The sequence below is a fragment of the Amycolatopsis sp. MEPSY49 genome (assembly GCF_051337345.1).
Lineage (GTDB): Bacteria > Actinomycetota > Actinomycetes > Mycobacteriales > Pseudonocardiaceae > Amycolatopsis.
Genome location: NZ_JBDLYJ010000021.1, coordinates 1 through 57,297, shown reverse-complemented (window position 1 = coordinate 57,297; position 57,297 = coordinate 1). Strand labels below are relative to the sequence as shown.

The following is a 57,297-nucleotide window of genomic DNA, read 5'->3' as shown; positions in this document are numbered from 1 at the left end:
GCTGCTCGGCCGCGAACCCGACTTGGGCCTGCTGGGGCGCTACCCGTCGATCGCGGCACTGGCGGCGGCGCTCGAGGCCCGGCCGCGGCCCCGGGCGGGTGAACCGGTCGCGGTGCTCGGCATCGGGTGCCGGCTGCCGGGGATCGAGTCGCCGGAGGGGTTATGGCGGGCGTTGCTGGCGGGCGTGGTCGTGCCCGGTGCGTCGGTCGCGGAGTTCGACGCGGATTTCTTCGGCATCGACGTGGCCGAGGCGGCGGAGATGGACCCCCGGGAGCGGCTGTTGCTGGAGACGACGTGGGCGGCGTTCGAGCACGCGGGCCTGGCGCCGGGCACCCTGCGCGGCAGCCGGACGGGCGTGTTCGCGGGGGTTCCGGCGGGGGCGCCGGCGATCGCGAGCGGGGTGTCGGACTGGTTCGACCTGCGCGGACCGAGTTCCTCGGTGGACGCGGCGGGATCGGCATCGTTGACGGCGGTCCACCACGCGGCGCGGGCTTTGGCGGCGGGGGAAGCCGATTTGATGGTCGCGGCCGGGGTGGAGGGGCTGGTGGCCGGGGTGGTGGTGCTGAAGCGCCTGGCCGACGCCCGCCGTGACGGCGACCGGGTGCTGGCGGTGATCCGCGGCAGCGCGGTCGGCTCGGCGGGGCGGTCGGGCGGTCTGCCGGCGCAGGTTCTGGCCGACGCGCATGCGGTGGCGGGTTCGGATCCGGCCACTGTGGACTACGTCGAGACGCCGGGGTCGGTGGTGGAGGGCCAGGCGCTGGAGGTGGTGCTCGGCCGCAACCGGGACTATCGCCGGCCGCTGTTGTTCGGCTCGCCGGGGTTCGGCGATGTTGGCGGGGTGGTGGGAATTCTTGGGCTGATCAAGGTGGTGCTCGCCCTGTGGCACGATCGGATCCCGCCATCGTTCGGCCTCGCCGAGCCGGGTTCGCCTCGGCTGTTGGGTGTGGGCGAGTCGGCGGGTCCAGCTGCGCAGCCGGGCTTGCGTTCCGAACCGGCTCCACGGGCCGATGCGGGCCACCCGGCGCCGCCGAACCCGCGCTCGGGGGGAACTCCCGGTTCCCGCGTGGATGAACCGGCGGACCGGTCCCCGTCGGCGGGCCAGCGCTCGGGGTCGGCTCGGGGCTCCGGTGTGAGCGAACCAGCCGGCTCGCCCTCGCAGGCGAGTCGGCGTCCCGGCGTGCCTCGGCTGTCCCCTGTGGACAATCCCACTGACTGGCCGCGCTATGGCGGAACCGCGCGCGCCGGGGTTTCGGCCTTCGGGCGTACCGGTGCCCACCTCGTCCTCGAAGAATGGCCGAAACCCCTCACCCCCGCCGCGCCTGGGTCGCGGTGGAGTGGGCGGCCGCAAATCTTCGCCGTCTCCGCCCATTCGGAATCCGCCCTTCGCCGCCGGGCCGGGGACTTGGCCGACTGGCTTGCCGGGCCTGGCCGCTCCATCGCGCCCGGTGATCTTGCCGCCGCTCTTGCCCGGCGGCGTGAGCACCTGCCTCTTCGGGCCGCCGTTGTCACCTCGTCCCGGGCCGCCCTCCTCGCCGGGCTGCGGGCCCTCGCCGAGGGGCGGACCACCGCCGATGTCGTGCGCGGCACGGCCGGGCGCGAACTCCCGCGTCCCGTCTTCGTCTTCTCCGGCGCCGGGTCGCAGTGGCCCGCGATGGGGCGGCGCATGCTCGGGGCCGAGCCGGAATTCCGGGCCGCCGTTGCCGCTCTCGAACCGATCTTTCTCGCCAAGGCCGGGTTTTCGCTGCGGGGCGCGCTGCGCCGGCCGCTCGGTGACCCCGCCGTCGTGGCGCCGCTCGTGTTCGGTACCCAGGTCGCCCTGGCGAACTGGTGGCGGGCGCACGGCGTCGAGCCCGTCGCCGTGCTCGGGCACTCGACCGGGGAGGTCGCCGCGGCCGTTGTCGCCGGGGCGCTCGACGTCGGGGACGGTCTCGACGTCGTCGTCACCTCCGCGAACCTCCTCGCGGAACTTCCGCCGAGCGCGATGGCCGTCGTCGAGCTACCGGCCGACGAGGTGCGCGAGCCGGGCCTCACCGTTGTCGAGTACACCTCGCCGACGCAGTGCACCGTCGCCGGCAGCGAAGAGCGCATCGCCGCCCTGGTGTCCCGTGTGGACGGTCTCGGCCGGCTCGCTCGGCGGCTCGAGGGCACCGGGCACACCGCCGCCGTCGAGCCGGTTCTCGGCCGGTTTCGCGCCGCGCTCGGGCACCTGCGGCCCCGGCCGCCCGGGATCACGTGTTATTCGAGCGCGCTGGAGGACCCGGTGTTCGATGTGGACCACTGGGTCGCCACCCTCCGGCGCCCGGTCCGGTTCACCCAGGCGGTCGCCGCCGCCGTCGCCGACGGGCACCGCTGGTTCGCCGAGATTTCGCCGCACCCCATCGCCCTGCCCGCCGTCGAGCAGACCGCCGCCGGCGTGCGGACGCTGGCCAGCCTGAGCCGCCGCGACGGCGAAGAAAACGCTTTCGCGCACTCGCTCGCCGAACTCCACACCGCCGGGCACCCGGCGGTGCTCGACCGCCGCTACCCGGAGGCGCCCGTGCTCGACCTCCCCCCGCCGCCGTGGGACCACCGGACGTTCCACCTGCCGCGACGGGCCACGGACCATCCGCTGCTCGGCACTCGGGTCGAGATCCCCGGTGAAGATCGGCACCTGTGGCAGGCGACGATCGCTCCGGACGCGCCCGCCTGGCTGGGTGAACACCGCATGCACGACGTCCCGGTGTTCCCGGCGACCGGGTTCCTGGAACTGTTCCTGGCCGGCGCGCGGGAGCTGTTCGGCACCGGCCGCGTCCGCGTCGACGGCCTCGAGGTGCACCGGGTGCTCGCGGTGACCGGGGAAACGGTGCTCAGCACGGAAATCCGGCTCGACGGCACCGCCGTGGTGCGGGCGAAGACCGGCGCGGGCTGGGTGCGGCACGCGACCGCGTGGGTCTCGGCCGACACCGATCCGGCGCCCGCCACACTGTCCGAAGTGGACAAGACAGTCAAGCCCCCGCCGCCGGGGTACGCGTTGCACCCCGTTGTCGCCGACGCTTGCCTGGGCCCCGGTGAGCCCGCCGGGTTCGGCCGGGTCCGGCTGCTCGGCGACCCGGGCCAAGGCGTCCGGTGCCGCAAGGACGGAACCGAAGCGGTCCAGCTCGTCACCGAAGACGGCGAGGTCGTCGCCGACTTCGCCGACGTCCGCTTCCGGGCACCCGGCGACGTGCCGCTCGCCGCCCGCGCCTTCGGGACGACGTGGCCGGAGGTCCCGCTGCCGCCGATCCCGCCGGGCGAGCGGAGTTCGTGGCTGCTGCTCACCGACGAGCACCCGGCCGCGCTGGGCCGGGCCGTCGCGCTCGCCCTCGCACTGGCCGAAGCCGGCGACGAAGCCCTTTCCCTGCCACAGGACGACCTCGACGAGCTGCCGGGCTTCCTGGCCGAGCGTCCGGTGCGTGGCGTCGTATTCCTCGCCGGCGCCCCGCACGCCTACCACGATCCCGAGGACGCCCGCGACCTACTGGACGTCGTCCGCACGGTGATCGACCGCCTCGGGCCGGGTGTCCGGCTCCACCTGGTGACGCAGTCGAGCGGCGAGCCCGGGCTGGCGTTCCTGCGCGGGCTCGTCCGGGTGCTCGCTCATCAGCGGCCGGGCCTGCGGGCGACGCTCGTCGACTGCGACGCCCGGTCCGATGTGGACGTTCTCGCCCGCGAGCTGCGTTCCGGCGCGCCCGACGACGAAGTGCGCTGGCGCCACGACGTCCGGTACGCGGCACGGCTGACCCGCGTCCCGCTCGTCGACGGCGGCTCGCCCGGTCCGGGCGCCTACGTGATCACCGGTGGCTTCGGTGCGCTGGGCCTGGCCACCGCGAACTGGCTGGCGAGCGCCGGCGCGACCCGCATAGTCCTTTGCGGACATGACGACGGCGAAATCGAACTGTCCGGAGTGGACGTCGTCGTCATCGAAGGAGACATCGCGGCCCCCGGGGTCGCGGAACGGCTCATCGCCGCGGCCACCGCGGATGGCCTGCCGTTGAGGGGAATCGTGCACGCGGCGAGCGTCGCCGGCGACGACGTCGCGGCCGTGTGGCGCCCCAAGGTCCTCGGAGCGCGGCGCCTGCACGAAGCGACCGCTGACACGCCGCCGGGCTGGTGGCTCAACTACGCGTCGACAGCGGCGCTGTTCGGCGCGCCCGAAGAGCCGGCCCAAGCGACGGCGGACGCGTGGCTGGACGCGTTCGCGGACTGGCGCCGATCGCGAGGCCTGCCCGCGACGACGGTGCACTGGGGCGCTGTGTCGGAGGCTGTCGAAGCCCTGCCGGCCGTGCTCGCATCGGATCGGCCGTCGGTCGGGATCACGCGGCTGGACACGAGCGACCTCGTCCGGCGGCCGTACTTCGCGGCGATACTGGACGGCGTCCCTGCGGCCGCCACCCCGCGCGACCGGCTGGCGGACATCGTCGCCGGGCTGCTCGGCCGCCCGGCGGCGCCGGACGTGCCGCTGGTCGAGCTGGGCCTGGACTCCTTGACGGCGATGCGCGCGCGGGCCGCGGTCGAGCGCGAGTTCGGCGTCGCACTGCCGGTGCCGCTCCTGCTGGGCGGGGCGCGCCTCGACGACCTCGCCGGCTACGTGACGGGCGCGTCCATCCCCGTCCGGGCCCGGCGCTCGGGCACCCCGCTGGTGCTGTTCGGCGAGCCCGGGGTGTACCGGTCGCTGCGCGAGCACCTCGGCGACGTGCCGTGCCACGTCCTCGACGCGTCCGATGTGGACACCGGCGTCGCGAGGCTGCGGGAGGTGCGCCCGGCCGGGCCGTACCGGCTGGGTGGCTGGGCGGCCGGCGGCGTGCTGGCTTTCGAAACCGCGCGGCGGCTGACCGCGCTGGGCGAGCGGGTCGACGTCGTCGTGCTCTTCGCCGCCGAAGCGCCGCCCGATCCCGAGCCGTACGCGGGCCGGGTCGTGCTCTACCTGACGGCGGACGCGGCCGCGCCCGGCTGGGCGGCGTGCTGCGCGGACCTGCACGTCGAGATCGTGCCGGGGGACCACCGGTCGATGCTGGAGCCGCCGCACGTCAGCCACCTCGCCGCCGAACTGGCCGGACGCACCAGCCCGGGCATCACGCCGGTCTAGGTCAGGGTCGCGCGCAGGGCCAGGATCATCTCGAAGCGGTCGTCCGGGTTCCGCAGGTGGTCGGCGAACAACGCCTCCAGCTCCTGGGCGCGGGCGCGGACCGTCTGCGGGTGGATCGCCAGCCGGTCGGCCACCTCGCGGACGTTGCCGCACGTCTCCAGCCACGCCAGCAGCGTCCCCGCCAGCCGGTTGTACTGCTTCGGGGTCAACGCGGTCAGCGGCGCCAGCCGGCGCCGGGACACCTCCGTCGCCAGAAACGGTTCCTTGCGCAGCCACAGCGTCGCCAGGTGGTCTTCGCACCAGGTCAGCGGCTCGTCCGGCAGGACGTCGGGGATCAGCCGCAACGCCTCCTGCGCCGTCGCCAGCGAGCGGCCCGCCTGCCGCGGCGGCACCGGCGGGCCGACCGCGGCCCGGTGCCCCGCCAGCGCGGCGGTCAACGCGGCGCGGTCCGAAGGCGCCGGTAGCAACAGCCGCGGTGTCCCGTCTTCGAGGTCCTCCAGGGCACCCAGTCCGGCGACGTCCGCGGGCCCGTCCAACGCCACCGCGACCAGCCGGTGCGGCAACGGCCAGTCCGCCGCCGTCGCCGCTTCCTGGACCGTCCGCGACGGCGACGGCGGGTCCGCCAGCAGCAGGTCCAGCAGCCGGCGACGCCGTCTTTCCAGCGCGCCGGCGGCCCGGGCCTGCGCGGCCGCGTGCCCTTCGATCGACAGCGCCGACAGCTCGTCGATGTAGGCGAAGATCGCCTCGGCGAGCAGGCACAGCGTCGCCGACGGCACGCCCGCCCGCGTCCCCACCTCGGCCATCCGCCGCCACGTGACGCGCGCGCCGACCCGGTAGGCCGCCTGCAGGACGTCGAGGTTGCGGCCCTGCGCGAGCTCGTGCACGCCGAGCCCGACGAACACCTTCCGCCGCGAGTCCGGGATCGGCCCGGACGCGGCGATCCGGTCGATGAACTGCAGGATCGCCGCCTGCACGCCCGCCCGCAGCGCCTTGCCGAAGGCGCCGTCGAGCGGCCGCGCGTAGTCCGGGATGGTCCGCTGGATCTCGCGCAGCACCTCGTCGGCGACGTCGAGCAGGCGCGGCCGGAACACCGCGGCCAGCTCGCGGGGGAGCATCGCCCACAGCTGTCCCGGCCGGCCGTCGCCGCCCAGCATCGGCCCGAACGTCGATTCACCGGACGGTCCGGTCAACGGGAACCACCACTTCTTCGGGGTGACAGAGCTTCGAAGCGGGTCAGGAACCGAGCAGGGCCTCCGCCCGCAGCGCGATCTCCATGTCGAGCCGGTCGTCGGCGTTGTTCAGCCGGTCGCCGAACAGGTCGATGAGCTGGTGCATGCGGTAGCGCACGGTCTGCGGGTGCACCTTGAGCTTCTTCGCGATTTCGGGTGCGCTGCCGCGGGACTGCAGCCAGATCAGCAGCGTCTCGCCGAGGCGTGCCCGCTGCTTCGGGGTGAGGTCGTTGAACGGCTCCAGGCTGCGCGAACACAGCTCGCGGACCAGGAACTCGTCGGCGAGCAGCCACAGCGTGGACAGGTGGTCGGTGCAGCGGGTGACCGGCGCGTCCGGCAGCACGCCGCGCTGGACGAGCTTGAGCGTCCGGCGCGCCCACAGGAGCGACCGCGGCGCGTCGGTGAGCCGCACGGTCGGGCCGATCACCGCGCGCCAGCCCTGAAGCCGCTCGCCGAGGTTCTTCAGGTGCTTTTCCGCGTCCCCGGTGACCAGGCACGGCTCGCCGCCCTCGAGATCGACGAGGACGTCCGAGTGCAGGTCCGGCGCGGCGAGGCTGTGCTGGTCGGCGCGCGGTTCGAGGGCGACGACCGTGACTTCGGCCGGCAGCGCCCACTGCGCGGTCGCGGCCTGCGCGCTGATGGTCTGCGGCGCCGACGGCGGGTCGGCGAGCAGCAGTTCGAGCAGCCGTCTCCGGCGCCGCGCCCGGGTGCCGGCCGCGCGGGTCTGCGCCGCCGTGTAGCCCTCGATCGAGAGCGCGGAGATCTCGTCGACGTAGGCGAAGATCGCCTCGGCCGACGTGCAGAGCGTGTCCGCGGCCACGCCGGCGGCCTGCCCGAACTCCGAAATGTGCCGCCACGCGACGCGCCCGCCGACCCGGTAGGCCGTCTGGAGGCAGTCGAGGCTGCGGCCCTCGTTGAACTCGATCTTGCCGAGGTTGCGGAACACGGTCGTCCACGTCTCGAGCGGCACGGCACCGGGGGTGCCGACACTGTCGAGGCACTGGATGATCGCCTGCCGGACACCCTGCGTGATGATGTGCCCGAACGCGCCTTCGAGGGGCTGGCGGTACTCGGGCACCGCCCGCTGGACCTCCTGCAGGATGGCGCGGGCCAGCGGGTCGACCCGCGGCTTGAAGCGGATCGCCAGCTCACGGGGCAGCGAAGCCCACAGCCCGATGGCGCCGGAAGCGCGCACGGGCCGGGGTTCCGCCGGGCTCCGGGGAGCGGGCGGGTAGGCGGTCCGGGGCCGGTCGGCCGACACGGACTGGTGCCGGTAGGCCGGTCCGGAAGGGCGTTCTCCGGGGTTGGGCCGTCCCGCGCGCAGGGCGGGGGCGGCGAACCCGGTGTCCACGTCGGTCATGTGTTTTATCCTTGCTGGCAACAAAACCGGCCTCTTCGTCGTCGAAGCCGGTCCGGATTTTGTGGCTCAGGCAACATAATTTCGCGCGAACCGCAGTGTCAACGGGTTCTCCGCTGACTTTGCGGTAACCCGTCCGGACTACACCCGAACGGGTGGAACGGCGCGACGCGAGGTGACACTTCCGCTTCGGGCGGATGGTGCGCGGATGACAACTTTTCCCGGGGGCCTCACGGCCCGGCCGTCAGACGCGCGACGACGTCGTCGAGCGTGAGCCGCGCGGGTTCGGTCGTCGTCACGAACTCGTGCAGGAGCAGGCAGAACCCGTCCGGATCGGCCACGTGCGGAAAGTGTTTCATGTTTTCCCGCACGGTCAAGCGGCTGTTCGGCAGCAGCTCGGCCGCCCGGCGGCCGTGCGCGGCGGGGATGAGCGGGTCGCGCGCGCCCCAGACCAGCAGCACCGGCACGTCTTCGGCCAGGTAGAGCTTCTCCAGCGCGGTCGCGCGCTGGCCGCGCAGGTCGATCAGGCTGCGCGCGATGGAGAAGAACGCCCGCCGCCGCGCCGGGTCGGCGAGCGAGCCGAAATGCCTTGCCAGCTCACGTGTTTCAGTTTTCAACGATCCGCCGAGCCGGCGCCCGAGCCGGGCCGCGGCGCGCGCGATCGCGAGCGTGCCCCGGTTGACCGCGCAGGCCACGACGGCCCGGGCGCCCGGCAACGCCGTCGCGCGCAGCACCGGGCTCACCTCCGGGCCGAGCCCCGCGCCGGCGACCAGGACGAGCCGGTCGCACATTTCCGGGAACTGGTAGGCGAACTGCAGCGCGACGCCGCCGCCGAGCGAGTGGCCGGCGACCGTCGCGTGCCGCACGCCGGACACCGCCAGCACGTCCCGCACGGTGCTCGCCAGCGCGCCGAGACCGTAATCCGCGCGTGGTGCCTCGGATTCGCCGTGGCCGGGCAGATCGGGCGCCAGGACGCGCTTGCCGAGCGCCCCGCATCGCGCCAAAACCGGTGCCCACGTCTCGGCGCTGCCCGCGATCCCGTGCAGCAGCACGACCGCTTCGTCGCGCGCACCCGTCGCGGGCAGGTGCTCGTGCAGCCGGATCCGGCGGCCGTGGAGGGTCAGCGTGTGCGTCTCGAGTGTCATCGGGAGCCCTTTCTCGCGGAGCCGAAAATAGGGCATCCGACTACTCGCGCCGGATGTGTCGCACGCCACTTCCCGGGAATGCGGGTGCGCGTGACAAGAACGGCCGCCGAAAGGCGATCGGGGGTGCGGGTTTTCCCGGTTCACCCGGTAATGCGTATCGACATTCCGCCGGTATCCGCGTATTCCTCGAAGGCATGGTCGCAATGACGCACCGGACGCGCTGATGTCCTGCCGCGCGAGTTTCCACCCCTATTCGCGAGAGCCCCGGCCGCCGCGGCCGGTGCGGCGCCCGTGGCGGCGCCTGCTGCCCGTGCCGGTGCGCGCGCTCGACCGCGCCCTCAGCGCTCCCGCTCACCGTCCGGCCGGTGCGCGCGCATGAGCCGCTGAGCCCGCAGGGCCAGCTGCATGCCGAGGCGGTCGTCGGCGTCCTTCAGCCGGTCGCCGAACAGCTCCTCCAGTTGCCGCAGCCGGTTGCGCACGGTCTGCGGGTGGACGCCGAGGCGCTGCGCGATCTCCGGCGCCCCGCCGCGCGTCTCCAGCCAGGCCAGCAGGGTCTCGCCCAGCCGGTCCCGCTGCTTCTCGCTGAGGGAGGCGAACGGGTCGAGGCTCTGCCGCGCCAGCTCGGCGGCCAGGAAGTCCTCCGCGAGCAGCCAGAGCGTGGCCAGGTGGTCGCGGCACCAGATGATCGGGCCGGGCACGTCGGGCCCGGACAGCAGCAGCGCCCGCCGGGCGGTGCGCAGCGCGGCCGGTGCGTCGGCCAGCGGCACGGTGGGCGACACCGCCGCCCGCCAGCCGTCGAGCTTGGCTTCCAGCGGCGCGAGGTCGGCGTCCGGGTCGCGGGTCAGCAGGTACGGCTCGGGGCCGTCGAGGTCGGCCAGGACGCCGTCGCCGAGCAGGTCGGCGGGGAAGCCGGCCGCGTCGGGGCCGCGTTCGAGGGCGACCATCGCGGCGGTCTCGGGCAGCGGCCAGCCGGCGCCCCCGGCCAGCTCGGCGATGCTGCTCGCCGCGCCTTCCGGGGCCTGCACGATCAGCTCGAGCAGGCGCCGCCGCCGGACCGGGACGGCGCCTTCGGCCTCGGCCTGCGCCTGCTGGTAGCCCTCGATCGCGGTGGCGCAGAGCTCGTCGACGTAGGCGAAGATGGCCTCCGCGGCGACCGAGATGACGGCCGGGTCGACGCCGGCGGCGACGACGCCGGGGTGCATCGCCCGCCAGGCCACCCGGGCCCCGACGGTGGCGCTGTCCTGCAGCGCGTCGAGCGTGCGGCCCTCGGTGAACTCGATGCGGCCGCGGCCGCGGTAGAAGTCGATCCAGTGGTCGTGGGCGAGGTCCGGTTCGCCCATCGAGTCGACGCAGTGCTGCACGGCGAACTGGACGCTCTTGACCAGGACCTTGCCGAACACGCCCTTGAGCGGCCGGCCGTACGCCGGGACCGTGCGCTGGACCTCCTGGATCATCGCGGCCGCGGCGCGCCCGACGTGCGGGCGCAGGCCCGCGCCCAGCGCGCGCGGCAGCGAGGCCAGCAGGCGGAAGCTGCGGTACTCGACCACCGATCCCCCTTCGAGTCGGTCCGGGCGGAGCAGAGCGTATCCGACGGTTGTGTCACTGAAAAATCAACGAGGTGTTCCCGGAAAGGGTGACGGGATGACGTCCTTTTGACACGGACGGGTGGGCGTCCTACGCTCCGTGTCAGATGGTGGGGGCCAATTCCGAGTGTCGATTAATCCCGGTGGAGGACCGAATTCCCCATGCGCGGTTCTCCCGCTTCGGACGGCTCGGTGTGGGCCCGGCTGCCCCACGAGCTCGGCGACGTCGTGCGCCCGCGGATCCCGGAGATCGCGCGGGCCTGCGTCGACGGCATCGCCGCCGAGATTCCGGAATATTCCGGGAGTTTCGGCCGCGGCCCCACGCGCGTCGCGGCGATCGAGCAGGCGCGGCGCGGGATCGAGCGGGACATCGACCGCGTCGGCACGCCCGCGCTGTGGCAGGCCGACCGGCTGGCCGAGTTCCGCGGGCACGGGCGTGAGGCGTTCCACAATGGCCTGAGCCGCGAGGCGGTGCAGGCGGCCGTGCGCGTGTCGAGCCGGGTGACGTGGCGCTGGATCGCCGACATCGCCCGGGAAGCCGGCCTGTCCGGCGACGTCCTGTACGGCGCGGCCGAGGGCATGTTCGCCGACGTCGAGACGTCGATGGCCGCGGTCGCCGAGGGCTACCGCGCGGCGGAAGCCGCGATGTCCGGCACGGGCGAGCGCCACCGTCGCCTGCTGCACGCGCTGCTCGGTGGCCGCACACCGGCCGAAGTGGACGGTCTGGTCGCGGCGTCGGGGCTGCCGGTGCTGTCCTCGGTGGCGGCGGTGGCGTTCCGCGCGCTGCCGGGCGCACCGGAGCTCCCCGCGGGGTTGCTGCCGGAGCACGTCCCGGCGGATCCGTCGGGCGACCCACCGGCGGCGCTGACCCCGGCCCCGGACACGGACCTGGCGGGGCTGGCGGGGTTGCCGGCGGGCTGGACGGCGGCGGTCGGGCCACTGGTGCCCCCGTCGGCGGCGCCTGAATCGTTCCGGGTGGCGCGCCGGGCGCTGGACTTGGCGGCGCGCGGGTTGCTTGATGTGCCGGGGCCGGTGGTGTGGTGCCGCGACCACTTGACGACGTTGTTGCTGCTGGCGGACGAGTTCCTGGTGTCCCAGCTGGCGTCGACGACGTTGGCGCCGTTGACGGGGTTGCCGGAGCGGCGGCGGGAGCAGTTGGCGGAGACGTTGCTGGCGCTGGTCCAGACCCGCGGGAGCGCGCCCGAGCTGGGGCGGGTGCTGGAGTTGCACCCGCAGACGGTCCGGGCGCGGTTGAAGAAGCTGGGCGAGTTGTTCGGGGCGCGGCTGGACGATCCGGGGGAGCGGCTGCGGCTGGAGTTGGCTTTGCTGGCGGAACGGGCGTTGCCGGGCGGGGAGTGAGCCGGCGGCGTCCGGGGGCGCGAATGTCGCTTTGGGGACCTCTGGCGTCGCCAATGCGACATTCGCGACAGCGGGCCGCCGGGTGCGTGTTGCCAGGCGGGAGGGAGCCGGCCGGGCAGCCCCCGCCCGTCCCTGGGGGGCGTGCCCATGTCCAGTTTATCGGCCGGCTCTGACAAAACCCGGCGATCGCTCGGCCGGTGCCCGAGCTGCCCACATCCGCCCGAAGGCTGTGGACAACCGGCGAGTGGCCTGGCCCCGGCCGCCCGGATTGGCTCTGGGGAACGGTCCAATCCACCTCTAAGCTGCCCGACATGACCGGATTGCTCACCGAGCGCCTGCGGCAAGCCTCCGACAACGCCGTCGCCATGTGGACCACCTTGGCGAACGCCCGCGGTGACCGCGTCCGGGAACACCCCACCTGCACCGTCGTGGAGGGGCGCCGGGTGCGGATCATGGTGCGGACCGACACCCCCGACGAAGCCAGGATCACCGCACTGGCCGACGAATACCGGCAAAACGGCCGGACCGTCGTCGTCGAGGATCCCTTCCGGACGGTCGACCTCGGCGACATCGGCATGGCCGTCCGCCTCCTGCCCGTCATGGCGCGAGAGCCCGGACCGGTCCCGGACGAACCTACCGTCACCCGCGTCGAAACCCCCGCTGAACTGCTGAAAGCCGAGGACATCATCGTCCGCGGCTTCCCGCTGGAGGAGTACCAGCCCGTGGAACCCGGCAAGGTCTTCCCGGAAGAACTCCTCGGCCAAGCCTTCTTCCGCAAAGGAACCGAAGGAGCCTGCTTCACCATGGCCCACGGCGGCGTCGGCGGCGCCTACTGGGTCACCACGATGCCCGAACACCGCTCGAAAGGCGTCGGGCGCGCCCTCATGCACGCCGTGCTACGGCACTTCGACGACCGACCCGTCACGCTGACCGCCTCGCGCGCAGGGAAGCCGCTCTACGACAAGCTCGGGTTCACCACCCTGGGTGACTCCCATTGGTGGCGCTGACGTGGGGAACACCCACCGGCGGTAACCGAACCAGCGGAACGCCGTCCCGGACAACGTGCCCAGCACCATCCCCGCCACGAAGTCCGCGATCTCCTGCGCCACGAAGCCGACGTGCGGGACCGACAGGTGCAGCACGTACCGCGACACCAGCGGCGGCACCAGGTTCACCGCCACCGCACCCGCGTTGACCACGAAGAACAGTGCCGCTTCGCGCACGCGGTGGTGGCCGCCGCGGCCGGCGAACGACCAGCGGCGGGACAGCAGGTACGCGAACGCCGTCGAGGCCACCGTCGCGCAGAAAAGCGCCGTCACCGGTTTCTCGCGGAACACGGTGAGCTTCAGGCTGTAGTCGCCCAGTAGGGTGACCCCGTACGCGGCCAGGCCGACGACGGCGAAGCGGAACAGCTCTCGCGGCATGGTTCCTCCAGGGTGACGCCGACAGGGTGGAGGTCTTTCGATGGCACGCACGGGCGGGGAGGGTGACATCCCCTCGGTCGCCGAGCTGGTGAACTCTTCGCAGACGAAACCGCTGATGATCCGCGGTGACCTCGACGCGATGCTCAGCGCGGAAGAACCCGAGCCGGAACCCAAGCCCGATCCGCTGGCCATCCTCGACGCCGAGCTCGCGGCCCCGGAGCCCGAGGACGAGCGCCCGCTCGAAGCGCCGCCCGCCGAGTCGCGGCGCACCAAGCCGTACGTCCTCGCCGCCGGTGCGGCCGTCGCGCTCGGGCTGGCCGCCGTCGTGCTCTTCCAGCCGCAGCAGGTCGGCGGGACGGCCACGCCGCCGCCGGGCGCGACCGTCCCCGCCGCGCCGCCGACCTCGAGCGACGCGGTGGAGACGATGAGCGCCTCGGCGGAGCCGCCCCCGCTCACCGCGGAGGTGCACGACTCGCCGGTCCGGACCACGAACCCGCCGGCCGCCGCCGGGCGCAAGCCCGCGCGCCCCTCGACGACGGCGCTGTCCGCCGAAGACCAGTGGCAGCAGTACGTGAGCTCGGTGCTCAGCTCGTGGCAGCAGCACCCGCACGGCAGGCAGAACCGCTGATCAGCAGTTCGGCGTCGCCGGCTTCCCGGCGATCCGGTCCTTGACGAACGCCAGCACGTCGGCGTTGCCGGTGTAGACCAGCGTGATGTGGTCGGTGTCGTAGGTCTTCCACGTCACCGCCACCCCGGCCGCGCAGTACGCCTTGTGCAGGGCGTCGGCCTGCGCGAACTGCACCAGCTGGTCGCCGGTGGCGTGGTACTGGAACACCGGGACGCGCGGCGGGGTGCCGCCGAGCTTGTTCTCGTTCAGCCGCGCGACCCACGCCGGCTTGATGTAGCCCGGGCCGGTCGTGTAGTCCGCGATCTTCTGGTTCGCGTACGTCGTGAGCAGCTCGAACGTGCACGCGCTCTGCTTCATTTCGGCCAGCTTCGCGCGGCCGTTGTCGCTCAGGAACGAGTCCAGCTGCAGCTCGGGGTACGCCTGGTCGAGGCCGAGCAGGGCGTAGGCGAACACGCCGAACCCGAACTTGCCGTCGAGCTGTAGCGTCACCTGGACCAGGTCGGCGGGCACGCCGCCGGCCGCGATCCCGACGAGGTTCAGCTCCGGCGCGTACGCCGGCTGCAGCTCCCCGGCCCACGCCGCGGCGCCGCCGCCCTGGGAGTAGCCGCGGAAGACGACCTTCGCCGTCGGGGACAGCCCGGCCGCGGGGAGCCGCTGGGCCGCGCGGACCCCGTCGATCACCGCCGGGCCTTCGGACCGGCCCACGACGTACGTCGTCTTCGGCGCGCTCTGGTAGCCCTCGTAGTCCGGGACCGTGACGGCGTACCCGGCGTCCAGGAGGTCGTCGAGGCCGGGCTGCTCGTAGAACGCGCCGATGTCGATCATCTTCGACGGCGTGCAGCCGAACGCCGGCCCGTGGGTGCCGGGGTCGAACGAGACGATCGGCGCCGTCGCGCGGTCGGCGGTCTTCGGCACGAGCACGGTTCCGGTGACGGCGTCGGGCTGCCCGAGCGCGTTGGTGGACAGGTACATCACCTGCCACGCGTCGACGGAAGCCTTGCGCGGACCGGCGTTCGACGGCCGCCAGCGGATGACGTCACCGGGCTTGCCCGCGGGCAGCGGCGACGGCGGCGTGTAGAACGAGTCGTCGGCCGGACCGGGCTCCGGGACCGCGAACGCCGCCGACGCCGCGGGCGCGGCCCCGGCGGCGAGCACCAGCGCCACGACGGCGGCGAACACGCGGCGGGCGGTCACGAGCCCGTCCCGTAGACGCGCTTGCAGGTCGCGGACTCGCTGAAGGCCAGGTTCAGCTCGGGGTTCGCCTTGAGGTCCTTGATCGGGCCCTCCGGGTCGGCGAGCTGACCCATGGTCGCGTCGGCGTCGGAGATGACCTTGCGCAGGCTGGGCTGGTCGGTCACCTTCGCCTGCTCCATCTTGGACTTCGTCTCGGCGAGCTTGGTCTTCGTCTCGGTCAGGTTGCCGGTCGCCTTGTCCACAGCGGACTGTCCATCCGGGACGGGCGGGACGCCGGCGGTGCGCAGGCCACCCGCCATGTCGTCGAGGGCCGAACCCAGGCGGCCCAGGAAGTCGACCATCGCGTCCCGGGTCTTCACCGGGTCGGCGTCGTCGACGGCGGGCGGCTGCGACAGCTTCGCCGAGCCCGCCGCCACCCCGGTGCACACCTTGTCGACCCAGGCGAGCGCCGCGGGATCGGCGTGCCGGCCGGGGTCGGCGGGGGTGTCCGACCCGCACGCGGAGCACGACAGAAGCGCGGCCGCCGCCATTGCGAGCACCGCGCTGTGCATTCTTTTCATGGGTTTCGAAGCTACGCGGCGCGGTTGCGCACGAGCAAGACGGGAATGGTCGATTGGCATGCGCGTCAACATTTCGCGAGCGGGGATTGTCACGCTCGTCAGCGCTTCGGTGCTGGCCCTGTGCTGGGGAAACCTTCCCGGGCCTGCTAGGAACCCGAGCCGGGTGGCGTGCCGGGGTGACAATTTGCGGTGCCCGGGTTGCCTTTTCACCGAAAGCCCTTGATCGGCGCCATCCGCGCTCGTTAGCTTACGGATCGGTCGCGATTCTCGAATAGCGCGGGCCGTTTCGTATCACTGTTGATACACGGAAGGACCATCGTGAGTCACCCAAGAGGCAAGAAGAAGACGGTCGCGGCCGCCGCGGCCGTGGGCGCGGTGGGGCTCGTCGCCACCGCGCTGGTCGTCGGGGCGCAGGCCAGCGCGGCCGACCCGATCTCGCTGACGCTGAACTACCACTGCACGTTCCCGCTGGTGGGGTCCCAGTCGCTGAAGGTGGTGATCAACACCGACCTGCCGACCACGGTGAACACCGGCCAGCCGACCGGCGCGTTCGACATCAAGGCCGTGTCCACGATCAACGCGGACACCGTCAGCGGCCTGAGCCTGATCGGCGCCACGACGCTCGAAGGCACCGCCACCGCCGCCGCGACCGTCGCGGCGCCGAGCCTCAACCTGCCGGTCAGCGTCCCGATCACGCTGGACAAGACGAACATCCCGGCTTCGGGTGAGATGAACATCAACGCCGCGGGCAAGACGCCGTCGCTGACGTTCACCCAGGCCGGCCAGGCGAAGATCACCGTCGGCGACCTGAACCTCAAGGTCACCCCGCGCAAGGCCGACGGCTCGGTCACCGGCATCACGCCGGACGGCACGATCGACGCGCCCTGCACGCAGGACGCCGGCCAGAACAACACCCTGGCCACGATCACCATCGCCGGCGGTGGCGGCACGACGACGCCGCCCACCACCACCCCGCCGACGACGACCCCGCCGACCACCACGCCGCCGACGACCACCCCGCCCACCACGACCCCGCCGGGCGGCGGCATCAAGTACTCCTTCGGCATCACCGGCCAGACGGCCCTGAAGTCCCTCGGCAGCACCGCGCCGATCACGGGTTCGTTCGACGCCGACGTCAACCTGTCGGCCAAGACGTTCACCGGCAACCTGCAGCTGAACCCGACGCACACCGACTTCAAGCTGTTCGGCTTCATCCAGGGCAGCTCGGACGTCAAGGTCGTGCAGAACGGCCCGCAGACCGGTGAGCTGGTGGGCACCGGCTTCAAGGCGCACATCAAGTTCGACACGTTCCTCACCACGGTCAACCTGTTCGGCATCCCGATCAGCACCGACCCGAAGTGCGGCACGGTCAGCTCGTCCACGAGCGAGATGACCACCGGACCCGACTTCGACCTGCTCAAGGGCGGCAAGCTGTCGGGCACCTACTCGCTGTCCGCGCTGCAGAACTGCGGCTCGTTCAACGACATCATCAGCGCGTTCGCCAAGAGTGACGGCAACTCGCTGGACCTCGTGCTCGCCAAGAAGTGACCCGAACTGCCGGCCCCCGCCGCGCGCCGAGTGCCGCGGCGGGGGCCGGTGCCACGCCCGAGAAACTCGAGAAAGGGGAGCGCCCGTGCGGATCGCCCGGTCGTTGCTCGCCGCCTGCGTGCTCGCTCTCGCCGTCGCCACGCCCGCGTCGGCGTCGACCCCGATCGACAAGAAGCTGAGTTTCACCTGCCCCTTCCCGCTGATCGGGCTGCAGAAGCTGGACGTGGAGATCAAGGCGTCCTTCGAAGTGCCGTCCGCGCCGGGCGGCACGTTCACGACGGACGGTCTCGCGGTGGCGGTGACCGTGCCGGACAAGTCCACCCGCGGCCTGGCCCTGGTCGGCGCGGCGAGCATCGAAGGGACGGCGTCCGCAGGGGTGACGCTGGCCAACGGTCCGCTGACGCTGCCGCTCGCCCTGCCGCTCACGGTGGCCAAGACGGCGGTGCCGGCGTCGGGGCCGTTCACCACCGACGCGTCCGGTTCGGTCCCGCCGGTGCAACTGCCGAACGCCGGCAAAACGACGCTGACGATCGGCGGCTTCAGCGCGCGGCTCACGCCGAAGAAGGCCGACGGCTCCTTCACCGGGCTCGGTTCGTTCACCTCGGACTGCACGCTCGACCCGGGGCAGGACCCGGTGCTGCTGAGCTTCGACCTGGGCGGCACTTCGTCCCGCGACTACGGCGTCACCGGCTCGACGACGCTGAAGGCGCTCGGGGCGACCGCGCCGGTCACCGGATCGTTCACGGGGTTCACCCCGGCGTTCGACCGGACGCGGGCGGAGTTCAAGGTGTTCGGGTTCGTCCCCGGGACGGCCGACCTGCAGTTCAGCCCGGACGGCCCGCAGACCGGCGAACTCACCGGCGACGGCTTCGTGGCGCACGCGAAGCTGGCGCTGACGTTGCCGCAGGTGACGTTGTTCGGGCTGCCGGTCGCGGACGCGGGGTGCCGGGCGAGCGCTCCGGTCCCGGCCGAGCTGCGGTCCGGCAGCGGCTTCACCCCGGCGACGGGCGGCCCGGTGACCGGCACCTACGCGATCCCGGCGCTGACCGGCTGCGGCACGTTCACCGCGTACCTCAGCTCGCTGGTCCAGGGGGACGGCAACACGTTCGCGTTGACGCTGACCGCGCGCTGAAGGAAGTTCACCGGAGTTGTCGATTTCGTCCTTCCCCGCGTGACGGAGTAGGAAAGGACCGACGACCAGGAGGAACGGACATGGCGCAGTACGCGGTGCTGATCTACGAGCGGGTGCCCGCCGAAGACCTGCCGAAGGAGACCATGGACCGGCACATCGGCCTGCCGGAGCTGATCGCCTCGAAGGGCGGCAAGGTGACCGCCGGCCTGGCCCTGCAGCCCAACGAGACCGCCACCGCCATCCGCGGCGACCTCGTCACCGACGGGCCGTTCGTGGAGACCAAGGAGGTGCTCGCCGGCGTGTACCTGCTGGAGGCCCGCGACCTCGACCACGCCCTCGCCTGCGCGAAGCTGACGCCGATCGTCGAGGGCGGGGTCGAGGTCCGGCCGCTCGTCGACTTCCAGGTCGTGGCGGACTGACCCCGGTCGCCGACGCCGTCGCCGAAGCGCACCGTCGCGAGTGGGCCTACGTGCTCGCCGCGACGGTGCGGGTCACCCGCGACCTCGACGAGGCCGAAGAGGCCGTCCAGGACGCCTACCTCCAAGCGCTGAAGCGCTGGGCCGACGACGGCGTCCCGGACCGGCCCGGCGCGTGGCTGACCACGGTCGCGCGCCGGACCGCGCTCAACGGCGTCCGGCACCGGGAAGTGCTGCGGCGCAAACTCCCGCTGCTCGTCGAACCGGACGTCGGCGAGCCGCCCGAGCCCGCCGGGCCGATCCCCGACGACCGGCTCCGGCTCGTCTTCACCTGCTGCCACCCCGCGCTCGCGCAGGAAGCCCAGATCGCGTTGACGCTGCGGCTGGTCTGCGGCGTCGCGACGGCCGACATCGCGCACGCCTTCCTGGTGCCCGAGCCGACGATGGCCGCCCGGCTCACCCGCGCCAAGAAGAAGATCGCCGCCGCGCGGATCCCGTACGCGGTCCCCGCGGCCGAGGACCTGCCCGCGCGCGTGTCCGTCGTGCTGACCGTGCTGCACCTGCTCTACGCGGCCGGCCACACCGCGCCGTCCGGGGATGACCTCGTGCGCGACGAGCTGATCGGCCGCGCGCTGGACCTGGCGCGGATGCTACGTGCCCTGCTGCCCGCCGACACCGAGGTCGCCGGGCTGCTCGCGCTCCTGCTCGTCCAGCAGGCCCGCCGGGCCACCCGGACCGACGCCGCCGGACGTCTGCTGCGGCTCGAAGACCAGGACCGCACCCGCTGGGACACCGCGATGATCGCCGAAGCCGACCGGCTCGTCGTCGAGGCCCTGCGAAACGGCCCGCCCGGGCGGTTCAGCGTCCAGGCCGCGATCGCCGCCCTGCACGCGCAAGCCCCCAGCTACGGCGAAACCGACTGGCCGCAGATCCTCGTCCTCTACGACGTGCTGCTGCGCCTGTGGCCCTCGCCGGTGGTGGCGCTCAACCGCGCGGTCGCGCTCGCGATGGTGCGCGGGCCCGAAGCCGCCCTCGACGAGATCGCCCGGCTGGAGGCCGACGGCCGGCTCGCCGGCTACCGCTACCTGCCCGCCACCAAGGCCGATCTCCTGCACCGCCTGGGTCGCGACGCCGAAGCGGCCGACGCGTACCGCGCCGCGCTCGCGTTGAGCGAAAACGCCGTCGAGCAGGAGTTCCTCGCCGCCCGGCTCAGCGGCGCCTGACGAAGTACGGCTCGGTGCCTTCCCGGTACATCAGAACGAAACCGGTGATCGACAGGCCCAGCGTTCCCAGGAAGAACACCAGGTGGGTGACGTCGCCGCTGCGCATCGGGTCCGCGCCGGCGAGGGCGATCAGCTGGATCACCACGTTCAAGATGCCCAGCACGCCGCAGATCGCCAGCAGCTTGCGCGCCCAGCCCGCGCCGCGGTACACCCCGTAGACCAGCAGTGCCCACAGCGCGCCCGGCAGCAGGAACGTGAGCACCGCGATTTCGGTGGGCAATGGGCCTTGCACCGTCCTGGTCACCACCGTGCCGTCGCCGGCCGACACGGACTCGGACGTCGTGAACCGGAAGAGGGTGCTGTCCAGCAGCTGGCTGAGCAGCGAACCGAGGAACCAGCACCCGACCGCGCCCCACCAGGCGAACGCGGCGCGCCGGACCGGCTCCGGCCGCTCGACCCGGGCGAGCGGGTCCGGCGGCGCCGGCGGGAACCGGCCGTAGGGCTGCGCCTGGGGTGGTGGGACCGGCGGAAACCCTTCGCCGCCCCCCTGCGTCTCCGACATGCGCGGAGCATAGGCCGGGATCATCCGGTTCCGGCACGGTCACGACCCGAACCGTTACCGGCCCGGTGTCACACCGGAGTGCTATAAAACGCTACCTCCGTGGGACCGGTTTCGCGGCCGTAGGCGGCCGCCGCCCGGGCCGCTAGGGTGATCGTCTGGATGTGCTGGGCTCGCGAGCAGCCGAACGGGAGAAGCCGGTGACCGCCGCGCACGACTCATCGTGGGACTCCGGCACCCGCTTGCGCGTGCTGCTGATCGAGGACGACGACGGCGACGCGCTGCTCGTCGAAGAAATGCTGGCGGACACGTCCGTGCCGTTCTCGCTCGAACGCGTCGAAACGCTCGCCGCCGCGCTGGCCGGCCCGCTCACCGCCGACTGCGTCGTGCTCGACCTGCAGCTGCCCGACGCCATGGGCCTGAGCGGGCTGACGAAGCTCGGCCAGCACGCGCCCTTCGTCGCGGTCGTCGTCCTGACCGGGCAGCACGACCAGGCCACCGGCGTCGCCGCGGTCGCCGCCGGTGCCCAGGACTACCTCGTCAAGGACCAGGTGGACGGGCCGCTGCTCGTGAAGGCCCTGCGCTTCGCCCGCGAACGCAAGCGCGCCGAGCAGGTCGAGCAGCAGTTCCTGCAGCAGCAGCTGCTGGCGCGGGAGAACGCGCGGCTGGAACGCGGCCTGCTGCCCGTCCCGCTGCTGCGCGACCCGCACCTCGAGCTCGCCTCCCGCTACCGCCCCGGCCGCAACGGTTCCCTGCTGGGCGGCGACTTCTACGACGCGATCGAGCTCGCCGACGGCACCGTCCACATGATGATCGGCGACGTCTGCGGCCACGGCCCGGACGAGGCCGCGCTCGGCGTCGCGCTGCGGATCGCGTGGCGCTCGCTGGTGATGGCCGGGCTGCCGATGGCCGACGTGCTGAGCATGGTCGAGCGGGTCATGGTGCACGAGCGGATCGAGCCGCTGTTCGCCACCGTCTGCATGGTCGTCGTCGCGCCGGACCGAAGATCCCTGCGCCTCTCGCTGGCCGGGCACCTGCCGCCGCTGCTGCTCACCCCCGGCGACGGGCACCTCCTGTCCGGCGAACGCCTCGGCGTTCCCCTCGGGATCGTCGAAGGCACGAAGTGGGAGGCCCTCGAGGTGCCGCTCGAACCGGGCTGGTCGCTGCTGCTCTACACCGACGGCGTGTTCGAGGGCCGCGTCGGCGCCGGGGCCGAGCGGCTCGGCCACGAGCGGATGGCCGCCATCGTCCTGGAGATCCAGCACGACACCGGGCTCGCCGGCACCGACCTGCTCGACGAGCTGATCGCCCGCGCCGAACGGCTCAACTCCGGCCCGCTCGACGACGACGTCGCCCTCGCCCTGCTCAGCCACGACCCGACAGGACCCGGCCGATGAGCACTGAAGCACGCGGCTGGACGATCCGCCGCTGGCTGAGCCTGTTCGCCGTCGTCGAAGCCGTCCTGCTGCTCGCCGCGGTGGCCGGCGGCGTGATCGCGCTGAACAACCTGACCGAGGCCCGCAACGGCCTCCTCGACGTCATCGGCCCGCAGCGGCTGGCCGCGACGCAGCTGTCGACGGCGCTGCTCAACCAGGAGACCGGCATCCGCGGCTACCAGCTCGGCCGGCAGCCGGAATTTCTCGCGCCGTACACCGAGGGCCGCCAGGCGGAGGGCGACGCGGTCAGCCAGCTGCGCCAGCTCGGCGCCCTGCCCGGCACCCAGGCCGGCGACGACCTGGAGGCCGTCCTGAAGGCGGCGACCGCCTGGCAGGCCGCGGCCGCCCCCGCCGTCGAACCCGGCGCCGGGCCGCCCACCCAGGCGCAGATCGAGCGCAGCCGGATGCTGTTCGTCGCGGTGCGCCAGGCCCTGGGCACCCAGTTCGAGCACCTCACCGCCGTCCGCGACGCCGGCCGGGCGGACCTCGACGGCGCGGCGGCCTTCCTGACCGCCATGCTCGTCGCCACCGCGGTGCTGATCGTGCTGCTGTTCGCGGTGCTCTTCCTCGGCCTGCGGCAGGTCATCACCCGGCCGATCCTGCGGCTGGCGGGCGAGGTCCGCCAGACCGCCGACCGGGACATCCGCCACCCGGTGCACGGGAGCGGGCCGCGCGAGATCGCCCAGCTCGGCGCCGACGTCGAGGCCATGCGCCTGCGCATCCTCGACGAGGTGGCCGAGCTCGAGCGGGCGCACGCGCTGCTGGACCGGCGCACGCGCGAGCTGGAGCGGTCGAACGCCGACCTGGAGCAGTTCGCCTACGTCGCTTCGCACGACCTGCAGGAACCGCTGCGCAAGGTGGCGAGCTTCTGCCAGCTGCTCCAGCGGCGCTACGAAGGCCTGCTCGACGAGCGCGGCGAGCAGTACATCGAGTACGCCGTCGACGGCGCCAAGCGGATGCAGGTCCTGATCAACGACCTCCTGGCGTTCTCCCGGGTCGGCCGCAAGCCGGCCGAGCACGTCGTGGTCGACGCCGGCCGGCTGGTCGACGACGCGCTGGCGAACCTGGAGGTCGCGCTCTCGCTCAGCGGCGGCAAGGTCGACCGCGGCGAGCTGCCCGTGGTGCGCGTCGAGCCGGCGCTGATGACGGCGGTGTTCCAGAACCTGATCGGCAACGCGCTGAAGTTCAAGGGCGAGACCCCGCCCGAGGTGCGGGTCGCCGCGGACCGCGACGGCGACGACTGGGTGTTCTCGGTGTCGGACAACGGGATCGGCATCGACGCGGAGTACGCCGAACGGGTCTTCGCGCTGTTCCAGCGGCTGCACACCCGCAGCGCCTACCCGGGCACCGGGATCGGGCTGGCCCTGTGCCGGCGGATCGTCGAGTACCACGGCGGCCGGATCTGGCTCGACACCGAAGCCGAGGGCACGACGTTCCGCTTCACGCTGCCGGCGGCGACCGAGGACGGTGGGGACGCATGACGCGGGCGCACGTGCCGATCGACATCCTGCTCGTCGAGGACGACCCGGGTGACGTGCTGATGACCCGGGAAGCCTTCGAGCACCACAAGATCCGCAACGCGCTGCACGTGGCGAGCGACGGCGTCGAGGCCCTCGAGTTCCTCAACCGCCGCGGGCGGTTCGCGGCGGCCCCGCGGCCGGGGCTGATCCTGCTCGACCTCAACCTGCCCCGCAAGGACGGCCGCGAGCTGCTCGGCGAGATCAAGCAGGACCCGGAACTGCGCACCATCCCGGTGGTCGTGCTGACGACGTCCGAAGCGGAGGAGGACATCGTCCGCAGCTACGACCTGCACGCCAACGCCTACGTCACCAAGCCGGTCGACTTCGAGAAGTTCGTCGAGGTGGTCCGGAAGATCGACGACTTCTGGGTCACGGTGGTCAAGCTCCCGCCCCGGTAGCCGTTTGCCGGGCAGTGCGGCACGATAGGGGGCCGTGACCTCATCATCCCGGGATCTTCCCGCCGTCGAGCTGGCGGTCACGCTCGACTGGCGGGACACGGCCGCGGTGTTGCGCGTGGCGGGGGAGATCGACCTGCTGAGCGCGCCGGAGTTCGAGGAAGTCGTCGACACCGTGCTGGCGGACGAGCCCCGGACGCTGGTGGTCGACCTGCGCGCGGTGACGTTCTTCTGCTCGGCGGGCCTGCAGGTGCTCGCGGCGGCGCACCGCAGGCTGCCCGAGCGCGCGCTGCGGGTGGTGAGCGACTCGGCGGTGACGTCGGGTCCGTTGAAGACGACCGGCCTCGACACGTGGATCGGCATCCACGCGACGGTCGACGAAGCGCTGAACCAGTGACGGGCCCGGAAAGGCGACCGATGGACGAACCTCCGGGACCGTTTCGCTGCCACGGCGTGGAGGCGACGCCCGAAGCCCTGCGCCGGCTGCGGCACGACCTGACGGCGTGGGTCCTCGCGGCGGGCGTCGACGAGGCCCGCGCCCAGGACATCGTGCTGGCGAGCTACGAAGCACTGGCGAACGTCGCCGACCACGCCTACGACGGCGCGGGCCCCGGGGTCGTCGACCTCGACGCGGCGCTGCACCCGGACCGGATCGAGGTGGTCATCGGCGACCACGGCCGGTGGCGGACCCCGGTGGTCGACCCGCGCCCGGTCTCCCTGCGGGGGCGGGGATTGCTGCTGCTGCGGGCGAGCGCCGACCGCGCGGACATCGCGTCCGGCGAGTCGGGGACCGTGGTGACCCTGGCGTGGGACCTGGCGCCGGTCCGGCCCTGAACGAAGGGCGCCGAAATCCGGTTGGGCACCCCGGTGGCCGGCTGGTAGCGTGCCGTCGACCGTGACCTGCCCGAGGAGGTGAGACCCGTGAACGCTCTGCGCACGTGGGTGCTCCCCCTCGCCGTCATGGTCGGGCGATAGGCCAGGGGAGCGCGTCGGAACTCCCGAAAGGCACTCCCCATGGATTCGTTGTGTTTCACGTCCGAAACGACGTCGGACGGGGTCGTCGAGCGCGGCTTCGCCGTCGGCGACGTCCCCGGCGTCCTCTGGTCACCCGCGTCCGGCCCGGCGGCCGCGCCCCTGGTCCTGATGGGGCACGGTGGCGGCCTGCACAAGAAGACGCCGGCGCTGGCGGCCCGCGCCCGCGAAGCCGTCACCCGGCAGGGTTTCTCCGTCGCCGCCATCGACGCGCCCGGGCACGGCGACCGCCCGCGCACGGCCGAAGACGAGCAGGTCCGCGCCGAGTTCCGGCAGGCGCCCGACCGCGAACGCTTCCGGTCGGTCAGCATCGCCTACGCGCGCTCGCTGGCCGAACGGGCCGTCCCCGAATGGCAGGCCACGCTGGACGCCCTGCAGCAGTTACCCGAAATCGGCCGTGACGCGCCGATCGGCTACGGCGGCGGGATTTCGCTGGGCACCGCGATCGGGATCCCGCTGACCGCGGTCGATCCGCGGATCTCCGCGGCGATCTTCGGCGGCGGGTTCTTCGTGTACGACGAGCTGCTCGCGGCGGCGCGGCGGATCACCGTGCCGGTCCAGTTCCTGCTCCCGTGGGACGACGAGCACGTCGACCGCCAGTCGTGCTTCGAGCTCTTCGACGCCTTCGCGACCACCGAAAAGACGTTGCACGCCAACCCGGGCGACCACCGCACCATCCGCTGGACCGGGGTCGACGAGGGCTTCCTCGCGCGGCACCTGACCTGACGGAACGGGCCCGTGGCGACAGTCGCCACGGGCCCGTCCTCCACTGTGGACTAACTGTGCACGACCGCCCCGGTCTTCGGGTCGAGCGTGACCTTCTTCGCTCCCGGCCACCAGAAGTCGAACATCCCGTTCAGCGACCCCGCGCGGGAGTCGAACGACGAGTCGCCGATCCGGCCGGCGAACCAGTTGTCCTCGATGAACTTCAGCACCGAGGTCTGGTCCGTCTGCGTGTGGTCGACGTGGTTCACCTTGCTGTACGGCGAAACCACCAGCAGCGGCAGCCGCGGGCCGTAGCCGCAGCGGTCGGCGTAGCCGCCCAGCTTCGTCGGCTTGCCCGTGCAGACCGCCTGGTCCTGCGAAGCATCGTGCGAGCCGTTGACGACCTGCGACGACACGTGGTCGTACCAGCCGTCGGAGTCGTCGTAGGCCAGCACGATCGCCGTCGACTTCCACTCCGGGGACTGCTGGATCTTGTTGATCTCGTTGACGACGAACTGCTGCTCGTCCAGCGGGTCCGAGTAGCCGGCGTGACCGTCCTGGTACTCCGGGGCCTTCAGGAAGCTCACCGCGGGCATGGAGCCGGCCCCCAGCGAGTCGTTGAAGTCGGAGATGTCGTACTGGTGGTTCGCGCGGTCGGTCTGGCCGATCGCCCGCACCGACGACGGCGCGAGGTGCTTCGGGTTCGCCGTCGACGGGTAGTACTGGAACGGCTCGTGGTGCGGGCTGTAGTCGACGACCGCGTTGCCGCCGACGTTCGTGTGGGTCTGGCCGCAGACCGCGTACCCGTTGGCCTCCCCGGTCGGGCGGAAGCCGCCCTGGAACCAGCCCCACGTCACGTGGCGCTGGTTGAGCAGGTCACCGATGTTGCGGCCGTGCATGGTGGCCAGGTTGTCCTTGCTCGTGTGGTTCTTGTCCGAGCAGTCGTCCCAGGCCGGGTCCGGGTCGTTGATCACCGTGCCGACGCCGTTCGCGTCCGGCGAGGACACCACGTAGGCGTCGCTGACCGGCTGGTGCGTCACCGGGTCGACCGCCTGCCCGCCGTGCGTCTGGCCCGAGATCAGGTTCAGCGCACCCGGCGTCGACGGGCCGAAGACGGTGTTGAACGAGTTGTCGCTCATCGAGTAGTGCTGGGCGTAGTTCCACATGCCCGTGACGGTGTTGCCGTCGTAGTAGTCCATGACCAGACCGGGCTCGCCGAACAGCACCGGCTGGCCGGTGCACTTGTCCGTCTCGGTCTTCTCGACGAACTTGTCCATCTTGCCGCCGTCGAACGCGGCCTGCTCGGCGCCGTAGTTGTGGTTCTGGTCGCAGGTCAGCGCTTGCTGGGGCGACAGCCGCTTCGGGTTGTACGCGTTCGGGTTGTTCGTCAGCAGCTTCTTGTCGAGGCCGTTGACCTTCGGCGTGTTGCGCGCGGCGGTGAACGGGGTGCCGTCGGTGTTGGCCGCGTTCGGGTAGGTGCCGAAGTAGTGGTCGAACGAGATGTTCTCGCCGAAGATGACCACGACGTGCTTGATCGGCGTGGCCGTGGGGATCCCGTGCGCGGGGAACAGGTTCAGCGGCTGGGCGTCCGCGGCGCTCGACGCGGAGCCGGTGACCACGGCCAGCGCGGCCACCGAGGCGAGGGCCCCGGCGCCGAGCAGGCCGTGCCGTCGCCGGCGGGTTCTCTTGTCCACAGTGGATATTTCCTTTCGTGGTGGTTTCGCCAGTTCAGGCGAGCAATGCGCGGCCGAAGTGGTCGTCCGGCCCGGTGACGCCCGGCAGCGCGAAGAAGTAGCCGCCGCCGAACGGGGAGATGTAGTCGGTCAGGGGTTCGCCGGCCAGCCGCGTCTGGACCGCTTCGAACTGGCGCTCCAGGTCCTGCTGGTAGCAGACGAAGACCAGGCCCATGTCGAGGTTGCCGTTGCGGTCGAGGCCGCGGTCGTAGTTCACCGCGCGACGCAGGATCCGGCTCGAATCGGTTTCCGGTGTACGCGGGTTGGCCTTGCGGATGTGGCTGGTCAGCGGGATGACGGTGCCGATCGGGTCGTCGGCGTACCGGGGGACGTCGGTCTCCTCGGTGCCGTCGAGCGGCGCGCCGGTGTCGCGGCGGCGGCCGAACATGTTCTCCTGCTCGGCCAGCGAGACCCGGTCCCAGAACTCGACCAGCATCCGGATCAACCGGACCACCTGGTAGCTGCCGCCGGCGGCCCAGGCGGGATCGCCGGGTGTCCACACGAGACGGTCGAAGTCGGCTTCTTCCGGGTTGGCGGTGCCGTCCTTGAAGCCCATCAGGTTCCGCGGCGTCCCGGCCGGCCGCGGCGGGGAGCTGAAGCCGTTGATCTTCCACCGCGGTTGCATGGCACCGCGAGTCGCGCGGGCGATATCGCGCAGCGCGTGCAGCACGGTGTCGGTGGAGTTCGCGGAGAGCGTGAGGCTCAGGTCGCCGTGGCACTGGGCGGGGTCGAGGGCGTCGTCCGGGAACGTCGTCATCGGCTTCAGCTTGGCGGGCTTGAGCTTCGCGAGACCGTAGCGGTCGTCGAAGAGCGAGGCGCCGACGCCGAGGACGACGCCCAGGTCACCACCGGGGACGACGGGCCCGAGCACCCCGGAGTCGGCGGGCGGCGCGGTGATGCCGAGCGCGGCGGGCGCACCGCCGCCGGTGAGGAACCGCGCCCGGTCGGTGACGGCGCGGAAGAGGTCGGTCAGCTCGGCTTTCGACTCGGCGACGACGTCGAAGGACGCGACAACGGTCTGAGTGGGCGGCTTCCGCAGGATGGCGGCCTGGTGCGGACCGTGGAAGGGCACGGGCGCGGTGCTGTCGGTGATGGCGGAGGAAGCGCCGAGCCCGGCACCGGCGGCAACGGTCAGGCCGGCGCCCATGGCCGCCCGGCGCAGGAAGGACCGGCGCGGCACGCCGGCAGCGTGTGGCACGGGGCAGTCCGTCACGAGACCCTCCTCGGCTCGGCGATCGCGGCGATCGGCGCCAGCAGCTCGGTCAGCTCGCTCACATCCGCGTTCAGCTTCTGCCTTTCCCGCTGCGGCAGCTGCGCCAGCGGCGTCCAGGTCCCGTCCGGCCGGTGCGCCGAGTCCAAAAGGGACTGCGTGCGCGTCAACCAGCTGTCCACCTTGGACAGATCCGGGTACCGGGGCGCGAGCAGCGGGCGGAGCACGTCCAGCACCGCGCGCGTGCCGTCGAGGTTCGCTCGGGCCGTGGCCAGGTTGGTGCCGCTGCCGTAGTCCGTGCGGCCCGTCAGTTCGAACTGCAGCGTGTTCTCCATGATCTCGTGCGCGCGCAGGCCGAGATCGTTGCCGTCGACCTGGCTGTCGCCGAAGGTCGCCTGCAACGCGCGGGCGTCGCTGTCCAGCTGGTCGGCCACCGTGGCGAGCGCGCCCAGGTCTTCTCCGTGCCAAAGGCCCTGTTCCAGGCGGTGGAAGCCGGTGAACCCCGCGTCGGACGTGCCGTCCGGGAGGCCGTCGGCGGTGCCGTTGAGGGCGCCGTCGGAGTCGCCGAACGCGTCGTACGCCGCGCCCAGCCGCTCGTACGTCAGGTGGGCCGTCAGCCACGCGGCCTCGCTCGCCGCGCGGTCGCCGCCGTGGACGGCGTCCTTCAGCGCGCCCGTGTTCGCGACCAGCTCGCCGAGGCCCGTGGTGACGTGCTGCTGATAGGCCTTGAGCGGCCCGAGCAGGTCGTTGTGCGTCACCGGCGCGACGCCCGGGCCGGTCCGCTCGGCACCCCCGCTGACCCGCACGGCCGGCCCGACGATCGCGCCCGCGTCCTCGGGCAGGCAGCGGAACGCGTAGCTGCCGTTGCCGAGGTTGACCTGCAGCGGCCGGGTGGTCGCCGGGCCGAGGCCCTCGACCTCGCCGTAGATCACGCCGGTCGCCGGGTCGATCAGGTCGACCTCGGCGGTCACCGACCCCGTGTTGTGCAGGCGGAACGTCTGCGGCCCGGGCTTCGGGTCCGCCCAGCCGGTGCCGCACGCCGAGCGCGACACCGCGATCTCGGGATCGCCGGCGGACGCGCTGTCCGGCCAGAACGCGACGACGGCTCCCGCCGCGGCGGCCACGACCACGGCCGCCACGATCCAGCGGGTACGCACTGACCCCGGCACGCACACTCTCCCGTCACTCGATCGGACCATCACCGGTCACGGATTATGCGAGCCTATCGCCCGGAAAACCGCATCGGATGCCGTCGAGAGGAGGGAATTCACCGGGACTTCAGCCGGGCGCCCACGAAAGGGGGAGGAATCAGACGATTTAGTGTGCCAGATCTGTCTGGTTGGACGGTTTGGTCCGGTTGGTCACGCTGCGGGCAGCGGGGAACCGGTCTCCAGCAGCGTCTTCAGGCTGGACAGCAGCGCGGGCCAGCCCTGGCTGCACATCGCCAGGACCGTGCTGCCGGGCTCGAAACCGTCGTGCAGCACGGTCAGCTTCACGGTTTCCCCCTGCGGTTCCAGGGTGAACGTGACTTTCGACCGGCCTTCGCTCTGCAGTTTCGCGAGCGTTTCCGCGTCGATCCCGTTCCCGTTCGCCCATTCCTGGGTGAACGTGTGCCAGGTGTAGGAAAGGTGGTGGAACGGGTCGGATTCGACGACGACCTGGTCGGGGTGGCTCGTTTTCGCCCCGCTTTCCGCCCAGACCATCGGCGAGCCCTTCTGCCAGTCGGTTTCGAACGCGACACCCCAGTACTGGCGGGTGAACGCCGGCTCGGTAAGCGCTTGCCAGAGCTTTTCCGGGGTGGTGCTGATGTAGGTGGTGTACACGAATTCGTTCATGGGTTCGGACTCCAGGGCTCGTTTCAGATCGGCGAGCGCGCCGGCCCGCTGCCGGTCGAAGCGGGTCAGCCAGCGCTCGGTGATCGCGTTGATCGGCGCGGCGTCGAGGTGGTGCAGCTTTTCGCGGCCGCGCCAGGTCGTCGTGACCAGCCCGGCTCCTTCGAGCACGGCCAGGTGCTTGCTCACCGACTGGCGGGCCATGTCCAGCCCCGCGCACAGCTCGCGCAGGGTCAGGCCGTTGCGCTCGTTGAGCACGTCCAGCAGCCGGCGGCGGCTGGGGTCGGCCAGCGCCTTGAACACCTCGTCCATCGCGCCCTCTCCTGACATGCAGCCGTTTGGCTGCCTATGCACTATAGGCAGCCAAACGGCTGCATGTCAACCGGGGATCACCGGAAGCGGATCACCGTGATGCTCGCGAGCACGAAGAACACCAGGACGACGAGGGTGCCGGTCTGCCCGCCGGACGAGCGGGTCACCACCTGGTCGACCGAGCCGGTCAGCCGTACCCCGCACTCGGCGACGACGGTGTGCCGCCCGGCCTCGATCCGGCTGAACCGGACCGGCGCGGTGAAGGCGCCGGAGCTGTCGGTGTAGGCGGAGCCGACTTCGGCGCCGTCGGAGGTCAGGGTGACCATCCGGCCTGGCTCGCAGCCCTTGCCGGACGCCGACAGGGCGTCGCCGGGTTGGACGCTCGGCCGGTCGAGCACCAGCTCACCCGGCTTCGGCTCGGTGCTGGTGGTCGTGGCGGTGGTCGGCGGGGTCGACGACGGCGGGGTGCTCGTGGTCGTCGGCGGAGTGGTGGTCGTCGTGGCCGGCGGGGTCGTGGTGGTGCCGGGGCGGGTCGGTTTCGTGGTCACGACCGGCGGGGTCGTCGTGGTCGGCGGCGGGGTCGTGGTGGTGACCCCGGTGACCACGAACGTGCCGCTGGCGGTTTGTTTCTGGCTCGTGCAGGTCGCGGTCACCGTGTAGGAGCCCGGCTTCGCACCCGCGGGAACGGTCGTGGGGAACTGCCCGCTGGTTGCCGGTGCCACTTTGGAACCGAGGGTTGTGCCCGCCCAGAAGAAATTGATGATCCGGCAGGCCGGAAAACCGTTCCACGAAATCGTGAACGAGCTACCGGCTTTACCGGTGGATGGTGTCAAACCAACCGAAGGCGGAACTTGTGCGTTACCCGTGCTCGTGAACGCGAGTAGAAGTATCGTTCCGGCTACAGTGCCGAAAAACAGCCGAACCACGAATCGCATTGGGACGTCCCTCCCCGGTGTGTGCTCGCTGTAGCATTCCGGACCAGTCGGATAACGCAAGCAGGAGATGCCCAATGGGACGTGTCATCGCGGCGGGGGTTGCGTTGGGTTTGTGCGCCGTGCTGCTGGGCGCGCCGGCCGCTTCGGCGGACTCCGGCTCGCTCGACGTGCAGGCGTCGATCGACGGGCGGCCGGTCGCGGACGCCACCGTCCCGATCGACCCGGCCCAGCAGATCGAGCTGCAGGTCGTCGCCACCAACTCGGGCACCGCGCCGGTGAAGGTCCGCAGCGTGCGGCTCTCCGGCGTCGCGCTCGCCCTGACGTTCTTCGCCTACGACACGACGGCGCCCTTCGAAGTGCCGGCGCGGGGCTCGATCACCCGGACGTTCGTGCTCGATCTCGGCGACCTCGCCGGACAGGCGACGGGGCTGCTGCCGTCGTCGGTCGAGCTGCTCGACGCCCAGCGTGCGACGCTCGGCGAAGCGACCACCGTCGCCGACGTCCAGGGCTCCTTCTGGTCGGTCTACGGCGTCTTCGGCCTGGCGATGCTCGTGCTCACCGTCCTCGCGTGGCTGACCGCGCTGCTCGCGCTCGCCCGGCACCGGCTGGCGCCCAACCGCTGGCGCCGCGGCCTGCGGTTCCTGCCCGCCGGGTTCGGCACCGGCCTGGTCGCGGTGATCACGCTCTCGGTGCTGCGGCTCGTCCCGCCGGAGCCGGCGGTCGAGATCCCGGTGGTGCTCGGCGCCGCGGCGATCGCGTTCCTGCTCGGCTACCTGACGCCGCACCCCGCGCCGCCGCCGGTCGTCACGGACAGTGACACCACGGTCCGGCTGGCGGTCCCGCCGACGCAGGAATTCACCCGATGAGCGCACCGGCCGAGCTGGTCGCCGCCCTGCCGCAGTACGACATCGGGGCGGAGATCGGCGAAGGCGGCATGGGGGTCGTGTTCGCCGGGACGCACCGGACGCTCGGGCGGAACGTCGCGATCAAGCAGCTGCCGTGGGACGTGCTCAACCACGCGGCGAGCAGCGAGCTGTTCGACCGCGAGGCGCGCGTGCTGGCCAGCCTGGACCACCCGCACATCGTGCCGGTGTACGACTACGTCCGCACCGGCCGCGAGCACCTGCTGGTGATGGAGCGCCTCGACGGCGGCACGGTGCACAGCCGGTTCCACGGCGACGGCGTCAGCGGCGAACAGGCGTGCGCGATCGGCCTGGCGATGCTCGCCGGGCTGCACGCGGCGCACCGGGCGGGCGTGCTGCACCTGGACGTCAAGCCGCGCAATCTGCTGTTCAACCTGCAGGGCGTGGTGAAGGTGGCCGACTTCGGCATCGCCCGGGTGATCAGCGAGGGCGCGACGCTCGTCACGCACGGTGGCGAGATCCTGGGCACGCCGGCGTACATCGCCCCGGAGCAGGCGATGGGCAACGCGCTGAGCCCGGCGGCCGACGTGTACGCGGCGGGCACGGTGCTGTACGAGCTGCTGGCGAAGGAGCTGCCGTTCGACAACACGCGCGGCGCGATCAGCATGATGCGCCAGCACATGTTCACCGACCCGAAGCCGATTTCGGGCGTACCGATGCCGATCGCCGGCGTGATCATGCGCGCGTTGGCTCGGGAGCTGGACGCGCGGTACCGCGAGGCGGAGTCGTTCGCGGCCGACTTGGCGGGCGCGGCGACGGCGGTCTACGGGCCCGGGTGGCTGGAGCGGTCCGGGGTGCCGGTGCTGCATCTGACGCCCCGGGTGATCGCGGGGTTGAACTCGCCCACGACGCCGCAGGGGGACGAGCGGACGCGACCGGTTCGGCGGCCGACGGGTCCAAACGCGACACTCGTCGCGACGAGTGGTGGGCTGGACATGGGGGGTGGTGCGCCGGGCGGCGCCGGGCTCGGCGTAGCCGGCGGTCCTGGAACCGGTTCGGCGGGCGGCCAGAGGCCCGGTCTTGGTGGCTCGAGTCTCGGCGGCGCGAGCCCGGCGGCCGGTCCTGGCTCCGCGTCCGGCTTCGGCGGCCCCGGCTCGACCGGTGGCACGCTTGCCCCGGATTCCGACTCGGCCGGCCGCTCGCGAGCCGCCGCCGTTCTCTGGCTGCGGCTGGGCGCCGCCGTAGCTGCCATCGTGCTGATCATCCTCGCGCTGCTCAATCCCGAGCGGCTGCCGCACGAGGCGTCCCCGACTCTGTTGCTCGGCAACACCAAGGTCACCGCTCCGGTCGAAGTGGACCTCAGCAAGCCGCTCGTTCTCGCCGGTGCCGGGAATCCCGGCCGGGTGGCCGTCAGCCTGTCCGCCGCCGGGGTTCCGCTCGGCTCGGCCGAAACTCTCGCCAAGCCGGCCGGCAACGGCTTCACCGCCGAGCTCACCCTGCCGGCGATCGCGCGGTGGGTGGTCGGCGGGGCGGTCACCGCGACCGTCCAAACCGGACCCGTCACCCAGACCTTCACCCTGCTCACCAGCCAGCACCCGCTGGCCAGCGCGCTGGGCGCGGGGAGCCTGATCCTGGCGCTGTTCGCGCTCGCCTATCTCGAATCCGGGCTGCGGACCGTCCGCAACGGCCACCGCTGGCGCGGCGCGGCGGTCGGCGGGCCGGTGCTGGGCCTGCTGTTCGGCGCCGTCGCGTGGCTGTGCGTCAGTGTCTTGCGGGTGCACGAACCTTCGCCGGGGTTCGGCGCCGGGTGCGCCGTCGCGGGTGCGGTCGCGGCGGGGCTCGTGGTCGCGGCTGCGCGGCGCCGGGCGTCCACAGTGGTCAGTCGACCATCCGGACGGTGACGTGCGGGCTGTAGCTCTTGCGCCGGCTCCACCCGGTTTCGGCGCAGAGGCTCAGCTGGATCGCGCGGTCGGCCGGCGCCCAGTAGCCGGTGCGGACGAAGTAGCCCTCCATCGTGTTCAGCGCGCCGAGGCGCTTGCGGGCCGAGCACATCTCCCAGCCCCACTGGCGCCCGGACTTCTCGACGCCGTTGCGGCGCACGGACAGGCACGGGTTGCCGACCGCGCGGATGTCGGCGTCACCCTCGGTGACGTAGACGACGCCGTCGATCTTGTAGAACCGGTTGTTGTCGAGCAGGGACACCTGCCCGGAGAGCGTGACGCCGACGCGCCCGCCTTCGTCGCCCGTGAGCGTCCAATCGAGACAGAATTCCTGGACCGGGAGTTCCAGCGACTGGGTCATGACGAGTTCCCCTGTTCTAGGCCGAGCGTCCCCTTCAGAAGATAGGGAAAATCCGGACGCCGGGAAGGGGACGGGACGATCTTCACCCGAAGCGGTTCCCGGGCCGTCGGATGCCTTGCCACGCATGGGTTTTCAGGCGAGTGGGTGACTTCGGGCACGCGAGGTGACATCGGCGCGTCTGTGCGGGTGGCGCCGTCCGTACGGTCGGGTCTGTTCCGGGTTCGGTCACGGTCCGTGAGCTAAAGGTAAAGGAACCATTACCTTCGCCGGGGCGTTGACGGGGCATGAGCGAGCCCACGGTCATCGAACTCGGGCCCCGCGACATGCTGGTCGTGGCGGGCCTGCCCGGCGCCGGCAAGACGACGATGCTCAACCACGCCGCGCCCGGCCTGGTGGTGCTGGATTCCGACCAGGTCCGCACGCGGCTGGCGGCCGCGGTGCCGTCGGTGCCGTACCGCTGCTACCGGCCGGTGGTCCACGCGTGGCACCGGGCGCGGGTGGTCCGCCGCGCGCTGGCGAGGGGGCCGATCGTGGTCCACGAGCCGTCGACGCGCGCTTCGACCCGGGCGCTGCTGGCCCTGGTGGGAGCGTTGAGCGGCCGCCCGGTGCGGCTGCTGTTCCTGGACGTGACGGCTTCGGAGGCGCTGGCCGGGCAGCGCAGCCGGGGCAGGGTGGTGCGGCCGCGGTCGTTCGCCCGCCACGTGCGGCGGGTGGGGCGCTGGCGGGAGGGGCTGCTGGCGGAGCGAGTGCCGGCGGGATGGAGCAGCGTCCAGGTGATCGACCGGGCCCGTGCGGGGCGGACGCGGGTGGTGGCCAAGTCCCTGATGGGCTGCTGACGCGGGCGCTGCGGGAGAACACCCGGCGCCGGCTGGGGCCGAGCGCCGCGGCGGGTGGATGAGGCTGCCGGGGAGTGGCCTGGCTCCGCGGAGGCCAGTGCGGTGAGGGCGGTGTTTGCCGGGCCGGGAACCGGTCGCAGTGGAGCCGCGGCGAGTTGGTGAGAGCCGCCGAGCGAGGCGCTTCCGGGCTCTTCGGGCGCTCGGCACCGGTTCGAGTGCGGCGGGTCATCGGCCGCAGCCGAACCCAGCGGGCCGTAACCCTCAGTTGGTCTGGACATTTTACATATTGGTCTAGACAATATATCCAGTCTCCCCGACTGGAGGACCCGATGAGGCGTTCCAGACTGTCCGCAATCCTCGCCGCCGCGATCCTCGCGCTCTCCGGGCTTGCCACCGGAACCGCCGAAGCGGCCAACCTCCTCGCCAACCCCGGCTTCGAAGCCGGCTCGCTGTCCGGCTGGACCTGCGCCAACGCCACCACCGTCAGCAGCCCCACCCACGCCGGCGGCTACGCCCTCGCCGGCACGCCCGTCGGTGCCGATTACGCCCAGTGCTCGCAAACCGTGGCCGTTCAGCCGAACACCACCTACTCCGTCTCGGCCTGGGTGCGCGGGAACCCCGTCTACCTCGGCATCACCGGTGGCCCCTCGACGTGGTCCGGCAACAGCGGTGCCTACAACCAGCTGTCCCTCACCTTCACCACCGGCAACCAGACCTCCGCCCAGCTCTACCTCCACGGCTGGTACGGCGCCGGCACCTACTACGCCGACGACGTCGTCCTCGACGGTCCCGGCGGCAACACGCCCGGCACCCCAGCGGCGCCCGGCACTCCGCAAATCACCTCAGCCACGACCAACTCCATCGCCCTGAGCTGGGGCGCGAGCGCCGGGACCGTCACCGGGTACCGCGTGTACGAAGGCAGCACCGTCGTCGCCACGACCACCGGGACCAGCGCCACCATCGGCGGCCTCACCGCCTGCACCACCCACAGCTACTCGGTCGCCGCCTACAACGGAGCCGGTGAGTCGCCGAAAAGCGCCGCCGCCACCGGGAGCACCTCCGGCTGCGTCGACACCGGCCTGCCCAAGCACGCCCTCGTCGGGTACCTGCACGCCAGCTTCGCCAACGGCTCCGGCTACGTCCGGATGGCCGACGTCCCCGCCGCCTGGGACATCATCGATCTCGCCTTCGGCGAACCCACCTCGGTCACGTCCGGGGACATCCGCTTCAACCGGTGCCCGGCCACCGAATGCCCGAACGTCGAGAGCGACGCCGACTTCACCGCCGCCATCAAGGCCAAGCAGGCGCAGGGCAAGAAGGTCCTCATCTCCATCGGCGGCCAGAACGGCCAGGTCCAGCTGACCACCACCGCCGCGCGGGACAAGTTCGTCAGCTCCGTCTCCGCCATCATCGACAAGTACGGCCTCAACGGTCTCGACGTCGACTTCGAGGGCCACTCGCTCTCGCTCAACGCCGGCGACACCGACTTCCGCAACCCGACCACGCCGGTGATCGTCAACCTCATCTCCGCGCTGAAGTCGCTCAAGGCCAAGTACGGCTCGGGCTTCGTCCTGACGATGGCGCCGGAGACGTTCTTCGTGCAGGTCGGCTACCAGTTCTATGGTGGCACGAGCGGCGGGGACGCGCGGACCGGCGCCTACCTCCCCGTCATCCACGCGCTGCGGGACTCGCTCACCGTGCTGCACGTCCAGGACTACAACTCCGGCCCGGTCATGGGCCTCGACAACTCCTACCACAACATGGGCGGCGCCGAGTTCCACATCGCCATGACCGACATGCTCAAAGCCGGCTTCACCGTGGCGAACACCGGCCAGTTCTTCCCCGGCCTGCGTCCCGACCAGATCGCGATCGGCCTGCCCGCCGCGGTCAGCGCCGGCAACGGCTACACCTCACCGGCCGACGTCCAGACGGCGGTGAACTGCCTGGTCAAGGGCAGTGGCTGCGGCTCGTACACGCTGCGCGGCGGCACCTCACCCGCGCTCCGGGGCCTGATGACCTGGTCGATCAACTGGGACAAGTACTACAACTGGGAGTTCCAGAACAGCCACGAGCCGTTCCTGAACTCGCTGCCGTGACGCCGGGCAGTGTGCCCCGCCGAGGTGGGGCACACTGCCTGACGTGGAGAAACGCGACTCTGTGCTGACGCGCGTCGTCCGCATCTTCGAAACCTTCGGGCCGGACACGCCGGCGCTGCGCGTCACGGACATCGCGCGCCGCGCCGGCCTGCACGTCGCCACGGCGTCCCGGCTCGTCGACGAGCTGGTCGGCCACGGCTGGCTGCGCCGCGACCCCGATCGGAGGATCCGCGTGGGCGTTCGGCTCTGGGAACTGGCGTCGCGCGCGTCGCCGACGCTCGGGCTGCGCGAAGCCGCGATGCCGTTCATGGAGGACCTGCACGCCGTCGTCGGGCACCACACCCAGCTCGCCGTGCTGGAGGACCGCGAGGTGCTGTTCGTCGAGCGGCTCTCGGCGCCCGGCGCGGTCGTCAACGTGACGCGGGTGGCCGGGCGGCTGCCGCTGCACGCGTCGTCGTCCGGGCTGGTGCTGCTCGCCCACGCGCCCGCCGACCTGCAGGAAGAGGTCCTGTCCGGTCCGCTCGAGGCGTTCCGCCGCACGACGCTGACCGACCCGGCGCGGCTGCGGCGGTTCCTGGCCGACGTCCGGCGCGACGGCTACGCGTTCTGCGCCGGGTTCATCGACGAGGAGACGACCGGGATCGCCGTGCCGCTGCGCGGGCGTGGCGACACCGTCGTCGCGGCGCTGTCGGTGATCGTGCCCAACGACCGGAACGCGCGGATGCAGATCCCCGCGCTGCGGGCGGCGGCGCGCGGCATCTCGCGGATGCTCTCTCACTGAATGAGAATGCGGTAGTGGGCGGCGCGTCGGCGGGCGATGCTCGGGCTCTGTCGCGGAAAGGACGTTCGAAGTGCGCACCCAGGTCGTCATCGTCGGCGCCGGCCCGGCCGGGCTGCTGCTGTCCCACCTGCTCGGGCTCGACGGCATCGACTCGGTGCTGCTCGAACGGCAGACCGCCGAGTACGTCCAGGCCCGCATCCGCGCGGGGATCCTCGAGGCGGGCACGGTCGAGCTGCTGCGGCAGGTCGGCCTCGGCGACCGGCTCGACGTCGAAGGCATGGAACACCGCGGCATCTACCTGCAGTCGCCGGGGGAGCGCCACCACGTCGACTTCACCGGCCTCATCGGACGGTCGGTGACCGTCTACGGGCAGACCGAGGTGACCAAGGACCTCATGGTGGCCCGGGAAAAGGCCGGCCGCCCGGCGTACTACTCCACTTCGGACGTCGCCGTGCACGACGTGACGGACAAACCGTATGTGACCTTTGTGGACAGTGACGGCACCGCGCGGCGGATCGACGCGGACGTCGTCGTCGGCTGCGACGGGTTCCACGGGCCGAGCCGCGCGTCCATTCCGGAGCCGAAGGTCTGGGAGCGGACGTACCCGTTCGCGTGGCTGGGCGTGCTGGCCGACGTCGCGCCGTCGACCGACGAGCTGATCTACGCCTGGCACCCGGACGGGTTCGCGATGCACAGCATGCGTTCGCCGCGGGTGAGCCGGTTCTACCTGCAGGTGGCGCCGGACGAGGACATCGAGCGGTGGAGCGACGACCGGATCTGGACTGCGCTGTCCGACCGGCTGGGCGTCGACGGCTGGACCCTCGAGACCGGGACGATCACCGAGAAGAGCGTGCTCCCGATGCGCAGCTTCGTGACGACGCCGATGCGGCACGGGAACCTCTACCTGGCCGGGGACGCGGCGCACATCGTGCCACCGACGGGTGCGAAGGGCCTGAACCTGGCGGTGGCCGACGTCGCCCTGCTGGCGCGCGCCTTGAAGGCGTCGTTCGAAGGCGACGACGAACTCGTCGACGCGTACTCGGAGACGGCGTTGCGACGGGTCTGGCGGTGCACGCACTTCTCGTGGTGGATGACGTCGATGCTGCACCGCCACGGCGACGACTTCGACGCCCAGCTCCAGCTGTCCCAGCTTCGCCGCACGGTCACTTCGACCGCCGCGAAGACCGAGCTGGCCGACAACTACGCGGGCCTGCCGCTGTAACCGACGTGAATGACTCATTCCTGTCGCCACGCGACAGGAATGAGTCATTCGCTACACCCACCCCTTGACGCCCGACCCGCCCGCGTCGCACCATACCCGCGTAGTAATTCGAATTATCAGCGCCGGGAAGGGCTCATGAGGGAACTGGACACGGAGATTCTGGTGGTCGGCGGGGGACTCGGCGGGGTCGCCGCCGCGCTGGCCGCCGCGGCCCGCGGCCGGCGCGTCGTGCTCACCGAGGAGACCGGCTGGCTCGGCGGGCAGCTCACCGCCCAGGCCGTGCCGCCGGACGAGAACCCCTGGATCGAGCGGTTCGGCTCCACCCGCACCTACCGCGACCTGCGCGCGGGCATCCGCGACCACTACCGTCGCCACTACCCGCTGCGGGCCGAAGCCGCGAACCGGCCGGAACTGAACCCCGGGGCCGGCCGCGTCAGCAAGCTGTGTCACGAACCCCGGGTGGCCCTCGCGGTCATCGAAGCCATGCTCGCGCCGCACGTCAGCGCCGGGCGGATCCACGTCCTGCGCCACCACCGGCCGGTCGAGGCGCACACGACACAAGACCGCGTCGACGCCGTGACGCTCGAAAACAGCGGGGAGCGGATCACCGTCACAGCCCAGTACGTCCTCGACGCCACCGAGAACGGCGACCTCCTGCCGCTCACCGGCACCGAGCACGTCACCGGCGCGGAAGCCAAGAGCACGCACGGCGAACCGCACGCGCCCGAGAAAGCCGACCCGGCCAACCTGCAAGGCATCACCTACTGCTTCGCGGTTTCCCACCACGAAGGCGAAAACCACGTCATCGACAAGCCGGAGATGTACGGCTTCTGGCGCGACTACCAGCCGGACTTCTGGCCCGGCCCGCTCCTCGGCTTCGTCGCCCCCGACCCGCGGACGCTCGAACCGGTCAAGCGCACCTTCGTCCCGAACCCGCCCGGAGACCCCCTGGCGGTGAGCGCCGACCAGAGCGCCGACGCCGGCGACAAGGAACTGTGGGCCTTCCGCCGCATCCTCGCCCGCAACCTCCACACCGACGGCGCGTTCGACTCCGACATCACGCTCGTCAACTGGCCGCTCAACGACTACTGGCTCAAGCCCGCGCTCACGATCCCCGGCCACACGACCGAAGCGGACGTCGAAACGGCGCACCACGAAGCCAAGCAGCTCAGCCTGTCCGTCCTCTATTGGCTGCAGACCGAAGCGCCCCGCGGGGACGGCGGCACCGGCTTCCCGGGGCTCAAGCTCCGACCCGACGTCACGGACACAAAGGACGGACTCGCGAAGTCGGCGTACGTCCGGGAAGCCCGGCGGATCAAGGCCGTCACGACCGTCACCGAGCACGACGTCTCGGCCGAGCTCCTCGGCGTCGACGGCCGGGTGCGCCGCGCGGACGCCGTCGGGGTGGGGAGCTACCGGATCGACCTGCACCCGTCGACCGGCGGGGACAACTACATCGACGTCGCCAGCGTGCCGTACGAGATCCCGCTGGGTGCCTTGCTCCCGGAGAGGACGACCAACCTGCTGCCCGCCGGCAAGAACATCGGCACCACGCACATCACGAACGGCTGCTTCCGGCTGCACCCGGTGGAGTGGAACATCGGCGAGGTCGCCGGGCTGCTCGCGGCCTTCGCCGTCAGCGAGGGCGTCGAGCCGCGGAGCGTCCACACGGACAGCAGGCTCTTCGAGGACTTCGCCCGCGTGCTGGACGCCGCCGGGGTGGAACGCCGGTGGCCGGAAGTGCGGGGGTACTGAAGGTGCCGCAGGTAGAGTCCAGGCGAACCGCACGGGAGGGAGTCACGGATGACGGCGGGTTCGGGCCGGGTCACGCAGGCCCAGGTGGCGCGCCTGGCCGGCGTCTCGCAGGCCGTCGTGTCCATGGTGCTGAACGGCTCCGACAGCCTGCGCGTCACCCCGGAGACCCGCGACCGCGTGCAGCAGGTGCTGCGCGAAACCGGGTACACGGTGGACATCATGGGCCGCCGGCTGCGCGGCGGGTCCAACCAGATCCTCGGCGTCTTCACCTACGAGTCGGTGTTCCCCTCGGGCGTGGCCGACTTCTACCGCCCGTTCCTGCTCGGCATCGAGGAGGAGGCCGAGGCGCAGGGCTTCGACCTGCTGCTGTTCACCAGCGGTGGCCGCCGCGACGGGCGCCGCCGCATCTACGACCAGGGCACGAACCGGTTGCGCATCGCCGACGGCTCGGTCCTGCTCGGCCGGCACAACGACCCGCAGGAGCTCGCGCAGCTCGTCGAGGAGCAGTTCCCGTTCGTGTTCGTCGGCCGCCGCGAGTCGCCGACCGGGCCGATCAGCTACGTCGGCGCGGACTACGTCGCGGCCACCCGTGAGGTCCACGAACGGCTGTGGGGCCTCGGCCACCGCCGGATCGGCCTGCTCAGCGTGACCGAGGAGAACGAGCCGACGCTCGACCGCCGGGCCGGCTACGAAGCCGCGGCGCGCAAGCACCGCCGTCCACCGCTGGTCTTCCTCGAGGAGGACCCGGCGCTCGCGTTGCGGCAGGCGCTCGACGAAGGCGTCACGGCGCTGCTCGTCGAAAGCTCGGCGATGGCCGACGCCATCCTGGCCTGTGCGCACGAGCTCGGCTTGGACGTGCCCCGCAACCTGTCGATCGTGGTGCTCGGGGACGCCGACCCGTCGCAGCAGCCGCACGCGCACGCCGTGCCGAGCACCGGCACGGACTGGTCGATGTTCCGGATCCCGCGCCACGAAATGGGCGCGCACGCCGTGCGCGTGCTCGTCGGGCTGCTGAAGAACCCCAAGCCCCGCCAGCTGCTCCTGCCGTGCACGATCCACGAGGGCGCCACCACGGCGGCACCCTCCACAAGAGACTCCCGCTGAGGCTCCAGCGGCCTGTTGACACCTTTGCGGACGACGCTTACGGTCGCTGCTAATTCGAATAACCAGGAGGCATCGTGGCCTACCGGAGAATCCGGCTGCTCGCCGCGGCCCTGTCCGCCGTCGCACTGGCTTCGACGGCGTGCTCGGGCGGCGCCGGCGACGACAAGGACATCGCCCTGCGCATGACCGTCTGGACGACGGACAAGAACCAGCTCGCCCTCTTCGACTCCATCGCCGCCGAGTACCGCACGGCCCACCCGGAGGTCACGTCGGTCAAGTTCGACGTCGTCCCGGGCGACACCAGCGCGTACTCGGCCGCGCTCACCACCCAGCTCTCCGGCGGCAACCCGCCCGATCTGGCGTGGATCCTCGAGCGCGACGCCCCGGACTTCGTCCAGTCCGGGGCGCTGACGAACCTCAAGCCTGCTTTGGACAGTGCCGCCGGGTACAACGCCGGTGAGCTGGTGCCGTCCGCGACGAAGCTGTGGACCAAGGACGACGGCCTCTACGCCTACCCGTTCTCGACATCGCCGTTCGGTATGTTCTACAACAAGAACCTGCTCACCCGGGCCGGGGTCACCGAGACCCCGGACCAGCTGCTCGCGAGTGGACGGTGGACCTGGGACGCGGCCAAGCAGATCGCCACCCAGGTCGCCGCGAAGGACACCGGCAAGGCCGGCCTGGTCATCCGCGAGTTCGAGTACAAGCAGTGGGTGCTGCTCGCGTCGGTCTGGCGCGGCTTCGGCGCCGACGCGTGGGGCCCGGACGGCAGGACGTGCGGGTTCACCTCGCCGGAGATGACGTCCGCGATGACGTTCCTGCACCAGGCGATCTTCACCGACAAAGCGCTGCCCGGCCCGGGCACGACGGCGGACTTCTTCGCCGGCGAAGCCGGCTTGACCATCGCCCAGATCAGCCGCGCCGGGCTGCTGAAGGCCAAGCCGTTCGAGTGGGGGATCGTCCCGCTGCCCGCCGGGCCGAAGGCGAACGCGCAGGTCATCGGCCAGGCCGGGATCGGCGTCCCGGTCAAGGGCAAGCACGCCAAGGCCGCCGCGGACTTCCTCGCGTTCTTCACCAACCCGGCCAACTCGGCGAAGCTCGGCCAGTACTTCCCGCCCGCCCGCGACAGCCTGCTCAACGCGGCCACCCTGGCCAAGGCGAACCCGCTGTTCAGCCAGGAGCAGCTGCAGAACGTCGTGGTCAACGGGATCAAGACCGGCGCGGTGCTCCCGTCGCACACCGGGAGCGCGCGGATCGCGTCGCTCGTCCAGTCCGCTTTGGACCCGCTGTGGAAGCCGGACGCGAACGTGCCCGCCGCGCTGGCCGGCGTCTGCCAGGCGATCGATCCGGCGCTGAGCCAATGACGTGGACGTCGAGGAAGCGCGAAGAGCTGGCGGGGTGGCTCTTCGTCGCCCCGCAGGCTCTCGGGTTCCTCGCCTTCGTCGTCGCGCCGCTGGTGGCCGTGGTCTGGTACAGCTTCCAGGACGTGAACCTGCTGGCCGGGACGTCGACGTTCGCCGGCGCGGACAACTACGCGAAGCTCTTCGACGACCCGACCGCGCCGAAGGTCGCCCGCGCCACGGCGATCTTCTGCGTCGGCCTGGTCGTGCTGAACCTGGCGCTCGCGCTGTCGCTGGCGTTGCTGCTCAACCTGAAGTTGCGCGGCACGACGGTGTTCCGGACGGTCTTCTTCTCGCCGGTGGTCGTCACGCTCGTCGCGTGGACGATCGTGTGGAACTTCCTCCTGCAGGACAACGGCGGCATCAACTCACTGCTGCAGACGATCGGAGTCGACGGCCCGAACTGGTTGCGCGGCAACGGCACCGCGATGCTGTCGGTGATCGTCGTGCAGGTGCTGAAGAACGTCGGGCTCAACATGGTGCTGTTCCTCGCCGCGTTGCAGGGTATTCCGGCGTCCATCATGGAAGCGTCGCAATTGGACGGCGCCGGGCCGTGGCGCCGGTTCCGCTCGGTGATCCTGCCGATGATCAGCCCGACCACGTTGCTGACGGCGATCATCACCGTCGCCGGCGCGCTGCAGGTGTTCGCGCAGATCCAGGTGCTGACCCTCGGCGGGCCCGCCGACAGCACCAACGTGCTGGTCTTCTACTTCTACCAGCAGGCGTTCGCCAACCACGACCTCGGCTACGGCTCCGCGCTGGCGGTCGTGCTGTTCCTCGTCATCCTCGTGCTCACGCTGCTGCAGTGGCGGATGCGGAAGCGGTGGGTGTTCCATGAGTCGTAGGGCCAAGATCGCGTGCTACGCGGTGATGGTCGTGCTGGCCGTGCCGTTCGTGTTCCCCACCTGGTGGATGATCACGGCGTCGCTGCTGCCGGCGAACGAGGTGCTCGCGTACCCGCCGAAGCTGTTCCCCAACCAGCCGCAGTGGGAGAACTACCGAGTCGCGTTCACCGACTTCCCGTTGGCACGGCAGTACTTCAACAGCCTGTACATCGCCGTGCTCGTCACGCTCGGCACGATGTTCTTCTCCTCGCTGGCCGGGTACGCGTTCGCCCGCATCCGGTTCCGCGGCGAGAAGCTCTTCGCGGTGATCCTCATCGGGCTGATGGTGCCGAGCGAGGTCACGATCATCCCGCTGTTCCGGCTGGTCGACGACCTCGGCCTGACCAACACGCACTGGCCGCTGATCGTCGTCCCGATCTTCGGCGCGCCGAGCGTGCTCGCGACGTTCGTGATGCGGCAGTTCTTCATCACCATCCCGGGCGAACTCGAAGAAGCCGGCCGGCTGGACGGGCTGTCCCGGTTCGGGCTCTACCGGCGCGTCGCCCTGCCGATCGCCAAGCCCGCGCTCGCCGCGGTCGCCATCTTCACGTTCCTCAACACCTGGAACTTCTTCCTGGAACCGCTGGTCTACCTGACCGACAAGGACATGTTCACGCTGCCGGTGGCGCTGACGCAGTACGTCGACGTCTACGGCGGCCACCTCTGGAACGTCCAGCTCGCCGCCGCGACCACCACGGTCGTGCCGGTCCTGATCGTGTTCATCATCGCGCAGCGCCAGTTCGTCGAAGGGCTCGCCCAAAGCGGCCTCAAAGGCTAGGAGGCAGTTGTGATCGATCGCAGAACCTTCCTCGGCGGAGCCACCGCCGCCGCATTGCTGGGAATCGCCGGGGCGGGGACGGCGTCGGCCGCCGTGCCGCCGCCGGCGGGACCGTTTCCACCGCTCGCCCCGCTGCCGCCCGGCGCCCCGAACCGGAGGCTCTTTTCGCCGCTGGAGCAGCGCTTCGCGCCCTACCTCGCCATTTTGCCGGGCATTGTCAACGATGTCAGCGTCGATCCAGCCACGCTCGGCTTCTTCGGCGGCGGCTGGTGGCGGACGCCGAGCGAGCCGTACAACGCCCGCGTCCAGGAGCACGTCTACACGCTGAGCTGGTTCTACGCGAACCGGCGCCCGTGGAACCCGTACTACCTGGACCCCACCCTGCGGAACCGCCTCGACGCGGCGATCGCCCATTACCTGAACCTGCAGCACGCCGACGGCTCGTTCCCGGAGTACTCGATCACCGAGAAGTCCAAGGCCGCCACCGGGTTCGGCCTGGGCTACCTCGCGAAGACCCTCGCCAACCTGCGCCAGGTCAACGCGCTGCCCGCCCGCCGCGCCGAGCTCGAAGCCGCGCTGCACCAGGGCATGACGTGGTTCCTGAACCCGGCCAACCCGATCTGGGCGCACCCGGTCGAGTACGCCAACCAGAACGCGTCCGGGCTGTCGTCGTCGCAACTGGCATTGAAACTCAGCCCGGACGCGGTGCTGCGCAACCAGCTGCGTGACCGGATCGAGTTCCTCGCCGCGAACGGCCAGAGCCCGGCCGGCTTCTTCTACGAGCCGACCGGTATGGACGTCAACTACAACTTCGAGGTGATGCTCCCGGAGATCGCCGAGATCTACGCGCTGACCCGCGATCGCACGGTCGTCGGGATGGCCCGCAAGTTCGCCGACTGGTTCGGCTACAACGTCGTCCGTGAACCGGACGGCTCGGGTTCGCTGACCTACGTCGCGACGTCGAGCCGCACGCACGTGTCCTATTACGACGACGTCATCCCGGACCCGGACCGGACCAACCTGGCCTCGCTGTTCGTCCCGGAAGTGCCGGACCTGGCTGCCTTCTTCACCGCCCGGGAGGACCGCGCCGAGACGCGCCGGCAATGGGCGGCGACCCCGGGCCCGGCGACCGGACCGGCCAAACAGGACACTTCGCCGCGCATCCTCGCGCACGTCTCGTACGGCGAGGCGTTCCCGTCGCGCGGCGAGAAGCAGGCGTCGATCCGGCAGCTGCCGTATCTGCGGTCCACCGACTTCGCCGTCCAGCGGCGGGACGTCGAACTCAACCAGACGTACGTCTACGTGCGCCGCCCGCAGCTGTACCTGGCCGGGTTCTGGGGCACGCGGCCGTCGACCTACGTCCGGGGCGCGCAGGGCATGCTGTGGCACCCGCGGGCCGGCATGGTCGTCCACTCGCAACAGGACGACACGCAGTGCTGGGCCAGCCTCCTGCCGAGCGGCAGTCCGGACGCCCGCGGCCTGCTGGACGCGACCTACGCCATCGGCGACCGCCCGTGGGACGGCAGCCGGAAGGTGCCCGGCTCCGCGCCGGTCGTCGTCCGGTACGGCCTCGACACGCGCATCCGGACGGACCTGACGATCACGCGAGACACCGTCACCCGCGCGGTCCGCGGGACGACCCCGCTCACCGAGCAGATCCCGCTGGTCCTGCACCCGGGCGACGACGTGCGCTTCGCTGACGGCACCCCGGTCGGCTACGGCGTCGGTGCGCAAGCGACCGCGTCAGGGCTGACGATCCGCCGCGGCGGCACGACGATCACCATCGGCTGGGGCACCGCCCTGGCCGCGACCGTCACCGCCACCGCCGTCACGTTCCTCCGCGACGGCGCCCGGCGGCTGCACGTCCTGCGCGTCCCGCACCCCGGCACCCTCACCACGGAGGTCCGGCTTCGGTAGCCGGACGGTGAACGTCGATCCGGCGTCCACTTCGGACTCGACGCTGACCGTGCCGCCGTGTGCCGCCACCAGGTGGCGCACGATGGCGAGGCCGAGCCCGCTGCCGCCGGTCTGGCGGCTGCGGGACTTCTCGGCCCGCCAGAACCGGTCGAACACGTGCGGCAGGTCCTCGGCGGCGATCCCGGTGCCGGTGTCCGCGACGGCGATCACCACCTCGTCCACAGTGGACGAGACGTGGATCGTCACGCGGCCGCCGGCCGGCGTGTGCCGGACCGCGTTCGTGACCAGGTTCCCCACGATCTGCCGCAGGCGCACCGGGTCGGCCTCGAACCCCGTCTCGCCGCGGGCGGAGACGGTGAGCGTGACGCCGGCCGCGGCGGCCCGGTCGGCGTGCGCGGCGGCGACGTGGCCGGCCAGCTCGGCCGCGTCCACCGGCTCCGGGTGCAGCCGCAGCCGTCCCGCGTCGGCCGCGGCGAGGTCCTGCAGGTCCTCGACGATGTGCTGCAGCAGCACGGTTTCTTCGAGTAGCGACGTCGACAGCGCCCGGTCGAACGGCAGGTGCCCGTCCTCGGCGGCCTCCAGCCGGCCGCGGATGACGTTGAGGGGGTTGCGCAGCTCGTGGGCGATGTCGCTGACCATCGCCTTGCGCTGCTCCTCGATGCGTTCGCGGCGCGCGGTGAGGTCGTTGAACGCGGCGGCGAGGTAGCCGACCTCGTCGCGGGACTTCACCGGGGCCGGCCGGTCCTGCTTCGCGGCCTCGGTCAGTGCGCGCAGGGGCCGCGACAGCCGCCGCGCGACCAGCACGGTGATCGCCGCCGCCAGCACCAGGACACCGCCGGTCACCGCGAGGATCCGGGTGAGGTTCTCCCGTGACAGCGTGAACGTCGGCAGCTGCGACCCGCCGGGGCCGAGCGTGAAGAGCAACGCGGGCGGCGCGACGAACGGCGTCAGCTGCGCGCGGCGGGCGGAGTCGACGCAGGCGCGGCTCGGCCCCTGGTCGGCGACGCCGAGCGCGTCGAAGTCGAGGCCCAGCTTCACCTGCTCGGCGCCCTGGGCCTGGAGACAGCGGTTCACGGCTTCGTCGAGGCTGTCGAGCGCGGCCTGCTCGGTCGGCGTCGGGGTGGCGAGGTCGTAGATGCCGCACTTGGCCGCGAAGTAGCGGGCGGCGAGCGGGTCGAGCCCGGTGAGCTGCGGCCGGCCGCTCGCCCCCGCGCGCACCTGGCTGGGGAAGCCGAACGAGGTCAGGCACGCGGCGGCTTTCCTCGCCAGGCCGTCGAGGTCGTCGCGTTCGGCCGGCGGCAGCCGGAACGGGCCCGCCGCGCGCGGGTCGATGCCGCTGGTCCCGGCCTGCGGCAGCAGCACCGGGTCGACGTGCAGCGGGTCGACCGACGCCGTCGCCTTCACCGGCAGCGTGACCGGCTCGCCGCCGGAGTCGCCGAGGACCCGGCGGTCGAGGGTGGTCAGCACGATCCGGCGGCCGGTGCCCGCCGACAGCTCCCGCAGCCGCGGGCCGACCTGGTCCCACGTGTGGTTGGCCGCGGCGAAGCCGATCAGCTCGGTGTAGATGGTCGCGTCGCCCGACAGCGCCTGGCCCTGCTCCTGCTGGATCGCGCGGGTCGTCGTCTGCACGGCCAGCCACGCGGTCGCGGCGATCGAGCCCAGCGCGATCAGCAGGGAGACCGCCGTCAGCCGGACGACGAGACTGCGCCGGAGCGGAAAGCTACGTGTCATTTTCCGCCGTCAGCTTGTACCCCACGCCGAAGACGGTACGCAGGTAGACGGGCTTCTGCGGGTCGGGCTCGAGCTTCTTGCGCAGGTTGAGGACGTGGACGTCGATGATCCGGGTGCTGACGAACCGGTCGTCGCCGCGGGTCAGCTCCAGCAGCTGCCTCCGGGTGAAGACCCGCCCGGGCTGCCGGATCAGCGTTTCCAGCAGCTGGAACTCGCCCGGGGTGGTCTCGACCGGGCGGCCGTCGACCGACACCTCGTGCCGGACCGGGTCGAGCCGCAGGGCGCCGGCCCGCAACGCCGGGTCGGGCGGCTCGCTGCGGGCCGACGTGCGGCGCAGCAGCGTGCGGACCCGGGCCATCAGCTCGCGGGGGCTGTAGGGCTTGGTCAGGTAGTCGTCGGCGCCGAGGTCGAGGCCGAGCAGGAGGTCTTCCTCGGTCGCGCGGGCGGTGAGCATCAGCACCGCCACGTCGGACTCGCCGCGCAGGATGCGGCAGACGTCCAACCCGTCGACCTTGGGCATCATCACGTCCAGGACCAGCAGGTCGGGCCGCTCGCGGCGGGCCTCGTCGAGGGCCGCGCGGCCGTCCGGGGCCAGCACCACGGTGTGACCTTCGCTCTCGAGGTAGAGCCGGAGGACCTCGGCCTGCTTCTCGTCGTCCTCGGCGACCAGTACACGTGCGCACACGGCGTCGAGGTTAGGCGTCCTGACACGGTCGCCACCCGATCCTGACCGGATCTTCATACCTTGAGGGCACGAGCCAGGTCTTTGTCAAAGTGTTGACCCGGGGCTCGGTGACCGGCAAAGGTCGGATGACAGCTCTGGGAGGCACGGTGCGATACAAATTCATGGCGGCGCTGGTCGCGACGGCGGTGATCGGGGCACCCGCCGTAGCTTCGGCGGCTCCGACAACGTTGTCACCGCCGGTCGGGGACCCGGCGGCCTACGTCGACCCGCTGATCGGCACCGGCCGGGGCGGCAGCTCGGTCGGCGAGATCAACAACTTCCCCGGGCCGGCGGCGCCGTTCGGGATGATGCAGTTCTCGCCGGACACGCAGGGCGCGTACGCCGGCTACCAGTACCACTCCGACCAGATCCGGGGTTTCAGCCTCGACCACGCCTCCGTCGGCTGCAACGCGTTCGGCGACGTCCCGATCCTGCCGGTCACCGGCGACGTCGGCAGCGCGCCCTGGGACCGTACCGAGCACTTCGGCCACGACGGCGAGCAGGCCGAACCGGGCTACTACGCCGTCACCCTCGCCGACTCGAACGTCCGGGCCGAGCTGACCGCGACGACCCGCACCGGGCTCGCGACGTTCACCTACCCGGCCGGTTCGACGCCGCAGGTGCTGGTCAAGGGCGGCGCGAGCCTGGCCGGGAACTCCGCCGCGACCTTGAAGATCACCGGGGATCGCGAGGTCAGCGGCTCGGCGACCACCGGCAACTTCTGCGGCAAGGGCAACCACTACACGGTCTACTACGACATCACGTTCGACCAGCCGTTCACCGCGCACGGCACGTGGGACGGCTCGTCGGTCAAGCCGGGCACCGACAGCGTCGACTCGCCGCGGGCGGGGGCGTACCTGACGTTCGGTTCGCAGACCGTGCACGCCAAGGTGTCGATGTCCTATGTGGGCGTCGACGGCGCGAAGGCCAACATGGCCGCGGAGGTCCCGGGCTGGGACTTCGGCGCGGTCCGGAAGTCCACCAGGGACAAGTGGACGCAGGCGCTGGGCAAGATCCGCGTCGCCGGCCGGGACACCGCGCAGCTCAAGACGTTCTACACCGCGCTGTACCACTCGCTGATGCACCCCAACACGTTCGACGACGCCGATGGGCGGTACATCGGCTTCGACGACCAGATCCGGACGTTGCCGGCGGGGCGGCATCAGTACGCGAACTTCTCGGACTGGGACACCTACCGCTCGCTCGCGCCGCTGCACGCCATGCTGTTCCCGAAGGAAGCCAGCGATATGGCGCAGTCGCTGACGAACGACGCCGTACAGGGCGGCTGGTGGCCGCGCTGGCCGATGGCGAACGGCTACACGGGACAGATGACCGGGGACAGCTCGGTCGCGCTGATCTCGAACCTCTACGCGTTCGGGGCCCGGGACTTCGACGTCAAGACAGCGTTGAAGTACCTGGTCAAGGGCGCCACTTCGGTCGACGAAACGCCTGGCGCCTACCAGGAACGGCGGGGCATCGCGGACTACGTCGCTCGAGGTTACCTGCCGAACAACGACGCCTCACGCGGCGACCACGCCCGAGTCGGCGCGTCGATCACCCTGGAGTGGGCGATCGACGACTTCGCGATCGCGCAGTTCGCCCAGGGCATCGGCGACCGCGACGTCGCGCGCGAGTTCACCAAGCGCGGCCAGAACTGGCAGAACATCTTCAACCCGCTGACCGGCTACCTGCAGCCGCGCGGGCAGGACGGCCGCTTTCCGGACGGCCCGGCCTACGTCCCGCCGCCGCCCGGCAAGTTCGGCCAGGACGGCTTCGACGAGGGCAATGCGGCCCAGTACACGTGGCTGGTCCCGCAGGACCCGGCCGGGCTGGTGACGGCGATGGGCGGGCCGGCCGCGGTCTCGTCCCGGTTGGACACCTTCTTCCAGAAGCTGAACGTCGGCCCGAACGAGCCGTACATGTGGGCGGGCAACGAACCCGACTTCGGCGTGCCGTGGCTGTACAACCACGTCGGGCAGCCGTGGAAGACACAGCAGGTGGTCCGCGAGATCGCGACGACGCTGTTCAGCGCGACGCCGGACGGCGAGCCGGGCAACGACGACCTCGGCGCGCAGTCGTCGTGGTACGTCTGGGCCGCGCTCGGCATCTACCCGGCCACGCCGGGGACGCCGGACCTGGTCGTGCACAGCCCGCTGTTCGAACGCGCCGTGCTGTCGCTGCCTTCGGGGCGGACGCTCGACATCCGCGCGCCGAAAGCGCCGGCGACGTACGTCCATTCGTTGTCGCTGAACGGCCGGGACTGGAACCGGACGTCGCTGCCCACCGGGGTGGCTCGCGACGGTGGCCGGCTGGACTTCTCGCTCGTGTCCACTCCGGACAAGCGGTGGGCGGCGGACTCGACACCGCCGTCCTATCGCGACAGTGAGAAGCCGTTCCTTGCCTCGGCGACCAATCAGGTCGTGGTCTCGCCCGGCAGCACCGGGGAAGCGACCGTGAGCGGGCAACGGCTCGGCGGCCACGACCGCGTGCTCGACGTGACGACGCAGGCGCCGGCCGGGATCTCGGTGACCGGGCCGCGGCAGCTGCGGCTCGACGACCGGACCGGCAGCGGCACCGCGAAGCTGACCGTGTCGGTGGCCGCCGGGACACCCGAGGGGTACTACCAGGTGCCGGTGACCGTCCGCGGCGGCCCGACGTCGGTGCCGGGCTCGGTGATCGTGCTGGTCGCGCCTCCGGGCGGACTGGCGGCGGCGTACTCGAACGTCGGCATCTCGGACGACGGTGACACCGGGGCGGCCGACATCGACGGCGCGGGGAACAGCCTGTCGCGGCAGGCTTTGGCCGCGGCGGGGCTGGTCGGCGGCCAGACCTCGCAGGCGGTCGGCACGTCGTTCGTGTGGCCCGCGGCGCCGGCGGGCCGGCCGGACAACGTCGTCCCGGCCGGGCAGACGATCCGGCTGTCGGGGACGCGGCTGTCGTTCATCGGCACGGCGTCGAACGGCGACCACCGGGCGTCGGCGACGGTGACGTTCACCGACGGCACCACCGCGGCCGCGGACCTGTCGTTCGGCGACTGGGTGTTCCCGGGCGGCGGCACGGACCCGGTGTTCGGCAACACCCTGGTGGCCCGCACGGACCACCGCAACCAGCCGGGCGGCCCGGGCGGCGGAGCGTCGATCTACGCGACGGCGCCGTTCGACGCCCCGCCCGGGAAGCAGATCGCGTCGGTGACCCTGCCCTCCGACAGCAACCTGCACGTGTTCGCCATCGGCCTCGGCTGAGGACGTCGTGAGTGAGAAACAGGGTCAGAACACTGTTTCTCACTCACGACGGGTGGGTACCGCAGCTGCTGGCCGGTGCGGGCCGGGTGCGTGTCGAACGGGTAGCCGAACTCGTGGACGTTCCAGTCGTAGCCCTGCCCGGCACCGCCGGCGTCCCCGCTCGCGCCGTGCCGTGGACCAGCAACCCCCCGAGCACCACCACGGCGGCGGCGACACCGGACCTTGGAGTTGCGCCGTTCAGGGGAGGCCGGGCGAGGAGCAGGCACGCCACCGACCCGGCTCCCGCCGGCTCAGCCGCTCGACGCGTTCGAAGACGCCGTCGTTCATCCGTTTCCCCCTCTGCTCGCACCGAGAAGAGGGGGAACGCGCGGGTGCAGATACTCAGCCGGGGGAGCCGGCGGCGCAGACCTTGATCGGCGCGGCGTGCGCCGGATCGAGCGCGTTGCGGACCAGGTGCCACACGTTCAGGTCGTAGGCCTCGCCGATGTGGCCCACCGGGTCGAACGGGCAGAAGTCCTGGACGTACTGGTTTCTGACGCCGGGCTCGCGGACGAACGACGTCTCGGTCGGCGTCACCAGCTCGTCGTAGCGGGAGGTGATGATCGTGTAGCCGATGCCGGGCTGGGCGACCGGGCCGGTGTTCAGCGCGACGATCGCCGCGCCGCCGTCCAGCTCGTCGGCGAAGATCGGCAGGCCGATGGTCCTGACGATCGTGTCCCACGTGCTCTTGCCGAGCAGCGTGTAGGCGAGCGTCAGGAGGCCGGACGCGTTCGCGCCGTGCGTCGGCGGGGCGATCGCGACGACCTGGCCGATTTCGCTCGGGATGCCCTGCATCTTGGCCAGGTAGAGCGACTGGAGGCCGCCCTCGGAGTGCCCGACGATGTCGACCTTCGCCGCTCCGGTGGCCGCGCGGACCTTCTCGACGAAGGCCTTGATCTCCAGCGACGACTCCGCGACCGGCTTCAGCCCGCCGGCGAAGGGGAACTGCGGGTAGGCGCCGTAGGTCAGCGAGAACGTGCAGTAGCCGCGGGCGGCCAGGTCGGCCTGGAGGAAGTTGAGGTCCTCGTAGTAGGTGGCGAAGGTGCCGTGGAGCAGCACGACGGGGTTCGGGTGGGCCGCGCCCGGGCGGCAGCCGAAGTCGTTGTTCCCGCCGGTGGCCGCCTGGGCCGGGACGGCCGCGCTCAGCGTCAGCACCCCCGCCAGGCCGATCGCGGCCAGCCATCGTTTCGTTCCCCGCGCCATGGCGAAGTCCCTTTCTCTGGTGGTGTGCACAGCATGCGCCGGTTGATCAACGCTGTCTGCTGGCAAAACGCGCAGAAACTTGCCGTGGCCGTTTGTGCATGGTGACAATACGAGGGTGGATGCCGTCGAGGCGCTCTTCCCGCGGTCCGGGGAGATCGCCGCCGCGATGATCGCCCGGTGCGCCGCCGAGATCCCGGCGTACCGGCTGCTGCCGGCGAGCGTGCTCGAAGGTGACCTGGTCGCCAACGCGATGGCGGTGTTCGAGCTGTTCCTCACCACGGTGGCGGAGGACCGCCTGCCGACGCTCGACGAGCTCGCCCTGCCGATCGCGTGGGGTGCCGAACGGGCTCGCGACGGCCTGCCGCTGGAAGCCGTGCTGCAGATCTACCCGCTGGCCGCGAGCGTGGCGTGGGAGCAGGTGAGCGGCGACCGCGCGGTGCTCGGGGCGCGGATGCTGGCGTTCCTCGGCGAGGTGATGCCCCGCGTCGCGGCGGCGTACCTGCGCGAGCGCGACGACCTCGACTGGGAGCAGCGCGAGGACCGGCAGCACCTCACGGCCAACCTGCTCGCCGGCCGCCCGGTGCGCCGCCGCGAGCTGGCCGAGGCGTACGACGTCGTGGTGTTCCACCTGCCCGCGCCGCCGGCTGCCACGGACTCCCGGGCGGCGACGGCCCTCTTCCGCGCGGTCCGGTCCGATTTGGACGGTCAGCCGGGCGTGCTGGTGACGTTCCAGGGCGACGGGGGCGTGCTGCTGGTGCCGATCTCGTCGTCCGCCGACGAGGTGGCGGCCCGGGTCGACCGGGTCTGCGGCCGTCCCTGCATGGCGGCGACGTCCCGCGCGTCGACGCACGCAGACATTCCTTTCGCGCACACGTCGGCGTTGGAAATCCTTGCGCTGGCGGAGAATCTGGGACGGCCGCCGCGGCTCTACCGGCTGGCCGACCTGGCCATCGAGTACCAGATCGCCCAGCCGAGCCCGGCCCGGGAAGCGCTGGCTTCGGTGCTGGCGCCGCTAGAGGATCACCCGCACTTGATCGACGCTCTGCGCGCGTTCGTGACTTCGGGCTACAACCGCGGCGAAGCGGCGTCGGCGTTGAGTATTCACCGCAACACGCTGACGTACCGGCTGGGCCGTATCCAGCTGATCACGGGGTACGACGCGACGCGGCCGGCGGACGCCCGCCACTTGGCCGCCGCGATGACGGCTTACGACATCGTGCGCCGGAACGCGTGAATCCCACGGGATAACGCTTGGGTCGCGGTTCTCCCGATCCGTTGCAGATCGGCGCGGGCGGCCGATTCCAGGGGGCGGACACGGAAGAAGTTGATTCCCATGAAATCCGCCGGAATTCTCGTCGCCGTCCTGATCGGAGCGGGCACCGCCGCGTGCGGGGTGCCGCCGGTGGTCGGGGTGCCCGTACCCGTCGCCGTGACGCCGGCGACCAGCACCGCCGTGGTCGCCGTGCCCGCGCCACCACCGCAGACGGTCTACGTTCCGCAGCCGCCGGCTTACATCGCCCCGGCGGACACCGCGGTGGCGCGCACGGTGGTCGCGTACTACGACGCCCTCAACCGCCGCGACTTCGCCACGGCGTGGTCACTCGGCGGCAGCCGCATCGCGGGCGGCGGCGGATACGCCAAGTACGTCAACGGTTTCGCGACGACGTCGTGGGACACGCTGACCGTCACCGACGTTCGGGGGAGCACGGTGTCCGTCGTGCTGTCCGCCGTCCAGACCGACGGCAGCATCCGGACGTTCGCGGGCACCTACACCGTTTCCGGCGGCGTCATCACCGGCAGCCACATGACCCGGACGAAATGAGCCAGCCCATGCGTCTTATCCGCGCCACCGCCGCCCTTTCCGCCGCGCTCGCGCTCGCCGCGTGCGGGCTGCCGCGCACGATCTCCGGCACCGCCGGGCAGCCGTCGGTGTCCACAGTGGTCACCACGGCGCCGAGTACACCGACCGTCACCGTGGCCCCACCGCAGACCGTCGTCGTCCAGCCGCCGCAGACCGTTGTCGTCGAGCCGAAAGGCGCTTCGGGTCAGTGGTACGCGCAGTCGAACTGGATCAACGCGCAGCCGTGGATCACCATCACTCCGGCGGTTGGGCAGACGCCGTGTCAGTGGTTGCGTGCGCGTGGTTACTCCTATGCGCAGGCCTATGCCGCCTGGGCGCAGAACGGTTACCCGGCCAGTTGGTCGGCGACCGGTGACGGTTATCCCTGCCAGAAGTCCTATGGCATGCAGCATTAGGGCCGGTTTTCAAGATGACGGCTTCGCCGGGGCGTGGGGAATCGGCGTTCTGGTGGTTGCCTTCTGGTGGTGGTCGGCAGCGCCGATTCCCCACGCAGTGGTGCCCCTGCCGGAGTTTTGTTCGGCACCTGATCGTGTGATGATCAGGCGTGCGGGTTCGGCTAACCTTGTGGTATGGCAACGGAAGCGGTGTGGAAGACGGATGCGACGGTGCTGGCCGATCGCATCTGCGCGCTGCTCACCGTGGTGCGTTCCGCCGAGGCGGAGATCGGTGCGTTGCTGGCGGAAATCGAGTCCCGCGGGGTGATGGAACTCTTCGGCTACCGCTCGGTGGCGCGGCTTCTCGAGCACCTGGCCGATATCCCGAAGTCCGCGGCCGAGACGATGGTCAAACGAGCCCGCGCCCTCTACCCCGGCCATCATCTCGACAGCGCCCCCACCGTCGCCCCCGCGACCGCTGCTGCCGCCGCCGAGGGTCGGCTGAGCAACCCGATGATCGACACCATCGTCGGAGCGTTGACGCAGATCCCGCCCGAGCATCGCGAGGATGCCGAGCAGCACCTGCTGGGGTTGGCCGAGGACGCGGGCCACAAG

Annotated in this window: 48 protein-coding genes (1 of these 48 only partly in view); 31 read left to right on the top strand and 17 right to left on the bottom strand. The window is 71.6% G+C overall.

The genetic code is table 11. From position 1 onward, the window contains the following. Positions 1–5,104 carry the 3' portion of an acyltransferase domain-containing protein gene (locus tag ABFJ78_RS47160; protein ID WP_436394008.1) on the top strand. It extends 152 nt beyond the left edge of the window, so 5,104 of the gene's 5,256 nt are visible here — the last part of the coding sequence; its start codon lies off the left edge, out of view; its stop codon occupies positions 5,102–5,104. Here ABFJ78_RS47160 and ABFJ78_RS47155 read toward each other — a convergent pair. The 4 genes from ABFJ78_RS47155 to ABFJ78_RS47140 all read right to left on the bottom strand — a co-directional run bounded on the left by ABFJ78_RS47155 (position 5,101) and on the right by ABFJ78_RS47140 (position 10,382). After that, positions 5,101–6,258 carry a helix-turn-helix domain-containing protein gene (locus ABFJ78_RS47155; protein ID WP_436394103.1) on the bottom strand — a complete coding sequence of 386 codons (1,158 nt, stop codon included), beginning with the start codon at positions 6,256–6,258 and terminating at the stop codon, positions 5,101–5,103. The genes ABFJ78_RS47160 and ABFJ78_RS47155 overlap by 4 nt on opposite strands. 79 nt (positions 6,259–6,337) lie before the next feature. After that, positions 6,338–7,528, bottom strand: coding sequence for a helix-turn-helix domain-containing protein (locus ABFJ78_RS47150; RefSeq protein WP_436394101.1), 1,191 nt, complete (start codon positions 7,526–7,528; stop codon positions 6,338–6,340). 392 nt (positions 7,529–7,920) lie between these two features. Then, positions 7,921–8,835 carry an alpha/beta fold hydrolase gene (locus tag ABFJ78_RS47145; protein ID WP_436394007.1) on the bottom strand — a complete coding sequence of 305 codons (915 nt, stop codon included), beginning with the start codon at positions 8,833–8,835 and terminating at the stop codon, positions 7,921–7,923. Between the two features lie 338 nt (positions 8,836–9,173). Continuing rightward, on the bottom strand, positions 9,174–10,382 hold the full coding sequence (locus ABFJ78_RS47140; RefSeq protein ID WP_436394006.1) for a PucR family transcriptional regulator: 1,209 nt from the start codon (positions 10,380–10,382) through the stop codon (positions 9,174–9,176). 198 nt (positions 10,383–10,580) lie between these two features. Between ABFJ78_RS47140 and ABFJ78_RS47135 the strand changes: the two genes are divergently transcribed. Next, on the top strand, positions 10,581–11,777 hold the full coding sequence (locus tag ABFJ78_RS47135; protein ID WP_436394005.1) for a helix-turn-helix domain-containing protein: 1,197 nt from the start codon (positions 10,581–10,583) through the stop codon (positions 11,775–11,777). Between the two features lie 197 nt (positions 11,778–11,974). Beyond that, the gene (locus tag ABFJ78_RS47130) at positions 11,975–12,784 is read left to right on the top strand and encodes a GNAT family N-acetyltransferase (RefSeq protein WP_436394004.1); all 810 of its coding nucleotides are present in this window, start codon (positions 11,975–11,977) and stop codon (positions 12,782–12,784) included. On the opposite strand, the gene ABFJ78_RS47125 is transcribed toward ABFJ78_RS47130, so the two are convergent. Next, positions 12,674–13,201, bottom strand: coding sequence for a GtrA family protein (locus tag ABFJ78_RS47125; protein ID WP_436394003.1), 528 nt, complete (start codon positions 13,199–13,201; stop codon positions 12,674–12,676). The genes ABFJ78_RS47130 and ABFJ78_RS47125 overlap by 111 nt on opposite strands. A 40-nt stretch (positions 13,202–13,241) precedes the next feature. On the opposite strand from ABFJ78_RS47125, the gene ABFJ78_RS47120 reads away from it, so the two are divergent. Further along, positions 13,242–13,829 carry a hypothetical protein gene (locus tag ABFJ78_RS47120; RefSeq protein ID WP_436394002.1) on the top strand — a complete coding sequence of 196 codons (588 nt, stop codon included), beginning with the start codon at positions 13,242–13,244 and terminating at the stop codon, positions 13,827–13,829. On the opposite strand, the gene ABFJ78_RS47115 is transcribed toward ABFJ78_RS47120, so the two are convergent. Continuing rightward, entirely contained in the window at positions 13,830–15,023 is a 1,194-nt protein-coding gene (locus tag ABFJ78_RS47115; RefSeq protein ID WP_436394001.1) for a lipase family protein, read from the bottom strand. It abuts the gene before it with no gap. Further along, positions 15,020–15,583, bottom strand: coding sequence for a hypothetical protein (locus ABFJ78_RS47110; RefSeq protein WP_436394000.1), 564 nt, complete (start codon positions 15,581–15,583; stop codon positions 15,020–15,022). The genes ABFJ78_RS47115 and ABFJ78_RS47110 overlap by 4 nt, the downstream gene beginning before the upstream one ends. A gap of 318 nt (positions 15,584–15,901) precedes the next feature. Here ABFJ78_RS47110 and ABFJ78_RS47105 point away from each other — a divergent pair, with 318 nt between their 5' ends. From ABFJ78_RS47105 to ABFJ78_RS47090, 4 genes are all read left to right on the top strand, one after another. Next, a complete protein-coding gene (locus ABFJ78_RS47105; RefSeq protein ID WP_436393999.1) occupies positions 15,902–17,131 on the top strand; it encodes a DUF6801 domain-containing protein in 1,230 nt (409 codons plus the stop codon). Positions 17,132–17,216: 85 nt separating this feature from the next. Then, entirely contained in the window at positions 17,217–18,263 is a 1,047-nt protein-coding gene (locus tag ABFJ78_RS47100) for a DUF6801 domain-containing protein (protein WP_436393998.1), read from the top strand. 80 nt (positions 18,264–18,343) lie between these two features. Continuing rightward, positions 18,344–18,682, top strand: a complete 339-nt coding sequence (locus ABFJ78_RS47095; RefSeq protein WP_436393996.1) for a YciI family protein — start codon at positions 18,344–18,346, stop codon at positions 18,680–18,682. Between the two features lie 50 nt (positions 18,683–18,732). Beyond that, positions 18,733–19,902 (top strand): RNA polymerase sigma factor, encoded by a 1,170-nt coding sequence (locus ABFJ78_RS47090; RefSeq protein WP_436393995.1) that lies wholly within the window; start codon positions 18,733–18,735, stop codon positions 19,900–19,902. Here ABFJ78_RS47090 and ABFJ78_RS47085 read toward each other — a convergent pair. Next, entirely contained in the window at positions 19,889–20,464 is a 576-nt protein-coding gene (locus ABFJ78_RS47085) for a hypothetical protein (protein WP_436393994.1), read from the bottom strand. The two genes, ABFJ78_RS47090 and ABFJ78_RS47085, sit on opposite strands and share 14 nt — an antisense overlap. A gap of 197 nt (positions 20,465–20,661) precedes the next feature. Here ABFJ78_RS47085 and ABFJ78_RS47080 point away from each other — a divergent pair, with 197 nt between their 5' ends. The 6 genes from ABFJ78_RS47080 to ABFJ78_RS47055 all read left to right on the top strand — a co-directional run bounded on the left by ABFJ78_RS47080 (position 20,662) and on the right by ABFJ78_RS47055 (position 25,570). Next, positions 20,662–21,858: a PP2C family protein-serine/threonine phosphatase gene (locus ABFJ78_RS47080; protein ID WP_436393993.1), complete on the top strand. Its 1,197-nt coding sequence runs from the start codon at positions 20,662–20,664 to the stop codon at positions 21,856–21,858. Continuing rightward, complete coding sequence (locus tag ABFJ78_RS47075; protein ID WP_436393992.1) at positions 21,855–23,378, top strand: sensor histidine kinase; 1,524 nt, start codon at positions 21,855–21,857, stop codon at positions 23,376–23,378. Before ABFJ78_RS47080 ends, ABFJ78_RS47075 begins: the two co-directional genes overlap by 4 nt. Continuing rightward, a complete protein-coding gene (locus tag ABFJ78_RS47070) occupies positions 23,375–23,815 on the top strand; it encodes a response regulator (protein ID WP_436393991.1) in 441 nt (146 codons plus the stop codon). Before ABFJ78_RS47075 ends, ABFJ78_RS47070 begins: the two co-directional genes overlap by 4 nt. Before the next feature lie 34 nt (positions 23,816–23,849). Further along, positions 23,850–24,209 (top strand): STAS domain-containing protein, encoded by a 360-nt coding sequence (locus tag ABFJ78_RS47065; RefSeq protein WP_436393990.1) that lies wholly within the window; start codon positions 23,850–23,852, stop codon positions 24,207–24,209. A 20-nt stretch (positions 24,210–24,229) separates the two neighbouring features. Then, positions 24,230–24,646, top strand: coding sequence for an ATP-binding protein (locus ABFJ78_RS47060; protein ID WP_436393989.1), 417 nt, complete (start codon positions 24,230–24,232; stop codon positions 24,644–24,646). 180 nt (positions 24,647–24,826) lie between these two features. Then, the gene (locus tag ABFJ78_RS47055; protein WP_436393988.1) at positions 24,827–25,570 is read left to right on the top strand and encodes a dienelactone hydrolase family protein; all 744 of its coding nucleotides are present in this window, start codon (positions 24,827–24,829) and stop codon (positions 25,568–25,570) included. A gap of 50 nt (positions 25,571–25,620) precedes the next feature. Here the strand turns inward: ABFJ78_RS47055 and ABFJ78_RS47050 are convergent, their stop codons facing one another. The 5 genes from ABFJ78_RS47050 to ABFJ78_RS47030 form a co-directional block, all read right to left on the bottom strand. Beyond that, entirely contained in the window at positions 25,621–27,243 is a 1,623-nt protein-coding gene (locus tag ABFJ78_RS47050) for a phospholipase C (protein WP_436393987.1), read from the bottom strand. 34 nt (positions 27,244–27,277) lie between these two features. Continuing rightward, on the bottom strand, positions 27,278–28,429 hold the full coding sequence (locus tag ABFJ78_RS47045; RefSeq protein ID WP_436394100.1) for a Dyp-type peroxidase: 1,152 nt from the start codon (positions 28,427–28,429) through the stop codon (positions 27,278–27,280). 62 nt (positions 28,430–28,491) lie between these two features. Then, complete coding sequence (locus tag ABFJ78_RS47040; RefSeq protein ID WP_436394099.1) at positions 28,492–29,649, bottom strand: EfeM/EfeO family lipoprotein; 1,158 nt, start codon at positions 29,647–29,649, stop codon at positions 28,492–28,494. Between the two features lie 204 nt (positions 29,650–29,853). Then, positions 29,854–30,636 (bottom strand): ArsR/SmtB family transcription factor, encoded by a 783-nt coding sequence (locus tag ABFJ78_RS47035; RefSeq protein ID WP_436393986.1) that lies wholly within the window; start codon positions 30,634–30,636, stop codon positions 29,854–29,856. Positions 30,637–30,713: 77 nt separating this feature from the next. Then, positions 30,714–30,962 (bottom strand): hypothetical protein, encoded by a 249-nt coding sequence (locus tag ABFJ78_RS47030; RefSeq protein WP_436393985.1) that lies wholly within the window; start codon positions 30,960–30,962, stop codon positions 30,714–30,716. Here ABFJ78_RS47030 and ABFJ78_RS47025 point away from each other — a divergent pair. From ABFJ78_RS47025 to ABFJ78_RS47015, 3 genes are all read left to right on the top strand, one after another. Beyond that, on the top strand, positions 30,955–31,296 hold the full coding sequence (locus ABFJ78_RS47025) for a hypothetical protein (RefSeq protein ID WP_436393984.1): 342 nt from the start codon (positions 30,955–30,957) through the stop codon (positions 31,294–31,296). The genes ABFJ78_RS47030 and ABFJ78_RS47025 overlap by 8 nt on opposite strands. 349 nt (positions 31,297–31,645) lie before the next feature. Then, positions 31,646–32,437, top strand: a complete 792-nt coding sequence (locus ABFJ78_RS47020) for a hypothetical protein (protein WP_436393983.1) — start codon at positions 31,646–31,648, stop codon at positions 32,435–32,437. Beyond that, complete coding sequence (locus ABFJ78_RS47015; RefSeq protein WP_436393982.1) at positions 32,434–34,335, top strand: serine/threonine-protein kinase; 1,902 nt, start codon at positions 32,434–32,436, stop codon at positions 34,333–34,335. The genes ABFJ78_RS47020 and ABFJ78_RS47015 overlap by 4 nt, the downstream gene beginning before the upstream one ends. Here ABFJ78_RS47015 and ABFJ78_RS47010 read toward each other — a convergent pair. Beyond that, positions 34,313–34,735, bottom strand: a complete 423-nt coding sequence (locus ABFJ78_RS47010; RefSeq protein ID WP_372664324.1) for a hypothetical protein — start codon at positions 34,733–34,735, stop codon at positions 34,313–34,315. The genes ABFJ78_RS47015 and ABFJ78_RS47010 overlap by 23 nt on opposite strands. A gap of 284 nt (positions 34,736–35,019) precedes the next feature. Here ABFJ78_RS47010 and ABFJ78_RS47005 point away from each other — a divergent pair, with 284 nt between their 5' ends. From ABFJ78_RS47005 to ABFJ78_RS46965, 9 genes are all read left to right on the top strand, one after another. Further along, positions 35,020–35,571, top strand: coding sequence for an AAA family ATPase (locus ABFJ78_RS47005; protein ID WP_436393981.1), 552 nt, complete (start codon positions 35,020–35,022; stop codon positions 35,569–35,571). A 329-nt stretch (positions 35,572–35,900) separates the two neighbouring features. Continuing rightward, positions 35,901–37,667: a chitinase gene (locus ABFJ78_RS47000; RefSeq protein ID WP_436393980.1), complete on the top strand. Its 1,767-nt coding sequence runs from the start codon at positions 35,901–35,903 to the stop codon at positions 37,665–37,667. Positions 37,668–37,710: 43 nt separating this feature from the next. Further along, complete coding sequence (locus tag ABFJ78_RS46995) at positions 37,711–38,448, top strand: IclR family transcriptional regulator (protein WP_436393978.1); 738 nt, start codon at positions 37,711–37,713, stop codon at positions 38,446–38,448. Positions 38,449–38,518: 70 nt separating this feature from the next. Beyond that, a complete protein-coding gene (locus ABFJ78_RS46990) occupies positions 38,519–39,670 on the top strand; it encodes a 4-hydroxybenzoate 3-monooxygenase (RefSeq protein ID WP_436393977.1) in 1,152 nt (383 codons plus the stop codon). A 135-nt stretch (positions 39,671–39,805) separates the two neighbouring features. Further along, on the top strand, positions 39,806–41,425 hold the full coding sequence (locus ABFJ78_RS46985; RefSeq protein WP_436393975.1) for an FAD-dependent oxidoreductase: 1,620 nt from the start codon (positions 39,806–39,808) through the stop codon (positions 41,423–41,425). Positions 41,426–41,473: 48 nt separating this feature from the next. Next, positions 41,474–42,529 carry a LacI family DNA-binding transcriptional regulator gene (locus ABFJ78_RS46980; protein ID WP_436393974.1) on the top strand — a complete coding sequence of 352 codons (1,056 nt, stop codon included), beginning with the start codon at positions 41,474–41,476 and terminating at the stop codon, positions 42,527–42,529. Between the two features lie 74 nt (positions 42,530–42,603). Further along, the gene (locus tag ABFJ78_RS46975; protein WP_436393972.1) at positions 42,604–43,893 is read left to right on the top strand and encodes an ABC transporter substrate-binding protein; all 1,290 of its coding nucleotides are present in this window, start codon (positions 42,604–42,606) and stop codon (positions 43,891–43,893) included. Further along, complete coding sequence (locus tag ABFJ78_RS46970; RefSeq protein ID WP_436393971.1) at positions 43,890–44,774, top strand: carbohydrate ABC transporter permease; 885 nt, start codon at positions 43,890–43,892, stop codon at positions 44,772–44,774. The genes ABFJ78_RS46975 and ABFJ78_RS46970 overlap by 4 nt, the downstream gene beginning before the upstream one ends. Further along, positions 44,764–45,591 (top strand): carbohydrate ABC transporter permease, encoded by an 828-nt coding sequence (locus tag ABFJ78_RS46965; protein ID WP_436393969.1) that lies wholly within the window; start codon positions 44,764–44,766, stop codon positions 45,589–45,591. The genes ABFJ78_RS46970 and ABFJ78_RS46965 overlap by 11 nt, the downstream gene beginning before the upstream one ends. A 1,743-nt stretch (positions 45,592–47,334) precedes the next feature. Here ABFJ78_RS46965 and ABFJ78_RS46960 read toward each other — a convergent pair. Continuing rightward, on the bottom strand, positions 47,335–49,239 hold the full coding sequence (locus ABFJ78_RS46960; RefSeq protein ID WP_436393968.1) for a sensor histidine kinase: 1,905 nt from the start codon (positions 49,237–49,239) through the stop codon (positions 47,335–47,337). Next, positions 49,229–49,924, bottom strand: a complete 696-nt coding sequence (locus tag ABFJ78_RS46955; RefSeq protein ID WP_436393967.1) for a response regulator transcription factor — start codon at positions 49,922–49,924, stop codon at positions 49,229–49,231. Before ABFJ78_RS46955 ends, ABFJ78_RS46960 begins: the two co-directional genes overlap by 11 nt. Positions 49,925–50,070: 146 nt before the next feature. Between ABFJ78_RS46955 and ABFJ78_RS46950 the strand changes: the two genes are divergently transcribed. Next, positions 50,071–53,205 (top strand): GH92 family glycosyl hydrolase, encoded by a 3,135-nt coding sequence (locus tag ABFJ78_RS46950; protein ID WP_436393966.1) that lies wholly within the window; start codon positions 50,071–50,073, stop codon positions 53,203–53,205. A 381-nt stretch (positions 53,206–53,586) separates the two neighbouring features. Here the strand turns inward: ABFJ78_RS46950 and ABFJ78_RS46945 are convergent, their stop codons facing one another. Continuing rightward, positions 53,587–54,447 (bottom strand): esterase/lipase family protein, encoded by an 861-nt coding sequence (locus ABFJ78_RS46945; RefSeq protein ID WP_436393965.1) that lies wholly within the window; start codon positions 54,445–54,447, stop codon positions 53,587–53,589. Positions 54,448–54,562: 115 nt separating this feature from the next. On the opposite strand from ABFJ78_RS46945, the gene ABFJ78_RS46940 reads away from it, so the two are divergent. The 4 genes from ABFJ78_RS46940 to ABFJ78_RS46925 all read left to right on the top strand — a co-directional run. Next, the gene (locus tag ABFJ78_RS46940) at positions 54,563–55,681 is read left to right on the top strand and encodes a PucR family transcriptional regulator (RefSeq protein ID WP_436393964.1); all 1,119 of its coding nucleotides are present in this window, start codon (positions 54,563–54,565) and stop codon (positions 55,679–55,681) included. Positions 55,682–55,780: 99 nt separating this feature from the next. Then, entirely contained in the window at positions 55,781–56,269 is a 489-nt protein-coding gene (locus tag ABFJ78_RS46935) for a hypothetical protein (protein WP_436393963.1), read from the top strand. After that, positions 56,266–56,703, top strand: a complete 438-nt coding sequence (locus tag ABFJ78_RS46930; RefSeq protein WP_436393962.1) for a hypothetical protein — start codon at positions 56,266–56,268, stop codon at positions 56,701–56,703. The genes ABFJ78_RS46935 and ABFJ78_RS46930 overlap by 4 nt, the downstream gene beginning before the upstream one ends. 174 nt (positions 56,704–56,877) lie before the next feature. Beyond that, on the top strand, positions 56,878–57,297 hold a 420-nt coding region (locus ABFJ78_RS46925), incomplete at its 3' end, for a DUF222 domain-containing protein (protein WP_436393961.1).

What these genes read in the sequence shown, in the direction of transcription:
- ABFJ78_RS47030 (WP_436393985.1), bottom strand. Translation starts at nt 30,962, where the DNA reads ATGGTCACCCTGACCTCCGACGGCGCCGAAGTCGGCTCCGCCTACACC.
- ABFJ78_RS47155 (WP_436394103.1), bottom strand. Translation starts at nt 6,258, where the DNA reads ATGCTGGGCGGCGACGGCCGGCCGGGACAGCTGTGGGCGATGCTCCCC.
- ABFJ78_RS47020 (WP_436393983.1), top strand. Translation starts at nt 31,646, where the DNA reads ATGGGACGTGTCATCGCGGCGGGGGTTGCGTTGGGTTTGTGCGCCGTG.
- ABFJ78_RS46945 (WP_436393965.1), bottom strand. Translation starts at nt 54,447, where the DNA reads ATGGCGCGGGGAACGAAACGATGGCTGGCCGCGATCGGCCTGGCGGGG.
- ABFJ78_RS47060 (WP_436393989.1), top strand. Translation starts at nt 24,230, where the DNA reads ATGGACGAACCTCCGGGACCGTTTCGCTGCCACGGCGTGGAGGCGACG.
- ABFJ78_RS47010 (WP_372664324.1), bottom strand. Translation starts at nt 34,735, where the DNA reads ATGACCCAGTCGCTGGAACTCCCGGTCCAGGAATTCTGTCTCGATTGG.
- ABFJ78_RS47125 (WP_436394003.1), bottom strand. Translation starts at nt 13,201, where the DNA reads ATGCCGCGAGAGCTGTTCCGCTTCGCCGTCGTCGGCCTGGCCGCGTAC.
- ABFJ78_RS46930 (WP_436393962.1), top strand. Translation starts at nt 56,266, where the DNA reads ATGAGCCAGCCCATGCGTCTTATCCGCGCCACCGCCGCCCTTTCCGCC.
- ABFJ78_RS47035 (WP_436393986.1), bottom strand. Translation starts at nt 30,636, where the DNA reads ATGGACGAGGTGTTCAAGGCGCTGGCCGACCCCAGCCGCCGCCGGCTG.
- ABFJ78_RS47135 (WP_436394005.1), top strand. Translation starts at nt 10,581, where the DNA reads ATGCGCGGTTCTCCCGCTTCGGACGGCTCGGTGTGGGCCCGGCTGCCC.
- ABFJ78_RS47000 (WP_436393980.1), top strand. Translation starts at nt 35,901, where the DNA reads ATGAGGCGTTCCAGACTGTCCGCAATCCTCGCCGCCGCGATCCTCGCG.
- ABFJ78_RS47015 (WP_436393982.1), top strand. Translation starts at nt 32,434, where the DNA reads ATGAGCGCACCGGCCGAGCTGGTCGCCGCCCTGCCGCAGTACGACATC.
- ABFJ78_RS47120 (WP_436394002.1), top strand. Translation starts at nt 13,242, where the DNA reads ATGGCACGCACGGGCGGGGAGGGTGACATCCCCTCGGTCGCCGAGCTG.
- ABFJ78_RS46970 (WP_436393971.1), top strand. Translation starts at nt 43,890, where the DNA reads ATGACGTGGACGTCGAGGAAGCGCGAAGAGCTGGCGGGGTGGCTCTTC.
- ABFJ78_RS47070 (WP_436393991.1), top strand. Translation starts at nt 23,375, where the DNA reads ATGACGCGGGCGCACGTGCCGATCGACATCCTGCTCGTCGAGGACGAC.
- ABFJ78_RS47110 (WP_436394000.1), bottom strand. Translation starts at nt 15,583, where the DNA reads ATGAAAAGAATGCACAGCGCGGTGCTCGCAATGGCGGCGGCCGCGCTT.
- ABFJ78_RS47055 (WP_436393988.1), top strand. Translation starts at nt 24,827, where the DNA reads ATGGATTCGTTGTGTTTCACGTCCGAAACGACGTCGGACGGGGTCGTC.
- ABFJ78_RS46935 (WP_436393963.1), top strand. Translation starts at nt 55,781, where the DNA reads ATGAAATCCGCCGGAATTCTCGTCGCCGTCCTGATCGGAGCGGGCACC.
- ABFJ78_RS47005 (WP_436393981.1), top strand. Translation starts at nt 35,020, where the DNA reads ATGAGCGAGCCCACGGTCATCGAACTCGGGCCCCGCGACATGCTGGTC.
- ABFJ78_RS46965 (WP_436393969.1), top strand. Translation starts at nt 44,764, where the DNA reads ATGAGTCGTAGGGCCAAGATCGCGTGCTACGCGGTGATGGTCGTGCTG.
- ABFJ78_RS46960 (WP_436393968.1), bottom strand. Translation starts at nt 49,239, where the DNA reads ATGACACGTAGCTTTCCGCTCCGGCGCAGTCTCGTCGTCCGGCTGACG.
- ABFJ78_RS47085 (WP_436393994.1), bottom strand. Translation starts at nt 20,464, where the DNA reads ATGTCGGAGACGCAGGGGGGCGGCGAAGGGTTTCCGCCGGTCCCACCA.
- ABFJ78_RS47075 (WP_436393992.1), top strand. Translation starts at nt 21,855, where the DNA reads ATGAGCACTGAAGCACGCGGCTGGACGATCCGCCGCTGGCTGAGCCTG.
- ABFJ78_RS47145 (WP_436394007.1), bottom strand. Translation starts at nt 8,835, where the DNA reads ATGACACTCGAGACGCACACGCTGACCCTCCACGGCCGCCGGATCCGG.
- ABFJ78_RS47045 (WP_436394100.1), bottom strand. Translation starts at nt 28,429, where the DNA reads ATGGGCGCCGGCCTGACCGTTGCCGCCGGTGCCGGGCTCGGCGCTTCC.
- ABFJ78_RS47095 (WP_436393996.1), top strand. Translation starts at nt 18,344, where the DNA reads ATGGCGCAGTACGCGGTGCTGATCTACGAGCGGGTGCCCGCCGAAGAC.
- ABFJ78_RS46980 (WP_436393974.1), top strand. Translation starts at nt 41,474, where the DNA reads ATGACGGCGGGTTCGGGCCGGGTCACGCAGGCCCAGGTGGCGCGCCTG.
- ABFJ78_RS46985 (WP_436393975.1), top strand. Translation starts at nt 39,806, where the DNA reads ATGAGGGAACTGGACACGGAGATTCTGGTGGTCGGCGGGGGACTCGGC.